General features: G+C 71.4%; 43 protein-coding genes and 1 riboswitch. Of the genes, 18 read left to right on the forward strand and 25 right to left on the reverse strand.

What is annotated here, in order from left to right; translation table 11 throughout:
• Positions 1-160 precede the first annotated feature (160 nt).
• The 9 genes from C1A38_RS21425 to C1A38_RS21465 all read right to left on the reverse strand — a co-directional run bounded on the left by C1A38_RS21425 (position 161) and on the right by C1A38_RS21465 (position 7,074).
• Positions 161-1,183, reverse strand: coding sequence for a serine hydrolase (locus C1A38_RS21425; protein WP_102659548.1), 1,023 nt, complete (start codon positions 1,181-1,183; stop codon positions 161-163).
• An 87-nt stretch (positions 1,184-1,270) separates the two neighbouring features.
• The gene (locus C1A38_RS21430; protein ID WP_102659549.1) at positions 1,271-2,017 is read right to left on the reverse strand and encodes an SAM-dependent methyltransferase; all 747 of its coding nucleotides are present in this window, start codon (positions 2,015-2,017) and stop codon (positions 1,271-1,273) included.
• 79 nt (positions 2,018-2,096) lie between these two features.
• The gene (locus C1A38_RS21435) at positions 2,097-2,444 is read right to left on the reverse strand and encodes a DUF6968 family protein (RefSeq protein WP_102659550.1); all 348 of its coding nucleotides are present in this window, start codon (positions 2,442-2,444) and stop codon (positions 2,097-2,099) included.
• A gap of 88 nt (positions 2,445-2,532) precedes the next feature.
• Positions 2,533-3,300 (reverse strand): urease accessory protein UreD, encoded by a 768-nt coding sequence (locus C1A38_RS21440; RefSeq protein WP_102659551.1) that lies wholly within the window; start codon positions 3,298-3,300, stop codon positions 2,533-2,535.
• Positions 3,300-4,055, reverse strand: coding sequence for an urease accessory protein UreG (ureG, locus tag C1A38_RS21445; protein ID WP_102659552.1), 756 nt, complete (start codon positions 4,053-4,055; stop codon positions 3,300-3,302). Before ureG ends, C1A38_RS21440 begins: the two co-directional genes overlap by 1 nt.
• Positions 4,045-4,746 (reverse strand): urease accessory protein UreF, encoded by a 702-nt coding sequence (locus C1A38_RS21450; protein ID WP_102659553.1) that lies wholly within the window; start codon positions 4,744-4,746, stop codon positions 4,045-4,047. The genes ureG and C1A38_RS21450 overlap by 11 nt, the downstream gene beginning before the upstream one ends.
• Positions 4,746-6,449 (reverse strand): urease subunit alpha, encoded by a 1,704-nt coding sequence (locus tag C1A38_RS21455; RefSeq protein ID WP_102659554.1) that lies wholly within the window; start codon positions 6,447-6,449, stop codon positions 4,746-4,748. The genes C1A38_RS21450 and C1A38_RS21455 overlap by 1 nt, the downstream gene beginning before the upstream one ends.
• On the reverse strand, positions 6,446-6,775 hold the full coding sequence (locus C1A38_RS21460) for an urease subunit beta (RefSeq protein ID WP_102659555.1): 330 nt from the start codon (positions 6,773-6,775) through the stop codon (positions 6,446-6,448). Before C1A38_RS21460 ends, C1A38_RS21455 begins: the two co-directional genes overlap by 4 nt.
• Positions 6,772-7,074, reverse strand: coding sequence for an urease subunit gamma (locus C1A38_RS21465; RefSeq protein WP_013734263.1), 303 nt, complete (start codon positions 7,072-7,074; stop codon positions 6,772-6,774). Before C1A38_RS21465 ends, C1A38_RS21460 begins: the two co-directional genes overlap by 4 nt.
• Before the next feature lie 280 nt (positions 7,075-7,354).
• On the opposite strand from C1A38_RS21465, the gene C1A38_RS21470 reads away from it, so the two are divergent.
• Together C1A38_RS21470 and C1A38_RS21475 are read left to right on the forward strand one after the other, a co-directional pair.
• On the forward strand, positions 7,355-7,732 hold the full coding sequence (locus tag C1A38_RS21470) for a PadR family transcriptional regulator (RefSeq protein ID WP_102659556.1): 378 nt from the start codon (positions 7,355-7,357) through the stop codon (positions 7,730-7,732).
• 2 nt (positions 7,733-7,734) lie between these two features.
• Positions 7,735-8,424: a hypothetical protein gene (locus C1A38_RS21475; RefSeq protein ID WP_102659557.1), complete on the forward strand. Its 690-nt coding sequence runs from the start codon at positions 7,735-7,737 to the stop codon at positions 8,422-8,424.
• 11 nt (positions 8,425-8,435) lie between these two features.
• On the opposite strand, the gene C1A38_RS21480 is transcribed toward C1A38_RS21475, so the two are convergent.
• A complete protein-coding gene (locus tag C1A38_RS21480) occupies positions 8,436-9,701 on the reverse strand; it encodes a serine hydrolase domain-containing protein (protein WP_102659558.1) in 1,266 nt (421 codons plus the stop codon).
• Positions 9,702-9,846: 145 nt separating this feature from the next.
• Between C1A38_RS21480 and C1A38_RS21485 the strand changes: the two genes are divergently transcribed.
• The 5 genes from C1A38_RS21485 to C1A38_RS21505 all read left to right on the forward strand — a co-directional run bounded on the left by C1A38_RS21485 (position 9,847) and on the right by C1A38_RS21505 (position 14,460).
• Positions 9,847-10,515 carry a response regulator transcription factor gene (locus C1A38_RS21485; protein ID WP_102659559.1) on the forward strand — a complete coding sequence of 223 codons (669 nt, stop codon included), beginning with the start codon at positions 9,847-9,849 and terminating at the stop codon, positions 10,513-10,515.
• A 113-nt stretch (positions 10,516-10,628) separates the two neighbouring features.
• On the forward strand, positions 10,629-11,627 hold the full coding sequence (locus C1A38_RS21490) for a sensor histidine kinase (RefSeq protein WP_286047541.1): 999 nt from the start codon (positions 10,629-10,631) through the stop codon (positions 11,625-11,627).
• A 55-nt stretch (positions 11,628-11,682) separates the two neighbouring features.
• A riboswitch (SAM riboswitch) is annotated at positions 11,683-11,795 on the forward strand.
• 273 nt (positions 11,796-12,068) lie between these two features.
• On the forward strand, positions 12,069-12,914 hold the full coding sequence (locus C1A38_RS21495; RefSeq protein ID WP_102659561.1) for an ABC transporter substrate-binding protein: 846 nt from the start codon (positions 12,069-12,071) through the stop codon (positions 12,912-12,914).
• 35 nt (positions 12,915-12,949) lie between these two features.
• Positions 12,950-13,732, forward strand: a complete 783-nt coding sequence (locus tag C1A38_RS21500) for an amino acid ABC transporter permease (RefSeq protein ID WP_102659562.1) — start codon at positions 12,950-12,952, stop codon at positions 13,730-13,732.
• Positions 13,729-14,460 (forward strand): amino acid ABC transporter ATP-binding protein, encoded by a 732-nt coding sequence (locus tag C1A38_RS21505; protein WP_013734266.1) that lies wholly within the window; start codon positions 13,729-13,731, stop codon positions 14,458-14,460. Before C1A38_RS21500 ends, C1A38_RS21505 begins: the two co-directional genes overlap by 4 nt.
• A gap of 49 nt (positions 14,461-14,509) precedes the next feature.
• Here the strand turns inward: C1A38_RS21505 and C1A38_RS21510 are convergent, their stop codons facing one another.
• From C1A38_RS21510 to C1A38_RS21525, 4 genes are all read right to left on the reverse strand, one after another.
• Positions 14,510-15,028: a hypothetical protein gene (locus C1A38_RS21510; RefSeq protein WP_146017592.1), complete on the reverse strand. Its 519-nt coding sequence runs from the start codon at positions 15,026-15,028 to the stop codon at positions 14,510-14,512.
• A gap of 140 nt (positions 15,029-15,168) precedes the next feature.
• A complete protein-coding gene (locus C1A38_RS21515; RefSeq protein ID WP_146017593.1) occupies positions 15,169-17,334 on the reverse strand; it encodes an ATP-binding protein in 2,166 nt (721 codons plus the stop codon).
• Positions 17,335-17,415: 81 nt separating this feature from the next.
• Positions 17,416-19,041 carry an ABC transporter permease gene (locus C1A38_RS21520; protein WP_102659565.1) on the reverse strand — a complete coding sequence of 542 codons (1,626 nt, stop codon included), beginning with the start codon at positions 19,039-19,041 and terminating at the stop codon, positions 17,416-17,418.
• Positions 19,038-19,946 carry an ABC transporter ATP-binding protein gene (locus tag C1A38_RS21525; protein WP_102659566.1) on the reverse strand — a complete coding sequence of 303 codons (909 nt, stop codon included), beginning with the start codon at positions 19,944-19,946 and terminating at the stop codon, positions 19,038-19,040. Before C1A38_RS21525 ends, C1A38_RS21520 begins: the two co-directional genes overlap by 4 nt.
• A 104-nt stretch (positions 19,947-20,050) precedes the next feature.
• Between C1A38_RS21525 and C1A38_RS21530 the strand changes: the two genes are divergently transcribed.
• Positions 20,051-20,884 (forward strand): TetR family transcriptional regulator, encoded by an 834-nt coding sequence (locus tag C1A38_RS21530; RefSeq protein ID WP_102659567.1) that lies wholly within the window; start codon positions 20,051-20,053, stop codon positions 20,882-20,884.
• Positions 20,885-20,906: 22 nt separating this feature from the next.
• On the opposite strand, the gene C1A38_RS21535 is transcribed toward C1A38_RS21530, so the two are convergent.
• Together C1A38_RS21535 and glpK are read right to left on the reverse strand one after the other, a co-directional pair.
• Positions 20,907-22,238: a carbohydrate-binding domain-containing protein gene (locus C1A38_RS21535; RefSeq protein ID WP_102659568.1), complete on the reverse strand. Its 1,332-nt coding sequence runs from the start codon at positions 22,236-22,238 to the stop codon at positions 20,907-20,909.
• Between the two features lie 128 nt (positions 22,239-22,366).
• Positions 22,367-23,884 carry a glycerol kinase GlpK gene (glpK, locus tag C1A38_RS21540; protein ID WP_102659569.1) on the reverse strand — a complete coding sequence of 506 codons (1,518 nt, stop codon included), beginning with the start codon at positions 23,882-23,884 and terminating at the stop codon, positions 22,367-22,369.
• Positions 23,885-24,141: 257 nt separating this feature from the next.
• On the opposite strand from glpK, the gene C1A38_RS21545 reads away from it, so the two are divergent.
• Complete coding sequence (locus tag C1A38_RS21545; RefSeq protein WP_102659570.1) at positions 24,142-24,690, forward strand: ATP-binding protein; 549 nt, start codon at positions 24,142-24,144, stop codon at positions 24,688-24,690.
• A 24-nt stretch (positions 24,691-24,714) separates the two neighbouring features.
• Here the strand turns inward: C1A38_RS21545 and C1A38_RS21550 are convergent, their stop codons facing one another.
• Positions 24,715-25,029: a TraR/DksA family transcriptional regulator gene (locus C1A38_RS21550; protein WP_102659571.1), complete on the reverse strand. Its 315-nt coding sequence runs from the start codon at positions 25,027-25,029 to the stop codon at positions 24,715-24,717.
• 431 nt (positions 25,030-25,460) lie between these two features.
• On the opposite strand from C1A38_RS21550, the gene C1A38_RS21555 reads away from it, so the two are divergent.
• The 3 genes from C1A38_RS21555 to C1A38_RS21565 all read left to right on the forward strand — a co-directional run bounded on the left by C1A38_RS21555 (position 25,461) and on the right by C1A38_RS21565 (position 28,461).
• The gene (locus C1A38_RS21555) at positions 25,461-25,841 is read left to right on the forward strand and encodes an SCP2 sterol-binding domain-containing protein (RefSeq protein WP_102659572.1); all 381 of its coding nucleotides are present in this window, start codon (positions 25,461-25,463) and stop codon (positions 25,839-25,841) included.
• The gene (locus C1A38_RS21560; protein WP_102659573.1) at positions 25,838-27,880 is read left to right on the forward strand and encodes an amylo-alpha-1,6-glucosidase; all 2,043 of its coding nucleotides are present in this window, start codon (positions 25,838-25,840) and stop codon (positions 27,878-27,880) included. The genes C1A38_RS21555 and C1A38_RS21560 overlap by 4 nt, the downstream gene beginning before the upstream one ends.
• Positions 27,881-27,948: 68 nt before the next feature.
• Complete coding sequence (locus C1A38_RS21565; RefSeq protein WP_102659574.1) at positions 27,949-28,461, forward strand: NUDIX domain-containing protein; 513 nt, start codon at positions 27,949-27,951, stop codon at positions 28,459-28,461.
• A 23-nt stretch (positions 28,462-28,484) separates the two neighbouring features.
• On the opposite strand, the gene C1A38_RS21570 is transcribed toward C1A38_RS21565, so the two are convergent.
• Positions 28,485-29,654 (reverse strand): LLM class flavin-dependent oxidoreductase, encoded by a 1,170-nt coding sequence (locus C1A38_RS21570; protein WP_102659575.1) that lies wholly within the window; start codon positions 29,652-29,654, stop codon positions 28,485-28,487.
• A gap of 168 nt (positions 29,655-29,822) precedes the next feature.
• On the opposite strand from C1A38_RS21570, the gene C1A38_RS21575 reads away from it, so the two are divergent.
• Genes C1A38_RS21575 through C1A38_RS21585 form a run of 3 tightly spaced genes read left to right on the forward strand, consistent with a single transcriptional unit; the run spans position 29,823 to position 32,322 of the window.
• Positions 29,823-30,791: an aliphatic sulfonate ABC transporter substrate-binding protein gene (locus C1A38_RS21575; RefSeq protein ID WP_102659586.1), complete on the forward strand. Its 969-nt coding sequence runs from the start codon at positions 29,823-29,825 to the stop codon at positions 30,789-30,791.
• On the forward strand, positions 30,788-31,624 hold the full coding sequence (locus C1A38_RS21580) for an ABC transporter permease subunit (RefSeq protein ID WP_102659576.1): 837 nt from the start codon (positions 30,788-30,790) through the stop codon (positions 31,622-31,624). Before C1A38_RS21575 ends, C1A38_RS21580 begins: the two co-directional genes overlap by 4 nt.
• A complete protein-coding gene (locus tag C1A38_RS21585; RefSeq protein ID WP_102659577.1) occupies positions 31,597-32,322 on the forward strand; it encodes an ABC transporter ATP-binding protein in 726 nt (241 codons plus the stop codon). Before C1A38_RS21580 ends, C1A38_RS21585 begins: the two co-directional genes overlap by 28 nt.
• A 63-nt stretch (positions 32,323-32,385) precedes the next feature.
• Here the strand turns inward: C1A38_RS21585 and C1A38_RS21590 are convergent, their stop codons facing one another.
• Together C1A38_RS21590 and C1A38_RS31445 are read right to left on the reverse strand one after the other, a co-directional pair.
• Entirely contained in the window at positions 32,386-33,537 is a 1,152-nt protein-coding gene (locus C1A38_RS21590) for a YeiH family protein (RefSeq protein WP_102659578.1), read from the reverse strand.
• Positions 33,537-33,680 (reverse strand): hypothetical protein, encoded by a 144-nt coding sequence (locus C1A38_RS31445; protein ID WP_199180278.1) that lies wholly within the window; start codon positions 33,678-33,680, stop codon positions 33,537-33,539. The genes C1A38_RS21590 and C1A38_RS31445 overlap by 1 nt, the downstream gene beginning before the upstream one ends.
• A gap of 278 nt (positions 33,681-33,958) precedes the next feature.
• Between C1A38_RS31445 and C1A38_RS21595 the strand changes: the two genes are divergently transcribed.
• Together C1A38_RS21595 and smpB are read left to right on the forward strand one after the other, a co-directional pair.
• Positions 33,959-36,277: a hypothetical protein gene (locus tag C1A38_RS21595; protein ID WP_102659579.1), complete on the forward strand. Its 2,319-nt coding sequence runs from the start codon at positions 33,959-33,961 to the stop codon at positions 36,275-36,277.
• A gap of 49 nt (positions 36,278-36,326) precedes the next feature.
• Positions 36,327-36,818 (forward strand): SsrA-binding protein SmpB, encoded by a 492-nt coding sequence (gene smpB / locus C1A38_RS21600; protein ID WP_102659580.1) that lies wholly within the window; start codon positions 36,327-36,329, stop codon positions 36,816-36,818.
• On the opposite strand, the gene C1A38_RS21605 is transcribed toward smpB, so the two are convergent.
• The 5 genes from C1A38_RS21605 to C1A38_RS21625 form a co-directional block, all read right to left on the reverse strand.
• On the reverse strand, positions 36,804-37,874 hold the full coding sequence (locus tag C1A38_RS21605) for a hypothetical protein (protein ID WP_102659581.1): 1,071 nt from the start codon (positions 37,872-37,874) through the stop codon (positions 36,804-36,806). The genes smpB and C1A38_RS21605 overlap by 15 nt on opposite strands.
• A complete protein-coding gene (locus tag C1A38_RS21610) occupies positions 37,778-38,833 on the reverse strand; it encodes a transporter substrate-binding domain-containing protein (protein ID WP_102659582.1) in 1,056 nt (351 codons plus the stop codon). Before C1A38_RS21610 ends, C1A38_RS21605 begins: the two co-directional genes overlap by 97 nt.
• Positions 38,834-39,011: 178 nt before the next feature.
• On the reverse strand, positions 39,012-39,422 hold the full coding sequence (locus tag C1A38_RS21615) for a type II toxin-antitoxin system Phd/YefM family antitoxin (RefSeq protein WP_102659583.1): 411 nt from the start codon (positions 39,420-39,422) through the stop codon (positions 39,012-39,014).
• 73 nt (positions 39,423-39,495) lie between these two features.
• The gene (locus C1A38_RS21620) at positions 39,496-40,377 is read right to left on the reverse strand and encodes an MHYT domain-containing protein (protein WP_102659584.1); all 882 of its coding nucleotides are present in this window, start codon (positions 40,375-40,377) and stop codon (positions 39,496-39,498) included.
• A 166-nt stretch (positions 40,378-40,543) separates the two neighbouring features.
• The gene (locus tag C1A38_RS21625) at positions 40,544-43,321 is read right to left on the reverse strand and encodes a DEAD/DEAH box helicase (protein WP_102659585.1); all 2,778 of its coding nucleotides are present in this window, start codon (positions 43,319-43,321) and stop codon (positions 40,544-40,546) included.
• Between the two features lie 86 nt (positions 43,322-43,407).
• On the opposite strand from C1A38_RS21625, the gene C1A38_RS21630 reads away from it, so the two are divergent.
• The gene (locus C1A38_RS21630) at positions 43,408-44,157 is read left to right on the forward strand and encodes an HAD family hydrolase (RefSeq protein WP_502696948.1); all 750 of its coding nucleotides are present in this window, start codon (positions 43,408-43,410) and stop codon (positions 44,155-44,157) included.
• Positions 44,158-44,160 lie beyond the last annotated feature (3 nt).

Below are 44,160 nucleotides of genomic sequence, written 5' to 3' on the forward strand. Positions count from 1 at the left end.
GCCTCGCCTCGCCTCGCCGATCTTGCACTTTTGGTCGGTGATTCGCGGCTTTTCAGAGGTTACGCCCCGACAGAAAGTGCAAGATCGACGGGGTCAGCGGGGGTTAGGTCGAGGCCAGGGGGAGGGAGCGAGAGGGTGGGAGGGTGTGAGGGTGGGGTGGTCAGCCGCCGTTGTTGGGGTGGAAGCGGGGGACGCGGTGGCGGGCGGGTGCGGTGCGGTTGGTGATCGGGGAGATGGCGTCGAACATGGTGCGGCCGAGGACCGCATGGGCGCGTACGGCCGGGTGGGTGCCGCCGTAGTTGTCCAGGTCGCCGAGGGAGTCGGCGAAGAAGGCGTAGGTAAGGGTGGGTGCGCCGGTGGGGTCGAACATGACGCCCACCTCGTGTCGGGCGGCTCCCTGCGAGTCGTAGTCCGCGCCGTACTTGGTGGCCACCCGGCTGCGCTCGGCCGAGGACATGTCACGACGGATTCCGTCGTGGTAGCCGTTGATCCAGCGCAGGATCCCGAGCAGGAAGTCGCTGGACCGGGGGGACAGCAGGGTCTTGTTGACCAGCCGCCACAGCAGGTCGTGGGTCTCGCGTGGGGTGGTCACGCCGAGGAAGAACCGGTTCGGGTTGGCCACCGGCTCGACCCGGGTGTGGGTGAAGCCCTTGGCCGCGAGGATCTGATTGATCTCCAGGGCCGGCACCACCCGGCCACACATTCGTACGGCGGTGTTGTCGGAGACGAGCAGCAGCGCGGTGAGGAAGTTCGCCACGGTGATCTCGTCGCCCCAGACGGTGTGCAGAAAGTAGATCCCGCTGCCGCCGAGGATGATGTCTCCGGTCAGGTCCAGACGCTGACCGAGGGACAGATCGCCACGGTCGATCTTGTCCATGACGGCCACCGCGACGGCGAGCTTCTGCACGCTGTAGCCGTGCGTCACCCGGTCGGCGTCGTCGTCCACGACGACACTCAGCCCACCGGCGGCACCGACCATCGCGACATGCGTGTGCCACGAACCCCCCGCCAGCGCCTTCTGCCTCCGGTACGCACGCCGGATCACCTCCGCCGCCGGCCGGGTGCCGACCGACGAGCCTGCGTCGGGGCCCGGTGCCGCCACGGCTCTGCCTGGCGTTGCGACAAACGCCGCCGTCGCCGCCCCGATCCCGATGGCGGCCCGACGACTCATCTGCTCGGCCATTCGCCACTCCTCCGCTCAGCGCTCCAACCCGGCAGGTGCCGGCACCGGACACACGGTGCCATATCACCTGATCCGGTGCAGTACCGGTCAGCGGCGGATCAGAGCGAAAACTCCCCAGCCCAGGTGGTCGCGGCGGTAGCGCACGTGGCGCAACGGATCCTCGGTCAACTCCTGACGTAGCTCGGGGGCGAGCGGGTCGTCCGGGTTGTCGTCCAGCCAGCGGCGCAGGTTGAGCCAGTGGGCCGCCGCGTAGCGGTCCCAGCTGTCCTGGTCGGCCAGCACCATCTCGACCACGTCCCAGCCCTGCTCACCGAAGAGCCCGACCAGGCCGGGCAGGTCCCGGAAGTCGTCCCGGTTGGTGACGTCGCAGCCCTCGACGGTCGCCTGGTCCGGCGGGTCGATCCGCCAGTACGGCTCACCGACCAGCGCCATCCCACCCGGCCGTAAGCCTCGGGCCAGGATCTCCAGAGTGCCGGGAACACCGTCGCCGATCCAGGTGGCCCCGACACACGCCGCCACGTCGACCGGTTCGTCGGCCACGTACGAGGCGGCGTCGCCATGGACGAACTGGACCTGATCGGACACGCCCAGCTCGGTCGCCCGCTGCCGGGCGGCGGCGGTGAAGGCGGTGCTGATGTCCACACCGGTGCCGGTCACCCCGTGATCGCGGGCCCAGGTGCAGAGCAGCTCGCCCTTGCCGCTGCACAGGTCAAGGATCGACGTGCCCGGGGCGAGCTTCAGTGCGCGGCCCAGGGTGGCCAGCTTGTCCCCGTCGAAGGGGTTGAGGATGCGCAGGTCACCCTCGCGGATGACGAATTGTCGCGGCAGGTCCATGCACCGGGACGCTAGCCACCGGCGACATCGGGGCCAACCGGATTACCAGGGACCGGCCGGATTACCAGGGACCGGCCGCTCAACCCAGGCTGGCAGGTGGCACGGTCGGTCCCGGGTCGACACGCAGGCCGAAGTCCGGCTGTCCCAGCCAGTCCAGCCGGGCCGAGGTCTGCTCGGCGTGCTCGGCCAGCAGCAGCCGGACCCGGTACGCGGCCAGCAGCAGCGCTTGTAGGGAGTCCACTCCGTACGCAGTCTGCACCGAATCCTCGCCCAGCCCTTCGACCTGGAACGGGCAACCCCAGTCGCCGTTGTGCGACAACGGATCCGGATGCGGCTTCCCGAGGCGGACCACCAGCTCGGACCTGACCCCTTCGGGGTCGATGACCACGATGCGCCGCTCGGCGACGACCTCACCCAGTCCGGACAACCTCGTGCTCCTCTCCCCCGACCGAATCTCCTCCGGTCCGATCTCCCCTGACCGACTCTCACCCGGCCGAATCTCACCCAGCCGAATCTCACCCGGCCGATCTTCCCCCGGTCGCAGCAGCGAGGCTGTCCGCAGGATCGTCCGGCTCAAGATACGACCGCAGGGTGTGTGCGTCGGGAGCGGTGGCGGTCCAGAGGGTCGCCGGCCCACCGGCCAACGGCAGGCGGGCGAGCGTGCCCCGTACCACCGGTGTGGCGCTGGGTAGGGCCGGGTCGACGACGAGCAGCGAGCCGGTGGCCGGTGCGCCTCCGAGGACCGCCGGGCCGGCCCAGCCTGGTGCCTCGGGTCCGACCGTCAACGAGTGGCGCAACAGCGGCCGACCTGCCAGGTCCACCCAGGTGTTGATCTCGGCGTGACCGGGCTGCTCGCCGTGCCGGCCGCAGATCAACTCGTCCCGCCAGTGCAGGGTGCCGCCTTCGGCGACTTCCACCTGGGCGTCGGCGACGTGCGCGCAGCCGGCCGCGGCGACCAGTTGCTCCGGCAGCCAGTGCAGGACGGCCTCCGCCTCGACGGTGGCCCATACCAGCATCCGGGAGACTGCGCCGGGGCGGCCCGGCAGCGCGATGGAGGCGGCGACTGTGTGCACGCGTACCACCGCACCCGGGCCGACCTCGACGTCCAGCCGCAGGTCGTCGCCGGCGAGCGGACCGGCCGCCCCGCCGACGACGTACACCGTGACGCCACCGTCCGGGCCGGGGACCTGGCGCAGCAGCAGTGGGCTCTCGCCGCGCAGCTCGGCCAGGGTGGTGCGGCCGTGCCGGTCGGCACGGGCCACCAGCCGGGCGGTGGCCCGCATCAGGCCTGCCCGGCGGGAACCGCCGCCCGGGTACCGGCGCTGGGCGCGGAATCGAGGCCGGTGGCGCGGTGGTGGGCCAGTTCGTGCCGGATCCACGCGGCGACCTGGGTGGCGAGGGGATCCTCGGTGATGGACTGGAACACCGTGGGCAGGTTGCCGCGCCGGGCCCGGGCGTCGCGGTCCATCACGGACAGGTCCGCGCCGACCATCGGCGCCAGATCCGTTTTGTTGATCACCAGGAGGTCGGCGGCGGTCACTCCCGGACCGCCCTTGCGTGGCACCTTGTCCCCGCCGGCCACGTCGACCACGAAGATCTGCCGGTCGACCAGCCCGCGGCTGAAGGTGGCGGTCAGGTTGTCGCCGCCGCTCTCGACAAGCACCAGGTCCAGCGGGCCCAGTGCTTCGGCCAGTTCGTCGACCGCGTCGAGGTTCGCGCCGATGTCGTCGCGGATGGCGGTGTGCGGGCAGCAGCCGGTCTCCACCGCGCGGATCCGGGACGGGTCGAGCACCCCGGCCCGCTTGAGGAAGTCGGCGTCCTCGGTGGTGTAGATGTCGTTGGTCACCACACCGAGGCGCAGTTCGTCGGCGAAGGCCCGGCACAGCGCGGCGACCAGGGCGGTCTTGCCGGAGCCGACCGGGCCGCCGATGCCGACCCGCAGCGCCCGGACGGCGGTGGGCAGCGGGGCGTGCGGGTCGACCCCCGGTTCGGGGTGGGTGTGGGGAACAGACTCGTCGTGCGCGATGTCAGGACGCAAAGAGACGCACCTCCCAGGTGGCATGAGCTTCGGCGTGGATGTCGGCAAGTGGCGCTGCGGCGGCGGGCAGCCGCCGCGGTGGTAGTTCGGCGGCCCGCGCCGCGCGGGTCGCGGTCGCGTCGCAGGCGTCGGCGAGCCGCACCAGCAGGGCCTGCACCTGGTACGGATCGAGACCGAGCAGGCGTACGGCGGCGCTTGCCGACCCGGTCACCGTGGCGTGTACGGCGACCGTGGCGACCTGTGCCGCGTCGAGGCCGGCGGCGGCCCCGACCAGACCGAGCGCGAGCGGTTGGTGCGGGCCGCCCGGTGTGGCGGGCAGATCGTCGAAGGTCGCGGCCGACCAGATCTCCCGACCGGCCCGCAGCAGCGCACGGCCCTGCCGACGGGACACCGCCCGCTGCGCCGGCGAGGCGGTACGGGCATCCAGTTCCGCATCGAGCAGGGCGAGCGCTGACCGTCGGCCGGGGGCCTCGTCCGACCCCGGCGGCGCGGCCACGGACCGGGCCGCCGCCGCGAAGGCCGCCGCGACCAACCCGGCGGTGGCCAGTCGACCGCGCAGGTACTCGTCGAGCGTGGACAGGTCGGTCACCCGCCCGGCCGCGACGGCCGCCTCCAGACCGGACGAGTGGGCGTGCGCCCCGGCCGGGAACCGCCCGTCGGCGACAAGCAGCTGAATCGTCGTCGCGGTCATCAGAACAGGAAGTACCGCTGGGCCATGGGCAGTTCGGTCACCGGATCCGGTTCGACCACCTCGCCGTCGATGCGGACGGTGAAGGTGTCCGGGTCGACCTCGATGCGCGGCAGGGCGTTGTTCTCCGGCAGGTCCGCCTTGCCACGTGAACGCACGTCGGCCACCGGCACCACCCGGCGGCGTACGTCGAGGCGCAGCCCGGCCTCCAGCGCCGCCGGGGCGACGAACGCCAGGCTGGTCGCCGCCGCCGCACCGCCGTAGGCACCGAACATCGGCCGCGGCAACATCGGCTGCGGGGTCGGGATCGAGGCGTTCGCGTCCCCCATCTGCGCGTACGCGATCATGCCGCCCTTGATGACCAGGTGCGGTCGTACGCCGAAGAAGGCCGGTTCCCAGAGCACCAGGTCGGCCAGCTTGCCCGGCTCCACCGACCCGATCTCGTGGTCGAGGCCGTTGGCCATGGCCGCGCAGATGGTGTACTTCGCCACGTACCGCCGGGCCCGGTGGTTGTCGGCGGCGCCGTCACCCGGCAGCGCCCCCACCCGGGCCTTCATCACGTGCGCGCTCTGCCAGGTACGCAGCACGACCTCGCCGACCCGGCCCATCGCCTGCGAGTCGGAGCCGATGATGGAGATCGCGCCGAGGTCGTGCAGCAGGTCCTCGGCGGCCATGGTGGACGGCCGGATCCGGCTTTCGGCGAAGGCCAGGTCCTCCGGTACGGCCGGGTTCAGATGGTGACAGACCATCAGCATGTCGAGGTGCTCGGCGAGGGTGTTGCGGGTGTACGGGCGGGTCGGGTTGGTCGACGAGGGCAGCACATTGGGTTCCCCGGCGACGGTGATGATGTCCGGCGCGTGCCCGCCCCCGGCCCCCTCGGTGTGGTACGAGTGGATGGCCCGCCCGCCGATCGCCCGCAGGGTGTCCGCGACGAATCCGGCCTCGTTGAGGGTGTCGGTGTGGATGGACACCTGCACCCCGGAGGCGTCCGCCACCCGCAGGCAGGCGTCGATGGCCGCCGGGGTGGTGCCCCAGTCCTCGTGCAGCTTGAAGCCGCCGGCTCCGGCCCGCAGCTGCTCCCACAGCGCCTCGGTGGAGACCGTGTTGCCCTTGCCGAGCAGCAGCACGTTCACCGGGAAGGCGTCGAGGGCCTCGTGCATCCGGGCCAGGTGCCAGGCGTTCGGGGTGACGGTGGTGGCCCGGGTGCCCTCGGCCGGCCCGGTGCCACCGCCGACCAGGGTGGTGACCCCACCGGCGAGGGCCTCGGTGACGATCTGCGGGCAGATGAAGTGCACGTGGGTGTCGACCGCACCGGCGGTGAGGATGCGACCGTTGCCGGCGATGACCTCGGTGGCCGGGCCGATCACCAGGTCGGGGTGCACCCCGTCCATGGTGTCCGGGTTGCCGGCCCGGCCCAGCGCCACGATCCGCCCGTCGCGCAGCCCCACGTCGGCCTTGACCACACCCCAGTGGTCGAGCACCACGGCACCGGTGATGACGGTATCCAGGGCGCCCTCGGCCCGGGTGGCCCGGGACTGGCCCATCGACTCGCGGATCACCTTGCCGCCGCCGAAGACCGCCTCGTCGCCGCCGACGCAGTGGTCGTGTTCGACCTCGATGAGCAGGTTGGTGTCGGCCAACCGGATCCGGTCACCGGTAGTCGGCCCGTACAGGGCGACATAACGGTTTCGCTCGACGATGCTCATGCCGCTCCTCCCGGCTCGGCGTCCAGTGCCCCGCCGCACTCGCCCCGCAGGCCGGGCACGATCCGGGCACCGGCCAACGGCACCAGGTCGACACTGCGACTCACCCCCGGTTCGAAACGCACCGAGGTGCCCGCCGGTACGGCCAGCCGCTGCCCCCAGGCGATGTCCCGGTCGAAGTCCAGCGCGGGGTTGGCCTCGGCGAAGTGGTAGTGCGAGCCGACCTGCACCGGTCGGTCGCCGGTGTTGACCACCAGCAGGGTGGTCACCGGCCGACCAACGTTGATCTCCACCGGGTCGGCGGCCGGCAGGATCTCCCCCGGGATCACGGGATCGGGTGGTGCACCGTCACCAACTTGGTGCCGTCCGGGAACGTCGCCTCCACCTGCACCTCCCCCAGCAACTCGGGGATGCCGTCCTGGACGTCCTCGCGGGTCAGCACGGTACGACCGGCGGACATCAGGTCGACCACGGAGCGCCCGTCGCGGGCACCTTCGAGCAGGAAGGCGGTGATCACCGCGACGGCTTCGGGATAGTTCAGACGCAGGCCGCGTTCACGACGGCGCCGGGCGACATCGGCCGCCACGTGGACGAGCAGACGATCCTGCTCATGGGGAGTGAGATACAAGGGTGGCTCCCGGTGGGTGTCCGCGCCCCGTCGACCGCCGGCAGCGACGCCTCGACGCGCCGTCCCACGGTTCGGGGCTCGCCCGTCGAGTCCCGCCACGTGTGCGGGCCTCGGGAGTTCCACCCTCCCGGCCCACCTGGCGAGGCACCGACGGTGTCTTCTCGGATGCGGACCGCACCGCCCACCGCTGAGCCGACCGTAAGGGATCACGCGGCCGTCGGCAACACCCGTACCAACTTCGGTATATCGCGACACCAAATAGCGCGGTATTATGCCTCGCATGGTAGTGGCAGAAGGCCAACCGACCGACGACAACGACCGTCAGACCCAGCTTCTGCGCGGCGTGCTGGACATGTGCCTGCTGGCGCTGCTGTCCCGCGAACCCGCCCACGGTTACGAGCTGGTGCGGCGGATGGAGTCGGCCGGCTTCAGCACGATCAGCTACGGCACCCTCTATCCGCTGCTGACCCGGATGCGCCGCCTCGGCCTCGTCGCCGACGAACAGCAGATCAGTCCGACCGGCCCACCCCGCAAGGTGTACGCGCTGACCAGGGCCGGACGCGCTCGCCTCGATGCCTGGCAGAACCAGTGGACCCGCTTCGCCGGCACCGTCGACGCCATCCTCGTCCCGACCGACCACAGCCCGCCCAGGAGTTGACCGTGGAGACCATCGACAGCGTCCTGTCCGAGGCCGACCGTGCGTGGCGGGCCTACGGCGTCAGTTCGGCCGATCGGCGGGTACTCGCCGCCGACCTGCGCCTCGATCTGGCCGCCGCGGCCGCCGACGGGGGCGACCCGGTGCAGTTGGTCGGCGGTGACGTGGCCGGCTTCGCCCGACGGCTCGCCGACGAGGCCGCTGTCCGGCGGGTACGCCCGGAATACCACCGTCTCCTGCTGACCGCGTTGGCCGGTGCCCTGCTCGGCAGCCTGCTCGGTGCCGGCATCTTCACAGCGCTGTATCCGCTGCTCGTCCGTTTGATCGACATCCCCCGTTCGATCGAGATCCCGGTCCAGGTCGCTGTAGTCGTCTACTACGGCGTGCCGGCCGCCGTGGTGGTGGCCGGGGCGGTCACCGCGGTTCGGCTCCGGCTACGCGACCTGCCCCAGATCCGGAGAACCGCCCTGCTGATGAGCCTGCTGCTGCCGGCGGCCGGCATCGTCGTCACCCCGATCACCATGGCGTACGCCTGGTCCACCGACTACAGCACCGCACCGGAGGTGCTGGTCGTCGAAGTCGTCATGGTGCTCGCCGCGCTGGCCGGCGCCACGGTACTGGCCCGTCGCCTGTCGCTGCGCGAGCGCCGGCGGGCCACCGGCGCTGCGCCCGACGCCGCAGTCGAACCCGCCTGACGTGCCCGCGTTCAGCCGCCGCCGGGCAGGTCGACCCGCTCACCGGTGACGGCCTCGACCTCCCGGGCGCAGATCTCCAGCAACGGCATGTCGTCGTAATTGCTCAGAACCACACCGACCCAACCGGTGTCCGGGTAGACGGTCCAGTTCGCACCGACGCCGCCGGCGCCGCCGCCACGCCCGATCACCCACTGGCCGCCGATGATCGAGACAGGCATCGTGTACGCCTCGAACCCGGCGGGGCCGGGACCGGGAAGCTTGGCCCCGGCGAACAGATCGGCGTAGGGCCGCTCCAGCAACGTGCCGTCGTGCAGCGCGTACGCGAACCGGGCCAGGTCCGGTGCGGTGGCGAAGCCGTCGCTCGAGGCGTACCCGATGAAGCTGCGCCCCGGATTCCTGCCCCGGATGGGCGGGCTGACGCTGCCCTTGTCCAGGTTACGTACGGCGTCCACCCGGCTGCCGTCGTCCTGGCGCATGTACGGGTGCGCGATGCGCGCGTCGGTGAGCCACTGCGTCCGGGTGAAGAACCCCGAGCCGGTCATGCCAGCGCGTTCGAAAATGTGCTCGTGGGTGTAGTCCCAGTACGTCATGCCGGACACGACCTCGACGATCTGCGCCGCCATGGCCAGACCCACACCGCCACCGGGGAGATGAGCGTTGGCTCCCGAGCCGGGGACCCCCACCAACCGCGCCTGCCGGACCCACTGCTCGCCGACCTCGTGCACCTCTTGCCGACTGTGGTAGACGCGTTGCCAGTCCGGCATCGGAGCATCGATGCCGGAGGTGCTGGTGAGCAGGTGGTGGATGGTCACCTGCTCGGCGATCTCCGTCGCCACTCCTTCCAGGTGGCTGCCCACCGGGTCCGACAGCGACACCTTCCCCCGCTGCACCAACTGCAGGATCGCCACCGACAGGAACGGTTGGCTCGCCGAGGAGAGGTGGAACGCGACATTCTCGTGGTTGCGGATCCCCCGCTCCTTGTCGGCCATGCCATAGCTGCGTGACAACACCGTCCGACCCCGGTACGACAGCAGCACCACGCCGGAGAACCTGTCCTGTGCCGCCAGCTTCGCCACGAACCGGTCATAGGCCCCGCCGGGCCGGGTCTCCGGCGGGACCCGGCCCGACCCGGGCGGTCCGGCGGTGACGCGGCTGTCTGCGGTCGGCGGGGCGGCGCGGGCGAATTCGGTGCCCACCAGTGGCGCCCCGGCCGCCGCCAACCCGCCCCACTCGAGCAGTCGCCGCCGGTCGATGCCACGTGCCGATTCCGGATTCATGTTCACGGTCCTTTCCTGTTCGACGAGCCGACCGGCATCGTCAGATCACGGTGGTCTGCGCTCTACCGAACAGGAACGGCTGTTGCGAGGGCGTACGCGTTTTTCGATACGCCGACGACATGTCGCACCTCGTAGCATCGAGGGTGTGCGGGTGTTGATCGTCGAGGACGAGCCCTATCTGGCCGATGCCATTCGCGATGGTCTACGCCTCGCGGCGATCGCCGCCGACATCGCCGCTGACGGCGGCATCGCCCTTGAGTTGCTGGACAGGAACGCCTACAGCGTCGCCGTCCTCGACCGCGACATTCCCGGCCCGTCCGGCGACGAGATAGCCGAGAGAATCGTCGCCTCCGGCAGCGGTACGCCCATCCTCATGCTCACCGCCGCCAGCCGACTCGACGACAAGGCGTCCGGATTCGCACTCGGTGCCGACGACTACCTCACCAAGCCCTTCGAACTGCGCGAACTCGTGCTCAGGCTCAGAGCACTCGATCGGCGCCGCGCCCCCACCAGGCCACCCGTGCGGGAGATCGCCGGGCTGCGTCTGGATCCGTTCCGCCGCGAGGTCCACCGCGACGGCCGCTATGTCGCGCTGACCCGCAAACAGTTCGCCGTGCTCGAGGTGCTCGTCGCCGCCGAAGGCGGTGTGGTCAGCGCCGAGGAACTGCTGCAACAGGCGTGGGACGAGAACGCCGACCCGTTCACCAACGCCGTACGCATCACGGTCTCGGCACTGCGCAAACGACTCGGCGAGCCCTGGATCATTTCCACCCTGCCCGGCGTCGGCTACCGCATCGACGAGGCACGACCGTAGCCCGGCCACCCGGTTTGAGCGTTCGCCTCAAACTCACCCTCAGCTACGCCGGGTTTCTCCTGCTCGCCGTCGCCCTGCTGCTCGCGGTCGTGTGGCTGTTCCTGCTCCGCTACGTGCCCGACGGTGTGCTGGTCACGGGACCGCCGGGGTCGCACCCCCGCCTCTTCATTCCCAATCGGTCCGACCTGCTGCGCGCCTTCGCGCCGAAGGCCGCGGCGCTGTGGGCGCTGCTACTTCTGTTCGGCCTCGTGGCAGGGTGGATCCTGGCCGGCCGGATGCTCGCCCCGCTGACTCGCCTCACCGATGCCACCCGCAGGGCCGCCGACGGATCGCTCTCCCACCGGATCCGGTTGCCGGGCCGCCAGGACGAGTTCCGCGAACTCGCCGACACATTCGACACCATGCTCGCCCGCCTTGAAACACACGTCGCGCAGCAGCGCAGATTCGCCGCCAATGCCTCACACGAACTACGCACCCCACTGTCGATCACGCAGACACTTCTCGACGTGGCACGTACCGATCGGCACCGCGACCTCGGCGAGATCATCGATCGCCTGCACGCCGTCAACTGCCGGGCCATCAAACTCACCGAGGCATTGCTTCTGTTCAGTCGTGCCAACGAAAAGTCATTCACCCGCGAACGCCTCGACCTTTCCCTGCTCGCGGAAGAGGCTGCCGAAACGCTCCTGCCGCTTGCCGAGAAACGCGGCCTGACCATTCAGTCGCGGGCCGATCTTGCCCCGGTCCTGGGCTCCCACCCGCTGCTGTTGCAGATGACGACGAACCTCCTGCACAACGCGATCATTCACAACACCGCCGATCAGGGCACCGTGTGGATCACGACAAGTGTCGCGCCCGGGGCTGTGCTGCTCACCGTCGAGAACACCGGCGAACGACTCACCCCACACCTGGTTTCCACGCTGGTGGAGCCGTTCCAGCGCGGCACCGAACGGGTCCGTGCGGAGCACGCCGGTGTCGGCCTCGGCCTGGCCATCGTCACGAGCATCGTCCAGGCACACGACGGTGCCCTCACCCTCGCCCCCCGCCCCACCGGCGGGCTCCACGTCACGGTGCGCCTACCTGCCGCACCACCGGAGATGACCAGAGCGTGAGGGCCGTCATACCGGGTGGACGCCGACCCATCCCCTGCTGCTAGCCTCGGCCGCAGGTCATGAGTGCCAGCGTGAAGCCCCGGCTTGCTGGCCGGCAACCCTCGTCCGCGCAGGGGTGCCCCGGGTGAGGACCAGGCACCGGTGCAACCACCGGTGCAAGCGTGGCCTGGTTTCCAGGTCATCACGACCTCGAGGGAGACCCATGTCGTACCGCAGTCGATCCGCTCCCGTGGCGGCCTGCCTCGATCTGACCCAACGTCGGCACGTCGACATGATGCGGGTCTGTAGCGCCGCGTGTAGCTGACCGCGTCGCTGCCGGTCGCCGAGCCTGCGGGCCTCGGCATCTCCCCCTCTGCCATCGGTTCATCCCAGCGGTCCGTCCCACGGCGGACCGTCGGTGCGGCACGTCCGTGCCCGCCGTCGTTCATCCAGGAGACACCTGTGCGATTCGTTCCTGCCCTGACCCGGGCCGCCGCCGTCGGCGTCGCCGCAGTCCTCGCCGCCGTCACGCTTACCGCCTGCGGCTCGGACTCGGCCGGCGAGGCCGACAACCCGTACAACCTGCTCCAGCCGGGCGTGCTGCGGGCCGGCACCCTCACCGACGCGCCGCCGAACGTGTACCTCAAGGACGGCAAGTTCACCGGGTTCGACAACGACCTGCTTGTCGCCGCCGCCGACAAGCTCGGACTGAAGGTCGAGTTCGTCGGCACCGACTTCTCCGGCCTGCTGGCCCAGGTCAACAACCGCAAGTTCGACATCGGCAGCTCCTCGATCACCATCACCGAGGCGCGGAAGAAGACAGTCGACTTCGGCAACGGCTACGACTTCGGCTACCTCGGCCTCAACGTGCCCGCCGGTTCGACGCTGAGCAGCTTCGACGAGCTGCCCGGCAAGCGGGTGGTGGTCGTGCAGGGCACCGTCCAGGACGACTACGCCACCACCAAGGGCCTCGACCCGGTGCGGGTGCCCGACTACAACGGCGCGCTCAACCAGCTCAAGGCGGGCACCGCGGACGCCTGGATCTCCCCGGCCGAGATCGGTGAGAAGACCGCCGCGGACAGCGGCGGCAAGATCGAGGTGGCGGCGAAGGAACTCAGCCCGGCCCCGACGGCGTACGCCTTCGCCAAGGGCAACGACGCGCTGCGCGAGGCGCTGAACAAGGCCCTCGACGAGGTCATCGCCGACGGCACCTGGACCCGGCTCAGCGAGCAGTACTACCCGGGTCGGGCGATCCCGGCCGACTTCACCCCGGGCAGCGGCACCGTGACCGTCCCGTCGGCTTCCTGACGGCGAGTAGGAACGAGCAGGGCGGAGGTTGACCCGTGGATCCGTTGCGCACCCTGTGGGAGACGTTCTTCGACTGGGAGTCGATGCGCGAGGCGCTACCCGAGATGATCACTGTCGGGTTGCCGAACACGCTGATCCTGGCGGTCACCGCCGCCCTGCTCGGCTCGGCGCTGGGCATCGTGCTGGCCGTCGCGGGCATCTCGCGGACCCGCTGGCTGCGGTGGCCGGCGCGGGTCTACACCGACGTGTTCCGTGGCCTGCCAGCCGCGGCGACGATCCTGTTGATCGGGGTCGGCCTGGCCCCGCTCGGCATGCAGGTGTGGGGGCCCAACCCGTACCCGCTGGGCATCCTGGCGCTGTCGCTGATCGCGTCGGCGTACATCGGGGAGATCTTCCGCTCCGGCATCCAGTCGGTGGAGGCCACCCAGCTGGAGGCGGCCCGGGCGCTCGGCTTCTCCTGGGGCGAGGCGATGCGCCGGGTGATCATTCCGCAGGGCATCCGGCGGATCCTGCCGGCCTGGGTGAACCAGCTGATCGCCCTGATCAAGGACTCCAGCCTGGTCTACTTCCTCGGCCTGCTGGCCAGCCAGCGGGAGCTGTTCCGGATCGGGCAGGACTACGCCGCCAACACCGGCAACCAGTCGGCGTTGCTGCTGGCCGGGCTCTTCTACCTGGCGCTGACGGTCCCGCTGACCCACGTCGTCAACTGGATCGACGGGCGACTGCGACACGGCCGACCGGCCACCGGCCCGGCCGACGACGACCCCGACGACCTCGACCTGGCGCTGCCCGGCGCCGCCGGAGGGAACCAACGATGAGCGACTCGGTCAGTCTGAGCCTGCGCGACGTGCACCTGGCCTTCGGGCGTCACCAGGTGCTGCGCGGGGTGGACCTGGACGTGGCCCGGGGCGCGACGGCCTGCGTGATCGGCCCCTCCGGGTCGGGCAAGTCGACCCTGCTGCGTACGGTCAACCGGTTGTTGGAACCGGACCGCGGCGACGTGCTGCTGGACGGACGCAGCGTGCTGCGCGACGACCCGGACGCCCTGCGGCAGCGGGTCGGCATGGTGTTCCAGCAGTTCAATCTCTTCCCGCACATGAGCGTGCTGCGCAACATCACCCTCGCGCTGCGACGCATCCGCAAGCTCGGCGAGGACGAGGCGGCGGCGGTGGCCCGCGAACACCTGGACCGGGTGGGGCTGGCCGCGAAGGCCGATGCCCGCCCGGCGCACCTGTCCGGTGGGCAGCAGCAACGGGTCGCCATCGCCCGCGCGCTGGCCATGCAGCCGCAGGTGATGCTCTTCGACGAGGCCACCTCGGCGCTGGACCCGGAGCTGGTCAAGGGCGTCCTGGCGTTGATGGCGGACCTGTCGGCGCAGGGCATGACCATGGTCGTGGTGACCCACGAGATGGGTTTCGCCCGGGAGGTCGCCGACACGGTCGCGTTCATGGACGCCGGGGTGGTGCTGGAGGCCGGCCCGCCGGCCGCGATCTTCGAAGCGGCGCAGCACCCGCGCCTGCGCCGCTTCCTCTCCCAGGTGCTCTGACCCCAGGTGCGCTGATCCCGGGTGCTTCTGAGCAGCCCGGGGGCCGTCGTCACTGTCCGGTCGGCAGTTGCCCGTCGAACTCAGGGCAGCGCTTCATGGTGTAGTCCGACACCGGCGGCATCGCCGTCTTGAGCCCCTCCATGGTCTGGCCGAGGCGGGCGTACGCCGCAGGATCCTGAGGCATGCTCTTGCCCGAGGCCTCGATGACGGCGGCGTAGAACTCGCTCACCGTCGCCACGTCGGACTTGATCTCGGCGGGTGCCGCCGCCTTCAGCTCCTTCAGCTGAGTACGGGCCTGCGCCACCTCGGCCTTGCCCGCGCTCTCGGTGAACAGCGGGTCCATCGCCCCGGTGAACGCCTGCACCGCGTCGCACCAGCGGTCCCCGTCACCGGACCCGGTGTTCTTCCCGCCGCTGCCCTGGTCCGGCGCCTGCCCGCCGTCGGCGTCGGTGGTCGCCGCCGGCGGCTCGGCCCCACCCGAGGCGGTGTCGTCGTCCGTTCCGCCGGCACAGCCGGTCAGCATGAGCCCGGCCGCGAGCACGACAAGCAGCCCTCGAACCCGTCCCATCGTCTTCTCCTTCGACCTGAACACGCTGACCGCCCCCGTCCGCCTCCGGCGTCGCCACGGTCGCGGCACCCGCCACGTCGGCGTCCACCACGGCCGTGTCCGGACACCGAGCAGTCTGATCGGCGGTCTTCGGGGGCGGTTCAGGAATTGTTCAGGCGAGCCCGATCCGGTAGCGCGGCCGCGGCCGGCTCGACACCGATCTCGGTCATCCGCACGACGTACTCCTGATGGCGCCGGTTGGCCTCACCGTGCCGTCCGGCGGCCGACAGCGCGGCGATCAGCCCGAGGTGGGCCGGCTCGTCGTAACCGTCCTCACCGACCAGCCGCAGGTACCAACCGATCGCCGCGTCGGCCCGGCCCAGGTGCAGATACCGCCTCGCCAGCCGGTGGGTCACCTCGCGGTGCAGTGCGGACAGCAGCGCCCGGGGCCGCTGGACCGCCGCACCGACGACCTCGTCGTCGGCGCAGAGATCACCGGCGTACATGGCCCCCACCGTCTCCAGTTGGCCCAGCAACCGATCGTCGGTGGCGGTGCCGGCCGGCGGCGGGCTCGCGGTGTCGGCGACGACGGCCGCCCGGGCCGCGTCGTGGAAGCGCAACGCGTCCACCACCACATGTGCCGTACTGAGCTGCACGGTGGCCGAGTCGGTGATCAGGTAACGGTCCGCCGGATGTCGCCGAACCGGGTCGAGCACACCCCGTACGGTCGAGATCAGCACCGACAGGCGGCGCAGCGCCACCTCGGCGCGGGCCTGCGGCCACAGCGCGGCGGCCAGGGCGTCGCGGGGCACCGGTCTGCCGAGCTGCGCGGCCACCATGTGCAGCAGATCGCGCGCCTTGCGGGACTGCCAGCTGCCGACCGGCACCGCCGCGCCGGCCAGCCGCACCGCGAACTGGCCCAGGATCTGCACCTCCACCTCGGGAACCGGTGCCGGCCCGATCGCCGCCAACGGTCCGGCGACGTGCCAGCCACCTTCCTGTACGCCGATGCGGCGCAGCCGCTCGTACGCGATCCGCTCCGCGACCAGGTCACCGGTGAGCCGGGCCTGGAGCAGGGCGTTGGTGGCGAGCGCGAACTCGTTGCCGAGCTCGGCCCAGATCGTCGCCGCCTCGACCAGGTCGGCGAGCAGTCGGCGTACCGTCCGGGGTGAACTCGCCTCGGGGTTGGCGCGGTGGGCGGCGAGGGTGACGAGTTCCATGGCCTCGGCCAGGCCCGCCGTGTCCCGGCGGCGACCGGCCTCGGCGCGGACCTGTTCGCCGTACCGCAGGGCGGTGTGCGGGTCTCCGGAGCAGAGGGCGACCCAGCCGGCGGCCAGTTCGGCGATGGTGGGGCCGGCGGAGCTGGGCAGCGACAGGGCCCGCTCGGCGTGGCGGGCCGCCGCCTGCGGGTCGTCGGCGTAGCTGAGCCGGGCGAGCCCGGCGCACGCCTCCACCAGCACCTGCGCGTTGCCGTCCGGCTCTCCCATGGCCAGCGCGGCCCGGTAGGCGGCCACCGCCTGGTGGGTGGCCCCCCGTACCCGGTGCACCCGGGCGGTCAACGTCAGCCCGAAGGCAGCCAGCGGGGAGCCGGCCCGCTGCCACCGGGCCAGCGCCTTGTCCGCGTCGCTGCGGGCGCGGTGCAGGTCGCCCAGGCCGAGCCATGCCTCCGCGCGGTTGTGCAGCGCCAGCGCGAGCAGCATCTGCTGACCGAGCAGCTCGCCGAGCCGGACCGCCTCGTCGAGTTCCTCGATGGCCGGTCGGTAGTGTCCCTCCTCGACGAGCCGCGACCCGACATTGCACCGGATCCGCAGTTGCTGCCCGAAGTCGCCGGCGCGTTCGGCCGCCGCCAGGGCCTGGGCGTACGCGTGCTCATTTCCCGCGCGGTCGCCGTCGCCGAACGCGGCCAGCGCCTGTGCCAGGTAGGCCGCCGCCACCGCCGCGTCGTCGCCGCTGCGTTCGGCGATCCGGACCGCATCGGTGGCCAGCTGCCGGGTCCGTGTCTGGTCGCCCTGGGCCCAGCGGGTCGCGGCCCAGCCGGCGAGGACCTGGGCGCGGTCGGCCAGCGCCGACGGGTGCTGGTCGTCGAGGTCGAGGTCGAGGTCGACGCGGCGATAGCAGGCGTCGGCCGCGTCGAACCGGCCCTGCTGGTGCAGCAGCACACCGAGCCGCCAGGCCAACCCCGCGGGCAGCGGCAGGTCCGCCGGTACGGCCGCCAACCGGCGCAGGGCCTCGTCCTGGTGTCCCTGGTGGACGGCCGTCTCGATCGGGGTGAGCAGGTCGCGCATGCCCGGACCACCCGTGCCGTGGCCTGAGCGTCCTCGTCCCACCTCATCGAGTCTAGTGAGCCTCGCCGCACCGGCCCGCCGACGCGCGGTGGGCGTGCCGGGAGCGCGCTCGAGAAGACCTGGTCACCGTGGGGTGTCGCGGTGGCGGAAGGCGGCCAGTCCGGCGGCCAGCAGCACCACCGCCACGGCGGTGAGGACCAGCAGCGGCGGTGCGGTCGCGTCGACGCCGGGCACGGACGGCACGTGCGTGTACGGGGACAGGTTGAGGGCGGCCTGCGGCAGGTCGAGCACCGAACCGAGCTGGCCGAGCAGCAGGAACACGATAAGCGACGCCCAGCTCAGCCCGACCGACCAGCGGGGCAGCGCACCGAACAGCGCGGTGACCACCCCGGCGACCACCAGCAGTGCCGGTAGCCGCAGCAGCGCCGCCCCGGCCAGGTCGACCGTCCAGCCGACCGGATCGCCGTCGGCCACGCCGTACCCGAGGCCGGTGGTGATCCCGGCCAGCAGCACCAGCACCGACGCGCCGAGGACCGCGCCGAGGACCTGCGTGCCGAGCCACCGGGTACGGCTGACCGCCGTGGCGAGCAGCGCCTCCAGGATGCCGTCGGACTCGTCGGTGCGGGTCCGCAACAGCGCCTGCACCACGTACGCGCCGATGGTCAGCGCGAAGATCCCGAGCATCGCGGCCAGGTACGCGTCGACAAGTTCGGCACCGCCGCCGAGCTGGGCTATCACCTCGGCCGCCTGCGGGTTCTCCGCGATCATGGCGTCGACCTCGTGCCCGGCCACGCCCATGGCGAGACCGAGGACCGCCACCGCGACCGCCCAACCGGCCAACGCCCCCCGGTGCAGCCGCCAGGTCAACCCGGCGGGGCTGAGCAGCCCGGACGCGGCCCGGGCCGGTCCGCGGCGGGCGGCGAGCAGGCCCGCGCCGACGTCCCGACGCTCGGCCAGCAGGTAGGCCACGGCGACGCAGGCGACGAGCAGGGCGATCGGCAGGGCCAGCACCCACAAGCGTTCCGGCCCGAAGGCCCGGACCTGGGTGCCCCAGCCCAGCGGGGACAGCCACACCGGCCAGGCGCTGTCCAGGCGGGTCGCGGTGGCGGCCCGCTCACCGAGCACGTCACCGGCGGCACGCAGCAGGAACGCCACACCGACCGTGGCGGCGGCGAGGGCGTTCGCGCCGCGCGAGGTGACGGTGAGCTGGGCGGTGACGGCGGCGACGCCGGTGAAGGCGACACCCACCCCGCCGATCGCCGCCGCGGCGGCCAGCGACCCGGCGACCGGCAGGCCGATGCCGACCAGGGCCAGGGCCAGCAGCCCGGCGGCCAGCACGTTGGCACCCACCACCACGACCAGGGCGGCGGTGAGCAGGGCGTACCGCCCGACCGGCGCGGCACCGAGCAGTTCCGCCCGGCCGGTCTCCTCGTTCTGCCGGGTGTGCCGGATCACCGCGAAGGTGCTGAGCAGCGCGGCGAGCAGAGCCAGGGTCAGGTACGACTCGGTGACCACCACGGCACCGACGTCCGCGCCGGCGATCGGGCCGTTGAAGGCCCGGGCGACCACGCTGGTGATCGCGGTTTCGGCGTAGCCGAGGCGGGTCTGCGCGTCGGGGTAGAGCCCGGCGACGCTCTCGGCGATGGCGTACCCGAGCAGGGGGGCGCCGAGCACCCAGAGGCCCAGCCGGATCCGGTCACGGCGCACGACGAGCCGGGCCAGCCGACCGGTGCCGGCGAAGGTGCTCATCGGGCACCGCCGTCGGAGGTGGTGACAGTGTCGCCGTAGTGCCGCAGGAACAGCTCCTCCAGCGTGGGCGGTGCGCTGGTCAGGGCCCGGACCTGGAAGCGGAGCAGGTGAGCGAGCAGCGTGTCGAGGTGCGCCGGCTCGACCTCCAACCGGACCCGCCCGTCGACAGCGCGGACCTCGTGCACCCCCGGCAGCTCCGCCACCCCGGTCAGCGGGCGTACGGTCTCGACGGTGACCGTGGTGCGGGCCAGGTGCCTCAGCTCGGTGAGGGTGCCGGACTCCACGATCCGCCCCTCCCGGATGATGCTGACCCGGTCGCAGAGCGCCTCGACCTCGGCCAACACGTGACTGGAGAGCAGCACGCTGGCACCGCCGGCGGTGAGTTCGCGGACCTCCTCCTGGAACACCGCCTCCATCAGCGGGTCGAGGCCGGAGGTCGGTTCGTCCAGGACGTACAGCTCGACGTCGGAGGCGAAGGCGGCGACGATGGCGACCTTCTGCCGGTTGCCCTTGGAGTAGGTGCGGCACTTCTTCGTGGGGTCCAGTTCGAAGCGACGCAGCAGCTCGTCGCGGCGGCGTTCGTCGAGGCCGCCGCGCAGGGCACCGAAGAGGTCGATCGCCTCGCCGCCGGAGAGGTTGGGCCAGAGGTTGACGTCGCCGGGCACGTACGCCAGCCGCCGGTGCAGCGCCACCGCGTCGCGCCACGGGTCGCCGTCGAGGACCCGCACCTGCCCGGAGTCGCGACGTAGCAGGCCGAGCAGGATCCGGATGGTGGTGGACTTGCCGGAGCCGTTGGGGCCGAGGAAGCCGTGCACCTCCCCCGGTTCCACCCGCAGATCCAGTCCGTCGAGGGCGCGTACGCTGCCGAAGGTCTTGACCAGGTTGTCGATGGCTATCACGGACATGGGGGCCTCCCGCCGCACCGAACACGACTCACTGCACTGACCGATGGTAAGGGTCGGAGGCGAGTCTGTCCGACCGCCGGTCAGGAGCGGTTACCCTCGACGGCATGACCTGGGCGGAGACCGACGGCACCCGCGAGAGGATCCTGCGCGCCGCGTTCGACCTGTTCACTGTGCACGGCTACCAGCGCACCTCGCTGCGCCGCATCGCCGAGCGGCTCGGGCTGACCAAGGCCGCGATCCTCTACCACTTCCCCAGCAAGGGGCACCTGCTCACCGCCCTGGCCGAACCGATGGTCGGCGACCTGGAGAGGCTTGTCGACGCCGCCGAGACGTTGCCGCCCGGGCCGGCGAGGTGGACGCTGCTGGAGGGCTGGGTGGACACGATGCTGGAGCACCGCGGCCGTCTCGGTCTGCTCCTGCACGACCTCGCGCTCGTCGATCAGGGCAGCACCTACCAGCGGCTGCTGCGCATCGCGATGCGGGCCAACCAGATCCTCGCCGGCCCCGACCCGAGCCGGCGGGACCGGGTCCGCGCGGTGCAGGCGATCGCGATGTGCAGCGACCCGGTGGTGTTCCTCATGGAGGTGCCCGCGCCGGTGCTGCGCGCGGACATGCTCGACGGCGTACGCCGCCTGCTGACCGACGATCCGCACGGCACCGATCCGCGAAGCACCGATCCCCTCGGCGCTGACCGCGATGGCAGCCATCGCAGCACCGATGCCCGGGATGTCGACGAGGAGCCGGCGGTCGGGGCGGTGGGCCGGCGGCGGCCCGGCCGACCCCGCTCGATGGGCCCGGAGCAGCTGCTGGTGGCCCGCCGGATGCATGCGGCAGGCACGCATTCCATCGACGAGATCGCCGCCGCCTGCGGCGTGTCCCGGGCGACCCTCTACCGGCATCTCAATTCGCCGGACAATAACGAGACAGTATCGGGATAGTTTTGCGACACCTGTCGCAGGATCAGCGCACCAGACCGAGGCCGGTGTACCGGCGCTCGTGCGCCGGGAAGTTCTCGGTGGTGTGCGGCGCGTAGATCCAGGTGCGCAGCGAGTCCGCCGCGGTGTCGATCTCGACCAGCCGGACGGGGTTGGTCCGCTTGGAGTGGAAGGTCTGCAGGAACGAGTAGATCCGGTTGCCGTTCACACCGGTGTCCACCCGCGACGCCGCCGTGCCGGTGTGCCCGGAGAAGACGAACCGGATGTTGGGGTAGCGCCGCACCAGGTTGTCGAAGACGTACTGCGGGCTGCTGGCACCGAATCCGGCACTCTGCCCGATGCTCGCGTCGCTCTCCAGGTAGTGATGGGTGACCAGGACGACGTTGTGGCGCGGGTGCGCGGCCACCACCTGCTGCGCCCAGGTGACCGCCGCCCGCCGGGGCCACAGCTCCAGGGTCAGCACCAGCCAGTGCACTCCCCCGGCCGTGTAGGTGGCGTACGCGTTGTCGACCTTGCCCGCCTCGAACTGGCCCTGCACCGACCCGAAACGTGCGGCGGTGAAGTACCTGTTGAACACGGCGGTGTCGCGCAGCAGCGGCCCGGCCGGGCTGCGTGGCTTGCCGTCCGGGCCGAAGACCTGCCCGTCGTGGTTGCCGATGGCCAACGTGTACGGCACCCCGGCCTGCTCCAGCGGGCGCAGGGCGTTGCTCGCCCGCACGTACTGGACGTGGTCCGGTGTGTCGTAGTTGATCACGTCGCCGGAGTGCGTGACGAAGCGCAGATCCAGCGCGTTGCGCTGCGCCACCAGCCAGTCGATCCGCTGCCGGAACCGGTTGTCCGCGGCGTCCAGCACCTCCTCCTGGGTGTCCGGGACGACTGCGAAGCTGAACTTGGTGTCGGTCGGCGGCTTCGCCTCGGTCCGGACGTACGCCAGGTGGGCGTTACGGTCGCACGCGCCGGTGTAGCGGTCGTTGACCAGGTCGATCCGGACGGTGTGCTGTCCCGCGGGCAGCGGCGCACCGACCTGGTAGGCGCCGTAGTCGGTGGCGCTGACCACCGTCACCTCGCCGACCGGGGTGCCGCCCACGCTCACCCGGATCGTGGGCCACCCCTCGCAGTGGTCCCCGATCGCACCCACCACAAGCGTCCCTGCGCCCTGCACGGTGGTCAGCGCGTAGCTGGTGTTGCGCCACAGGGTGGCATGGGTGCCCGACGCCGGCTTCGGCGTCCCGGTGGCCGGCTGGATGGATCCGTTGACCACGGTGAACGGTGACGACACGGCCGCGTTCGCCGATCCCGTCAACACCCCGGCCGACAGGACGACGACGATCGCCACGATCGCACGCGTGACCCGCATGGCTGCCCCTCTCCACGCCTGGCCCCCGTGCCCGACATCGGCGATGTTAAGCCACATCAGCCGGGTATGCCCGGCAACGGCCCGTCAGCGGGCGCGCCCCACCGCCGACCAGCCGCACAAAGGTGAGGTCACTCCACGTCCACCCAGTCCAGCGTGCGCCCGACCGCCTTCTGCCAGCCCGCGTACCCGGCCGCGCGTTGCTGCGCCGACCAGGACGGGTGCCACCGCCGGCTCTCGTTCCAGTTGTCCCGCAACTCGTCGGTGTCCTTCCAGAAGCCGACGGCCAGCCCGGCGGCGTACGCGGCACCCAGCGCCGTCGTCTCGGCGACCACCGGCCGGCTGACCGGCACACCGAGAATGTCCGCCTGCAACTGCATGCACAACTCGTTCACGGTGACCCCACCGTCGACTTTGAGACACTCCACGGCCACCCCGGAGTCCTGCGCCATGGCCTCGGCCACGTCCCGGCTCTGGTAGCAGATCGCCTCCAGCGCGGCCCGGGCGATGTGGGCGTCGGTGTTGTAGCGGGACAGCCCGACGATGGCCCCTCGGGCGTCGGCGCGCCAGTACGGGGCGAACAGGCCGGAGAAGGCCGGGACGAAGTAGACCCCGCCGTTGTCGTCGACCTGCCGGGCGAGGTCTTCGCTCTGCGCGGCGGTCCTGATGATCTTCAACTGGTCGCGCAGCCACTGCACGGCGGAACCGGTGACGGCGATGCTGCCCTCCAGCGCGTACACCGGCTGCTCGCCGGCGAACTGGTAGCAGACGGTGGTGAGCAGCCCCGACTCCGAGCGGACGATCTCCGTACCGGTGTTGAGCAGCATGAAGTTGCCCGTACCGTAGGTGTTCTTGGCCTCGCCCGGCGCGAAGCAGACCTGTCCGACGGTGGCCGCCTGCTGATCACCCAGGTCGCCGGTGATCCGAACCGTCCCGGCGAACGGGCCGCCCGACGCGGTGGTGCCGTACGCCTGCGGGTCCGACGACGCGACGATCCGGGGCAGCATCGCGCGGGGGATGTCGAAGAACGACAGCAGTTCGTCGTCCCAGTCGAGGGTCTCCAGGTCCATCAACATGGTGCGGCTGGCGTTTGTGGGGTCGGTGAGGTGCACACCGCCGTCGGTGCCGCCGGTGAGGTGCCACAGCAGCCAGGTGTCGGTGTTGCCGAAGATCGCCTCACCGCGTTCGGCGGCGGCCCGCACCCCCTCGACGTTCTCCAGGATCCACTGGATCTTCCCGCCGGAGAAGTAGGTCGCCGGTGGCAGCCCGGCCTTGCGCCGGATGATCTCGCCGCGACCGTCGCGTTCCAGGGCCGCGGCGATCCGGTCGGTACGGGTGTCCTGCCAGACGATGGCGTTGTAGTACGGCCGGCCGGTGCGCCGGTTCCACACCACCGTGGTCTCCCGCTGGTTCGTCACGCCGAGCGCGACCAGGTCGGAGGCGGCCAGGCTGTGCGTGTTCAGCGCGGTACGCACCACCGTCTGGGTCCGTTCCCAGATCTCCAACGGGTTGTGCTCCACCCAGCCGGCCCGCGGCAGGATCTGCTGGTGTTCCAGCTGGTGGCGACCCACCTCGTTGCCGCCATGGTCGAAGATCATGAAACGGGTGCTGGTGGTGCCCTGGTCGACGGCGCCGACGAAGTCAGCCATGTCCGGATCTCCTTGTCATGCTCGTCGCGCCCCTGGCAACCACGGGCGCGGTCCGGCCACGCCGCACCCGACTGCGGTAGCGGAGCGTGGCACGGATTGAAGCAGAGCAAAGCACGGCCAGGGCACGGCGGCCACCGCGACGCCCGCCTCACCCGAGACGGCACATCGGTCCGCGAGGCGTCGCCGGAGCGCCCGCTCCCAGGAGCTTGCCGTCGGGCAACGGGTGCGGATGTCGCCGGACGACGTAATCTGCCAGCATGAGCAACCTCGACCGACCGGACGCCAGCGGTCCGGACGGCGCCTCATCCGACGGCGACGAGGTCGACTCGTTGCTCTCGTTGTCCTTCACCGGGCAGACGGTGACCGCGCTGCGGCACCTGCTCGCCGCGCGGATCGCCGCCGCCGGCCTGCGCGGCGACGCGGCCGAGGACCTCGTCCTGGCCGTCCACGAACTGGTCACCAACGCCGTGCTGCACGGCGGCGGCCGGGGCCGTCTCGAACTGCTCCGGTACCCCGACCGTTTGGTCTGCGAGGTGAGCGACCACGGGCCCGGTGGGGTCGACCTGACCGTGCAGCGGCCGGCCACCGACACCCCGGGCGGTCGGGGGCTCTGGTTGGCTCATCAGCTGACCGGGGCGTTGACCCTCACCCACCGGCCCGACGGCGTGACCGCCACGGTCACCGCCTCACTGATCATGGGCTCCACCAACCCCACCCTGGCGGAGGGCAGCGCCACCCTGGCGGAGGGCAGCGCCACCCTGGCGGAGGGCAGCGCCACCGGCGACGGTGGGCTGCCGCACCGGTGACCCGGTCCGGCAGCCCGTGCCGGGTCAGCCGTTCTGCTTCTGCTGGCAGGGCACGCAGAAGCGGGCCTGCGGCAGGATCTCCAAGCGCTCACGCGGGATGGCCGTGCCGCACTTCTCGCAGTCGCCGTAGCTCCCGCTGCTCATCCGTCGCAGCGCGTCGGTGATCTGGGCCAGGCTCTGGCGGGTGGCGGCGATCAACGCGGCGTTGGTGTGTGCCTCGGCCGGGTCGCCGGTGTCAGCGGTCAACTCGGTGAGCCGCGCGGTCTGCGCTTCGAACTCGTACGTCAGCGTCGTCTTGAGGTCGGTCAGCCACTTCTGGTCGAACGTGTCGGTGCTCATGTCGGATCCCTCTCCTGGAAAATAGAAAAGGGCCGAAGCCTTTGGCTTCGCCCTTGGTCGTCCGGTGGGTTGGACGATTCCCGGAGGGCTCCGGCCTGCGGGGCTCGGCTGGCCGTGACCAACCTGCCCGGGCACCCAGACCGTGCGGGTCGCCGCAGCCGACACCGGCGTCGCCGTGACGACGGCGACGCGGTTCAGCAGGGCGACGGGGTACATCGAACCACCATAGACGCATTCGCAGGGCAAACCAACGGCAATATCGAGGACCTGGCCGCCGGAGCCGACAGCCCGGCAGAGGAGGGCTCGTACCCGGATCAAAGCCGCTAAAGTGACAAACAGCGGCGGGGTCTGCGCTCCACCCGACCGACCGTTTGCGCGGATCCGATCCTTCGCTGCGATCACCGCCGGGCGCGACCCTTGGAGTTGGTGCGATGTCGGAGTCGGTTCGGGCGTTTTTCGACGACCTCACCCACGGCGGTGGTCGGATGCTCCGGCAGGTCTCCGGCAGCGTTCGCTTCGATCTCGTCCACGCCCGCGGGGTGGACCACTGGCTGGTCACCATCGACCAGGGCCGGATCACCGTCTCCCAGGGCGGCGCGGTGACGGCCGACACGGTGATCGGCGCCGACGAGACGCTGTTCCTGCGGATGGCACACGGCGAGATCAAGCCCCTGTCCGCCTGGCTGCGCAACGACTTCACCGCGGACGGCGAATTCCGTTTCGTGATCATGCTGGAGCGCCTCTTCGCCCCGCCGAAGGGTGCCCACCATCCGCGGGACGCGGCGACAATGCCGTCGGCGGAACCCGCATGAAACGGATGGTGCGCATCCTCGACGGCAACATCTTCGCGCTCAGCGAGGACAACGGGGACATGACCTTCGACCCGCCCAGCCCGAGCGGGTTCTTCGTCTTCGACACCCGCTTCCTGTCCACCTGGCGGCTGACCCTCGACGGCGAGCAGCTGCACCCGCTGGCGATCCACGAACCGAGCTACTACGAGCTCCGCTTGTTCCTGGTCCCCGGCAACCCGACGCACTACGTCGACGCGAAGGTCTCGATCATCCGGGACCGGTGGATCTCCGACAGCAGCTTCACCGAACGCCTCACCGTGCTCAACCACACCTGCGAGCCGGCCGACTACGTGTTGCGCATCGACATCGACAGCGACTTCGCGCCGATCTACAACGTGGTCTGGCCGCGGGCGACGCGGCTGCGCGGATACCGGGAGGTGTCCGAAGACCGGTTGCGGCTCGGCTACCGCCGGGAACGGTTCCACCGGGCCACCGAGGTCTCGACCACCGAACCGGCCGCTGTCGACAACCAGGGGATGACCTACCGGATCCAGGTCGACCGGCAGGGGCGGTGGAGCACGACCCTGACCGTCCGGAGCCTGGTGCTCCGCCCGGACGGTGCCGACGTACGCGAACAGCTGGGGCACACCCACGGCCAGGTCGGTGCCCAGTTGCGCCACGACCTGAGTCGGTGGCTGGCCGACGCGCCCCGACTGCACTGCGACTGGCAACCACTGACCACGACCTACCAACGCGGCCTGGCCGACCTGGCCGGCCTGCGGTTCGCCCCGCTCGCGATGCCGCACGAGACGATGCTCACCGCCGGTCTGCCCTGGTCGGCCACCATCGTGGGCCGCGACGCCATCCTCACCTGCTACCAGACGCTGCCCTTCGTGCCCCGTACGGCCGCCACCACGCTCCGGCTGCTCGCCCTGGTCCAGGGCACGGTGCTCGACGACTTCCGGGACGAGGAACCCGGGAAGATCCTCAACGAGTTCCGGTACGGGGAGTTGGCGGCCTTCGAGGAACGCCCCCAGTCCCCGTACTTCGGCGGCGCGGACGTCACGCCGCTGTTCGTCGTACTGCTCGACGAGTACGAGCGGTGGACCGGCGACGGTCAACTGGTCCGTGACCTGGAGGACGCCGCCCGCGCGGCGCTGCACTGGATCGACGAGTACGGCGACATCCGAGGTGACGGTTACCTCTGGTACCGGCGACGCAACGAGAACAGCGGTGCCATGAACCACTGCTGGAAGGACTCGCCGGAGGCGATCTGCTACCGCGACGGCCGGCTGCCGGGACTGCCCCGCGCCACCTGCGAACTCCAGGGTTACGCGTACGACGCCAAGCGTCGTGGTGCCCGGCTCGCCCGTGAGTTCTGGGGCGACCCGGCGTACGCCGACCGCCTGGAACGGCAGGCCGAGGAGCTCAAGCAGCGGTTCAACCGGGACTACTGGGTCGAGGAGGGCGAGTACTTCGCGCTGGCGCTCGGCCCGGACGGCGACCACGTCGACGCCCTCGCCTCGAACATGGGCCACCTGCTGTGGAGCGGCATCGTCGACGAGTCCCGGGCCCCGGCGGTGGCCCGACACCTGCTCGGACCCCAGATGTACTCCGGCTGGGGAGTGCGGACGCTGGGCACCGGACAGGCCAGGTACAACCCGCTCGGCTATCACCTGGGCACGGTGTGGCCGTTCGACAACGCGTTGATCGCCGCCGGGCTGCGCCGGTACGGCTTCGTCGCCGAGGCCGGGATCATCGCCGAGGGCATCATCGACGCCGCACAGCACTTCGGCGGGCGGATGCCGGAGTCGTTCGCCGGCTACGACCGGGAACTGACCCGCTATCCCGTGCCGTATCCGGCGGCGAACAGCCCGCAGGCGTCCGCGACCGGCTCGACCTTCCTGCTGCTGCGCACCCTGCTCGGCCTCGAACCGTACGGCGAGCACCTGGTGGTCCACCCCGCGATCCCGCAGCGCTTCGGCCGGATCGAGTTGCTCGACATCCCCGGCCGGTGGGGGCGGATGGACGCGATCGGCAACGCCCGCATCACCACCTGACCACACCGGACGGTGCGCGCCGACCCGGGCCGGCGATCGCGGGTGGGCGGGGCGTAACGTGCAGCGGCATGACCGGAGTGGCCTACTCGCACTGCTCGTACTGCGGCACGGCGTATCCCACAGAGGCCGGCTGGCCCCGGCTCTGCGCGAACTGCGGTCAGACGGTGTGGCGCAATCCCCTGCCCGTCGCGGTGGCGCTGCTGCCGGTGCGGACCCCGGACGGCCTCGGTGTGGTGGCCGTGCGGCGCGCCATCGAGCCCGCCCGCGGGCTGCTCGCCCTGCCCGGCGGCTTCATCGAGTACGGCGAGCAGTGGGCGCACGCGCTGGTGCGCGAACTGCGGGAGGAGACCGGGCTGGTCGCCGACCCGGACCAGGTCGACCTCGTCGCAGTGCAGAACGCGCCGGCGGGCGGCACCCTGCTCGTCTTCGGTGAACTGCCGGCCCGCCCGATCGAGGAGCTGCCCGCCTCGGCGCCCACGGCGGAGGCCACCGAATGGTTGGTGCTGACCCGGCCGACCGAGTTGGCCTTCTCCACCCACACCGAGGTGCTTGCCGACTTCTTCGCCCGCCACGCCGGCTGACCCGCCCGGCTCCGCGCGGCTCCCTAGCCGCGCCCGGCCGGCACCGGTGGGGTGGCGAACGGGATGCCTGTGGGTTCGGGCACGGTCACCGCCGGTCGGGCCGGGTGCTGCCACAGGCCACGCTCACCCAGCACCGGCAGCACTCCCTCGCCGAACCAGTACGCCTCCTCCAGATGCGGCTGTCCGGACAGGACGAACTCGTCGATGCCGAGGGCGTGGTACTCGGCGATCCGGTCGGCCACCTCGGTGTGGCTGCCCACCAGGGCGGTGCCCGCGCCGCCGCGGACCAGCCCGACGCCGGCCCAGAGGTTCGGCGAGATCTCCAGGTCGTCACGGGACCCGCCGTGCAGGTCGAGCATCCGGCGCTGCCCCTCCGACTCGCTGCGACGCAGCCCTTCCTGGGCGGCTCGGATGTCGGCGTCGGCGATGCCGTCGAGCAGCCGGCGGGCCTGCGCCCAGGCGTCCTCGCTCGTGTCACGGGCGATGACGTGCAGCCGAATGCCGAACCGGACGTCGCGGCCGGTCTCGGCGGCCAGCCCCCTGATCCAGTCGATCTTCGCGGCCACCTGCGCGGGCGGCTCGCCCCAGGTGAGGTAGACGTCGCTGTGCCGGGCGGCGACCGGACCGGCGGCGGCCGACGACCCTCCGAAGTAGACGGGTGGCACCGGGTCGGGCAGCCGGGCCAGTCGCGCCCGTTCGACCCGGACGTGCTGTCCGTCGTGGTCGACCGTCGCACCGCCCCACAGGGCCCGCACCACGTGCAGGAACTCGTCGGTACGGGCGTACCGGGCGTCCTTGTCCAGGAAGTCGCCGTAGGCGCGCTGTTCGTGGGCCTCGCCACCGGTGACCACGTTGACCAGCAGCCGCCCACCGGACAGACGCTGGAAGGTGGCTGCCATCTGCGCCGCCAGGGTCGGTGAGAGCAGGCCTGGGCGGAAGGCCACCAGGAACTTCAGCCGCTCGGTGACCTCGGTCAGCATCGCGGTGCTCAGCCAGGCGTCCTCGCACCAGGCCCCGGTGGGCGTGAGGGCGCCGACGAAGCCCAACTGCTCGGCCGTACGGGCGATCTGGCCCAGATAGGCGACGGTCGGCGGACGGGAGCCGCCGGCCCTGCCCACCGGCACGCCGTGACCGCCGCCCACGATGTCCCGGCTGTCGCCGTACGTGGGCAGGAACCAGTGGAAGGTCAACATGGCTCGATCCTCCGGGCGCGGGTTGGCTGGTCCGACCGGTCGTCCTCGACGCGCTCGGGAACGACCACGCGAACAGACTACCCATAAAACCTATCGAGTTAGTAGGCTGTCGTCGCCGCTGGACCTCATCGATGTCCACGGGACCCCTTCCGCCGTCGAGGAGTGCTCATGCGTACCTCTGCCCCGCGCCGTTCCCGCGTCGTCACCGCCGCCCTGACGGTGCTCACCCTGGTCGCCGTCGGGGCGCTGACCGGCTGCGCCGACGATCCGGCCGGCGGCGACGACACGCCCCGACTGCGCATCGGCTACCAGCGTTTCGGCGGGCTGAGCCTGGTCAAAGCCCGAGGTGAAGCGCCGGACGCCGAGTGGTCGCTGTTCGAGAGCGGGCCGGCGCTGACCGAGGCACTCAAGGCCGGCTCCATCGACATAGGCCAGACCGGAGAGGCGCCGCCGATCTTCGCCGCCGCCGGCCGGATCCCGTTCCAGATCATCGGGACCTCGGAGCCGATTCCGCAGGGCGAGGCCGTACTGGTCAAGGAGGACTCCGGCCTGCGCACCTTCGCCGACCTCAAGGGCCGTACGGTGGCGCTCAACAAGGGCTCCAACGTGCACTGGCTGCTGGTCCGCCTGCTGGAGGCCAACAACCTGACGTTGTCGGACATCAACGTCAAGTACCTCAAGCCCGCCGAGGCCCGGCCCGCCTTCGACAACGGGCAGGTCGACGCCTGGATCATCTGGGACCCCTACTTCGCTCTCGCCGAGCGACCCGGGGTGCGGATCCTCGCCGACGCCACCGGCCTGGCCAGCAACCGCGAGTACGTGCTGGCCCACCCGGACGCGTTGACGAACAAGTCCCCGCAGATCGAGGCGTTCCTGCGCACCTACCGCACGGTCACCGACTGGGGTATCGCCAACCCCGCCGAACGCACCGCGGTGCTCGCCCCGGAACTGAAGATTCCCGAGGACGTCACCAGCCGGGCGCTGGCCCGCAGCGCCCGCGCGCTGGCACCGGTCACCCCGGCCGTCGGCGACGAGTTGCAGGCCATCGCGGACGGGTTCACCACCCTCGACCTGATCCCCGGCACGGTGGACATCCGGGCCCGGATCGACGGCCGCTTCACCGAGGTGTTCGAGTGACCAGGGCGACCGCCGTACGGCCGGCACCGGTCACCGCCCCGGCCACCGCACCGGGCGGGCCCGGACGGCCCGGACGCGGCCTGGCCTGGCGTCGGTCGACCACCCCGCTGCTGCTGGTCCTCGGGTGGGAACTGGCGGCCCGGTCCGGGTTGCTGGCCGCGGAGAAGCTGCCCGCACCCAGCACGGTGCTGGCCACCGGTTGGCGACTGGCCCGCGACGGCACGCTGCTGACCCACCTGCTCGACTCGCTCACCCGGGCCGGCGTCGGTTTGCTCATCGGCGGCGGACTCGCCGTCCTGCTCGGCGCGCTCGCCGGGCTGCTGCGCATCGGCGACGACCTGGTCGACCCGCCGGTGCAGATGGCCCGGATGCTGCCCCACCTCGGGTTGGTGCCGCTGCTGATCATCTGGGTCGGCATCGGCGAGTCGTTGAAGATCAGTCTGGTCGCCCTCGGCGCGTTCTTCCCGCTCTACTTCAACACGTACGCCGGCATCCGGGACATCGATGAGCGACTGGTCGAGGCGGCCCGTACCTGCGGATTGGGCGCACTCGCCCGGCTGCGACACGTGGTGCTGCCGGGCGCGCTGCCCGCGCTCTTCCTCGGCCTGCGGCTGGCCATCGGCGCAGCCTGGCTCAGTCTCGTGGTCGGCGAGCAGGTCAACGCCCAGACCGGCATCGGCTTCCTGATGATGGAGGCCCGCGAATTCAGTCAGACCGACGTGGTGGTCCTCGGCCTGCTTGTGTACGCCCTGCTCGGCCTGCTGTCCGACGTCGCCATCCGGATCGTGGAGAGGAGGACGCTGACATGGCGTCGCGGACTTCGGGCCAGCTGAACGGGCCGCTGCTCACCGCGACCGGCGTACGCCGCCGGTTCGGTGCCACCACGGTGCTGACCGGCGTCGATCTGCGCATCGCACCGGGTGAAGTGGTCGCCCTGCTCGGCGGCAGCGGCTCCGGCAAGAGCACCCTGCTGCGGGTGCTCGCCGGCCTCGACGACGAGGCCACCGGCGAGATCACGTTACGCGGCCGGGCGGCGGTGGTGTTCCAGGAACACCGCCTGCTGCCGTGGAAACGGGTGGCGGACAACGTCGCCCTCGGGCTGAGCGGTCCGGACATGGCCAAGCAGGTCGCCCGGGCGCTGGCCGAGGTCGGCCTCGCCGAGCGGCACCGGGCCTGGCCCGCCGAACTCTCCGGCGGGCAGGCGCAGCGGGTGGCGGTCGCGCGGGCGCTGGTCCGCGAGCCGGACCTGCTGCTGCTCGACGAGCCGTTCGGCGCGCTCGACGCGCTCACCCGGCTGCGGATGCAGGGCCTGCTGCGCCGGTTGCGGGCCGAACACGGCTTCGCCGCCCTGTTGGTCACACACGATGTGGAGGAGGCGCTGCTGCTCGCCGACCGCCTGCTCGTCCTGGAAGCCGGTGTCATCGCCGAGAAACTGCCGGTTGACCTCGGGCCCACCCGCTCCCCCGACGATCCGGCCTTCGGCGCGCTACGCCGCCGCCTGCTCGACCGCCTCGGCGTACCCGCCCTGTGAGGACGGCGCGCGGCCGGGAACCGTCGTCAGGTCCCCGGCCGCGCGCCGGTGCCGCCCTGAGGGTCAGCTGAGGCTGAAGCCGGCGAACAACAGCGAGGCCAGGCCGAGCGCGAGAACCAGGTTGAACACGGTGGCAGCACCGAACACCGCGATGGGACGCCAGCCGGCCTGCCGCAGCGCCGCCACCCGGACCTCCAGGCCGATGCTGACGAACGCCAGGATGAAGAACCAGGTCCGCAGGTCGTTGACGATCGCGATGGTGGCCTTGCCGTCGGCGCCGACCGCCTTCAGGTACCAGGTGGCGATCACCGACGCCGCGACGAAGCCGAGGACGAACTTCGGAAAGCGCCGCCACAGTTCGCCCAGCCCTGGCCGGGCCGAGCCGGGCCGCCGTTCGACGTGCAGGGCAAAGTACGCGGTGAGCGCCACCGCCACCACGCCCATCAGCGCGTTCTGGGTGACCTTGACGATGCTGGCGATCTGGAGCGCGTCCTCGCCGGCCAGCGCCCCGGCCGCAGTGACCGCCGCGGTGGTGTCGATGTTGCCGCCGATCCAGGCGCCGGCCACCGCCGGTGACAGTCCGAGCACGTCGGCCAACCAGGGCAGCAGGAAGATCGAAGGAAGGGCGAAGACGATCACCAGGCTCGCCGTGTAGGCAAGTTGCTCGCGACGGGCGCGGACCGCCCCGGCGGCGGCGATGGCGGCGCTGACTCCGCAGATCGACACCGCGGAGGCGAGCAGGGCGCGCAGCTTGTCGTCCAGCCCGAGCCGCCCGGCCAGCCACCAGGTGAACAGGAACACGCCGGAGATCAACAGCAGCGCCTGGGCGATGGCGGGCCCGGCGGCACTGGCGATCACGGCGAGATTGATCGAGGCACCGAGCAGCACCAGACCGGTCTTGATGAAGAACTCGGTACGGAATGCGGCGGCGATGCGGTCGTGCAACCCGGTCAGCGTGACCACCAGATTGCCGAGCAGACCGAGCACGATGGCGTAGACGGGATACTCGATCGCCGCCGCGATGTCCTCCAGCGCCGTGCCGGCCGCCCACTCGGGCACCTGCTGTTCGAGATAGCGGGTGAGCGCGGCGAGGAGCAGGACCACCAGCAGGCCGGCGGCCGTCCAGGCCCAGAACCTGCGGTCTCGCGGCGGCGGAGCGAGGAGCCCGGCCTGCGGCCCGGTCTGCGCGGCACCCCGGGTTGCCTCGGTGGCCATCAGGGCACCAGCCCAGCGGGGATCGCACCGGCCAGGACCAGGCCGAGCAGAGCGAGACCCAGGAGGGTGGCGGCCCAGTCCTCGTTGATGGAGAACCGGCTCTCGGGTGCGGTGGGTGACGGTTGGGGTTCCAGCTTGGTCATGATCGTCTCTTTCGACAGATCGACGGGGCGGACCGCCCGCCGAGGGCGGAAGCACGGATGAAGTATACCTATATTCCTACCGGGAAACTAGGTTTTCAAGCCCCTTGTCCGCTCCCGTTCGTCCGGCCCGCCGCATCACCGGCAACCCCGTCCGGCACAACGTCCACCCATGCCGCAGGCGTGACCGGCGTCGGGGCGGGTAGACGGCGACGCCGCACCCGCAGCGGTTCGGTCGGGTTCCGCCACGCCCGGCCGGCAGAGACGACCCCGGGGGACGAATGACAAGCGGACCGCAGGCCCACGTCGATGTCGTGGAACTGCGGGTCCATGGTGTGTCCGGTGCCGGGGCCGAGCAGATTCTGAACCGTCCGCACGCCTACCAGGTCGCCGGGGACGGCAGCGGCGGCTTCTACCGGCCGCATCCGGACTATCCGGACGCCAAGGGCCCAGCCGGGGTGACCCTGGAGGCGTACCGCTGGAGTGATCTGCCCTCCGGGACGACCGTCCGGACCTTGTCGCTGATGTTCCTGTTGCCGTTCATGCTCTGCAACGTCGCCATCTGGATGCGACCGGCGACCCAGGGCAACTCCGGCGCGGGGATCAAGGCGACCTGCCGGCTGCTCGCCCTCACCCTCACCATGCTGTACGTGCTCGCCACGATGGGGGTGGCACTGGACCTGATCGCCGTCCGGTGCATGTCGAACCCGATCTGCACGGCGAACCGACCGTGGTTGTCCTGGCTCAGCGGACGACCCACCGGCCTACGCCTGTCGGTGCTCGCCCTGGCACCGGCCGCCGCCCTCGGGCTGGTCTGGCGGCTCGGCATACGACCGGGACACAACTTCGACGCCTTCCACCGGACGGCCGACGAGTCGAACCCCCACGCACTCAGTGCGGTGGGCCAGTGGGACGGCGCGCCGCTGGTGGGTCGCCTGCGTTCGCTGCACGTCGCCGCTGGGTTCGCCACCCTGAGCATCGGCCTGCTCATCGCCCGCTGCGTCGCCGGCCCGTCGGCGGTGAGTGTCGCTCCCACCGTCGTGGCGATCGCGATACTCGGTGCCTGCGTCACGATGCTCTGCGTCCGGCCGTGGATCGACGCCCCGGTCAGCAGACGGGTGGACCGGTTCTGCTCTTTTCTGCGCACCGCTGCCTGCGTGCTCACCGCACTGGTCCTGGTCGTGGTGGCGGTCGACCCGACACCCTGGCGATCGGCGGAGGGGTTGCCCGGATACAGCGTGATGGTCGGCCTGGTCATCCTCGCGCAGACGGCCCTGCTGTTCACGCTCGGAGTGGCGGCCCTCGCCACCCGGGGCCAACTACGCGACAAGATTGGCGTGGCAATCCCGTCTAGCGGCGCGGGGATCGACCCGGACATGGGAATCGACCCGGAGGAGATGCGGCGTGGGTTCGGCTGCAACGGGCTCGGATGGGGGCCGTTGCAGGGGCTCGGGGCACCGGTCATCGCCGCCACCGCGACCGGTCTGGCGCTCGCCCTCACCGCAGACCTCGTCTTCCGGGTCGCGGATCTGCTCAACCGCCGGGCCCGGGCCGACGACGAACACACCGTCTCCGCGCCGCTCGGCTTCAAGTGGGCCATCTTCGTGTTCCTGCTGGCGGCGGTGATCGTCCTGGTGGGCGCGGTGGTGGTGACCCTCGCGAGCTGGCCGGTGCGGATGAGCAGCGCCCGGGCCACCGTCGCCCGCGACTTCCCCCACGCCCCCGCCTCGGCCTGGTACCGGTTGCGGCAGGTCGTACACACCATCGCCCGGGCACGGTTCACCGAACGTCTGGAGACCCTCGCGGTGATCTACGCCGGTGTGGTCGGTGTGGGGTTACCCACCATTCTGCTCGGGATGTTGCAACTCGCTCCCGGCCAGGTCGTCGAGCAGCTGACCGGGATACCGGAGGCGGCGACCAACTTCGGCATCCAGGTGGGCAGCTTCCTCATCGCGGCCGTGGTGCTCGCCCTGTTCATCGGCGGCATCTTCGCCTACCGCACAGCCGAGTTCCGCCGGTACGTCGGGGTGCTGTGGGACCTGGGCACCTTCTGGCCCCGGGCGGCACACCCGTTCGCCCCACCCTGCTACGCCGAGCGGGCGGTGCCGGAGCTGAGCCGACGGATCACCTACCTCACCGAGCAGGGTCACGGCGTCCTGCTGACCGGGCACAGCCACGGCGCGGTGCTGCTCGCCGCCACGGTGCTGCAACTGCCCCGGGAGGTCTGCGGCCACCTGGCCCTGCTCACGTACGGGTCACCGCTGCGCCGGCTGTACGGGCGGCTGTTTCCCGCGTACGTCAACGAGCAGGCGCTGCTCGATGTGGGCAAGCGGGTGAACTGGCGGTGGCTGAACCTGTGGCGCGACACCGACCCGATCGGCGGTTGGGTCTTCTCACCGCACCGCCCGGGCCGGGATCCGGTGCTGCCCGGGCCACCGGGCACCGTCGATCGACGCCTCCGCGACCCGGTCGACGTGGTTCCCCCACCCGGCGACAGCGTGCCACCACAGATCATCGGGCACTGGCCCGGCGAGGCCGATCCCCGGTTCCGGGCCGCGGTGACGGATCTGGCCGACCGGCTGCGCAACCGGCTGCCCTGAGCAGGGCGCTGCGACGTCGGTTCCGCCCGCGGCGGATATCCTTCGCCGGGTGAGCACCTCCCGCAGTGGCGAGCGGACCCTTGTCGCATCGAACCGCAAGGCCCGGCACGACTACACCATCCTCAAGACGTACGAGGCCGGGATCGTGCTGGCCGGTACGGAGGTCAAGTCGCTGCGGGCCGGCCGCGTCTCGCTTGTCGACGCCTTCGCCCAGGAACGCGACGGGGAGATCATGCTGTACGGCCTGCACATCGCCGAGTACGGCTACGGCAGTTGGACCAACCACGCTCCCCGCCGAACCCGCAAGCTGCTGCTGCGCCGGGTGGAGATCGCCCGGATCCTGGCGCAGATCCGGGAGGGCGGGTTCACCCTGGTGCCACTGTCGATGTACTTCTCCGGCGGCTGGGCCAAGGTCGAACTCGCCGTGGCCAAGGGCCGCAAATCGTACGACAAGCGTCAGGCGCTCGCCGCCCGCGACGCGGACCGGGAGATCGCCCGCGAGTTGGGCCGCCGCCTCAAGGGGCGGTCACGGCCCGGCTGACGGGGAGGGCGCCGGCAACGGCACCAGGCCGCCGCAGCGCGGATCGGGCGGGCCCACCGGTCGACGCGGCATGAGCCATTCCAACGCGGTGTCCTCCACCGGCCATCGGGCCACGGTAACCCGGCTGCTCGGCACCCGGTCGGCGTCCGGGCAGAGCACCTGCGCCCGCACCTCGTCGTTGGGCAGGAAGCGCACCTCGCCGGCGCGGCTCAGCACGATTGTCATCCGGTCAGTCACCGTCACCGCCTCGCCCAGCACCACCTCCTGGGTCTGCGGCTCACCGACCTCGACGGCCACCGCGGGCAGCAACGGGACGCGCAGGAACACCGCACCCGTCAGCAGCGGCAGCAGCCCGCCGACCGCGTAGATGACCGCCCGGGTCACCGCCGGGGCCATCCGCGCCGGCACCGGGCCGGTCAACACCAGCGCACCGGCGGGCGGGAGCGCCAGCAGCAGGGCCGTGGCCAGCTCGCCGTGCCCGACGGCCGACCCGATGGCCGGTGCGAGCCAGGCGTAGCTGGCCGCCGCCACGACGACCGGCAGGATCAGGCCGGTGGCCAGCAGCAGCCGCGGTCGATCCGGGTAGCGGCTGCGGGTGTGCAGGGCGACCAGCCAGACCAGCATCATCACCAGCCCGGGCAGGAACCGCAGCTGCCAGGTGAGGGCGGCGAGCGCCGCCGCCACGACCAGCACCCAACCCGGCGTACGCGCGGCGGCGTACGCCAGCAGCGACCGCTCCGGGTCGAATCGCTGCGGGGCGCTGACCTGCAACAGTCGACCGAGCACGACCGGCACCAGCACCACAAGCGGTACCGCCCAGACCAGCGCGATGAGCAGTGCGCTGAGCAGCCCGAGCGGGCTGACGTACTGCACCAGCAGCAGCATTGTCGACATGTCCTGTCGACTGAGCCGCCACAACCGCAGGACCAGCAGCAGTACCGGGAAGGCCGGCAGTACGGTCAGCAGCCACTGCTGCGTCTGGCGCGCACCCGGACGGCGGCGGCCGACAGGCCCGGCCGTGGCTGGTTCGGGTGCCGCCAGGCGAACCTCTCCCATGGCCACTGCCGCACCTCCACCTTGTCCGCCGGGCCGGGCGGTGGCTGCTGGTCAACCGCAACCTGCTGCTGGTCGTTGTATTTCTGCGAGTAGCCGAAGTAGCGGTCGAAGGCCGTCCGCCACCGCTTGCCGTTGCGGCCGTTGCGCGCCTCCTCCAGGGAGAGATTGACCAGGTCACGCATGGCCGGGTTGGGGCCGGTGTTGACCCCCCACAGTTCATCACCGTCGGCACCGATGTCGAAGTGACGCAACGGGGTGGGGTTTTTCAGCTTCCGCACCGGCGGCGCCTGCTCGGCGAGGGGCGGAGCCACGAATCCGGCCAGGACCGCCGCGTCGGTGGTGACCGCGTCGATCGTGCCGTCGTACAGCTCCTGGATGCACTGGCTGATCCGGTTGCGGCCGTGAGCCTGCGCACCGGCCGCAGCCAGGTTCCGCTCGGCCGTCGAGGTCGCCAGCGTGCAGACCTTGCGGCCGGCCAGATCGGCGAACGTGGTCGGTGCCAGCTTGCTGTCGGCGCGGGTGACCACCGACTGCTCGGTCTGCAGATAGGGTGCGGAGAAGACCACGCCTTGACGTCGACGGTCGTCGGTGATGCTGTACGAGGCGATGACCAGATCGACGGTGACGAAGCGCCCGTCCGGAGTGGGGGCCTGCCGACGGGCCCGGTCCTCGCTCTCGATGGGCAGGAACCGCACCCGTGGCGCGTCGAAGCCGAGATCCTCGGCGATCATGTAGGCGATCTCGATGTCGAAGCCCACGAACGCGCCGTTCTCCAGCAACTGCGACACACCCGGCTGATCGTCCTTGACCCCGATCAGCAGCTCCTGCTTGCCGGTGAGCCCGGCTCGTTCCCGCAACTGGTCACGACTGGGCGGGCCGGTCACGCTGACCACCCGCACCACCGTGACCACAGCCACCACCAGCAGCAGGATCAGCGCGGCGAGGCGCAGCCACCGCATCCGCGGCGTGGGACCGGAACTCGCGGGTGACGGCGCGGGCGCGCCGCCTGGTGCTTCGGATCCGCTCATCGTCACCCCCGGCTACGCCCATCGTGAGGGTCTATTGTGGCCGACCAGCGCCATCGGGTGACCCACAGTTACCCAAGCGAGATGCGTGTCGAGGCGATGCAGCGGACGGTCAGCCGTCGAGCAGGTCGGCGTGTCCGGCGCGCAGCCGGGCCAGCTCGGCGTCGCCCGGCGCGGCCCGGCGCTCCAGCGCGGCCCACACCTCGGCCAGCGCCGCCCGCATCGCGCGCAGCTCGGCGGCGTGCCGGCGACCGGCCTGCTCACGCTGCGCTTCGAGGCGACGGGACCAACCCGCGGTGACCTCGGCGAGCCGGCCGGCGTCGGCGCGAGCCTGCGCGGCGCTGCGGGCGGCGTCGGCCGGCACGATCGCGGCGACCGGCCGGGAGTCGCCGTCGCGGGTGACCACGGTGACGGTGTCGGTCAGCTCCGCCATCGCGACGAGCTGACTCAGTCGGGTGCGCGCCTCGCGCAGCGGCAGCGAGCGCGGTGGGGTGTTGCGCGGGGTGAGGGCGGGGACAGCCATGAATACATGATGGGTACCGGGTACGACACTTTCCGCCACCGTCCACGAGGGACCGCGCAGATCGGTGCGCGGGTCAGCGCGGCGGGCGGTCCCGGCGGGACGGGAACTGGGCACCGGGGCGGGCCAGGGTCGAGCGGGCGCGCAACCCCACCGGGTCCGGCGAGTCGTCGCCGACCGGCTCGGCTGCCGGGGCTCGACGGGCGGCCAGGTAGGCCGCGGCGGCCCGGTCCTCGTCGGTGGGCGCCGCGAGCAGCGCGTAGACCAGGCCCACCACGCCGAAGATCACGAGCAGTACGATCGGGATCAGCAGGCTGCCCACCTCCGCGCCGGCAACCTCCCCCCGCCGCTCGTGCAGGTGCACCGACAGGGCGCTCATCCCGGTGAAGTGCATACCGTTGACCGCCACGCCCATCACCAGCGCCGACGCGAAGATCGCCACGCCGCGACGTACCGTCATCGCGAGCCACAGCGCGGCAGTGGCGGCGACCACGGCGATCAGCAGGGAGAGCGCGACCCGGGTGGGGTCGTAGCCCAGTTCGCCGTTGAGTCGCATCGCGGCCATGCCGGTGTAGTGCATCGCCGCCACCCCGGCGCCGGTGAACAGCCCACCGGCGAGCAGCCGTACCGCCGACAGCCGGCCGGTGCCGACGATGGCCAGCCCGATACCCACCGCCACCACCGCGAGCAGCGCGCTGACGACGGTGACCGGCACGTCGTACCTGATCCGGGAGCCGCTCACGGCGAAGCCGAGCATCGCCATGAAGTGCATCGTCCAGATGGCGGTGCCGCCGATGGCCCAGGCCGCGAGAATTCCCCACCAGGCCCGCTGGCCGGCACTCGACGCGGTGCGGATCCGGCCCGCACAGATCAGCCCGAGAACGGACCCCAGCACCGACAGCGCGTAGCTGAGCGCAGGTGTGATCCATCCGTACTCAAAGTGATTGATTTCCGCCACGACAGCTCCCCCCAGAGCTTCCACCGGCACGCGGCTTACGCACCGGTAGAATGATCAGGGAAGCGTTCAGCAGGCACAATAGGAACAGTTGTCGGATGCGAACCGTTGCCGTTCGGTGACCTCACCGCCAGCCCGACTCGACCTTACGTTGAGTGACGAAGCCGGATCAGGCCGGCGCGTGGTAGGCGAGCACACCCCGGTTGACGACACCGATCGCCTGCCGGGCGGTGGCCCGAAGGTCCGCCGAGGCACCACCGGAGTCGGCGACCTGACCGAGCAGGTCCACCACCTGACGAGCCCAGCGGACGAAGTCACCGGCCGGCATCTCGCCGTCGAGTTCGTGTCCACTGGCCAGCACCTTGGCCAACGCCTCGCCCCGGGCCCACCGGTAGATCGGCCAGGCGAAACCCAGATCCGGCTCGCGGGTGACGGTCAGACCACGGGCGGCCTCGTCGGCCTCGATCTCGCTCCACAGCTTCAACGTCGCGTCGACCGCCTCGGCGACCGGACCGCGCGGCAGGGACGCCCGTTCGTCGACGTCACGCCGTGCCTCGAAGACCACCACCGAGACCGCGGCGGCCAACTCGGCAGGCGACATCCCGTCCCAGACCCCCCGACGTAGGCACTCCGCCACCAGCAGGTCGGCCTCGGTCCAGATCCGTCCCAGCATCCGCCCGGCGTCGGTCACCTCGCCCTCGGCGGTGAGATAGCCCCGGGCGGTGAGCAGGGCGACGATCCGATCGAAGGTACGCGCCAGCGATCCTGTCCGCCCGGCCACCCGCTCACGCAACTCCTCGGTGTCGCGCTCCAGCCGGCGACGACGCTCCGCCCAACGGGCGTGCTCCTCCCGCTCCGGGCAGGCGTGACAGGGGTGTCGCCGCAACTCGGCCCGCAACTGGGTGAGCTGGTGGTCCTCGCCCGACTGCCGGCCCCGGGCGCCTCGACGGCTGTGCCGGTCCAGGCCGGTGCCGCTGACCTGCGCCGCCAGGTCACGACGGGCCGCCGGGTTACGGGGGTTGAAGTGCTTGGGCACCCGGATGCGGGCCAGCACCTCGGCCGGCGTGGTGAAGTCGCCGGGGCTGATCCGCCCGGCCCAGCGATCCTGGGTCAGCACCAGCGGACGCGGCTCGCTGAACCCACCGGCGGCCGGGTCGAGCACCACGGCCAGGCCGGCACGCCGACCCGACGGCACCCGGATCACGTCACCGACACGCAGCCGCTCCAACGCGGCCACCGCCGCCGCCCGACGCTGGCTCTGACCCTGCCGGGCGATCGCCCGCTCCCGGTCGGCGATGGACACTCGCAACGCGAAGTACTCGTCGAAGTCACCGTGGTGGCACTCCGCCTCCACGCCGTACGCCTCGATGGTTTCGGTGTTGCGCTGCACCTGCCGGGCCAGGCCGACCACCGACCGGTCCGCCTGGAACTGGGCGAACGAGGACTCCAGCAACGCGCGGGCCGGGTCGGCGCCGACGCTGCCGACCAGGTTGACCGCCATGTTGTACGAGGGCCGGAAGCTGGACCGCAGCGGGTACGTGCGGGTCGAGGCCAGACCCGCCACGTGCCGGGGGTCGGTCTCCGGGGACCACACCACGACGGCGTGCCCCTCCACGTCGATGCCCCGCCGCCCGGCCCGCCCGGTGAGCTGGGTGTACTCCCCCGGCGTCAGGTCGACGTGCGCCTCGCCGTTGTACTTGACCAGGCGCTCCAGCACCACGCAGCGGGCCGGCATGTTGATGCCCAGGGCCAGGGTCTCGGTGGCGAAGACTGCCTTGACCAGCCCTCGGACGAACAGCTCCTCGACGACCTCCTTGAACACCGGCAACATCCCGGCGTGGTGGCTGGCCAGCCCACGCTCCAGGCCGTCGAGCCATTCCCAGTAGCCCAGCACCGACAGGTCCTCGCCGGGGATGGCGGTCACCCGGGACTCCACCACCCGACGGATCTCGGCCCGTTCCTCGGGCGAGGTCAGTCGCAGCCCGGCGGCCAGGCACTGCTGCACGGCGGCGGCGCAACCGGCCCGGCTGAAGATGAACAGGATCGCCGGCAGCAGCCCCTCGCGGTCCAGCCGCTCGACGATGTCCGGCCGCGACGGCCCACGCCAGCGCGGTCCCCGCCGCCCACCCCAGCCGGCGGCGCGCCCCTCGCCCAGGTCGAGACGGCGGACCGTCTCCCGGGTGTAGCGCAGCAACTCCGGGTGCACGTCGTGTTTACGGGCGGCGGCCGCGTCGTGGAACAGGTCGAACATCCGCTTGCCGACCAGCATGTGCTGCCACAGCGGCACCGGCCGGTGCTCGCTGACCACCACCGTGGTCTCGCCCCGCACGGTGATCAGCCAGTCGGCGAACTCCTCCGCGTTGGACACGGTCGCCGACAGCGACACCAGGGTGACCGAGGCGGGCAGGTGGATGATGACCTCCTCCCACACCCCGCCCCGGAACCGGTCGGCGAGGTAGTGCACCTCGTCCATCACCACGTACGCCAGGCCTTCGAGCGTGGCCGAGCCGGCGTAGAGCATGTTGCGCAGCACCTCGGTGGTCATCACCACCACCGGAGCGTCGCCGTTGATGGCGTTGTCGCCGGTGAGCAGCCCGACCTGCTCGGCGCCGTAGCGGTCGACCAGATCGTGGTACTTCTGGTTGGACAGCGCCTTGATCGGCGTGGTGTAGAAACACTTGCGCCGCGCGCCGTCGGTCGGTGCCGGCTTGCCGGGCGTGCCGCGCAACGCCAGGTGTACGGCGAACTCGCCGACCACGGTCTTGCCGGCGCCGGTGGGCGCGCACACCAGCACGCCGCTGCCCCGTTCCAGCGCCTGACACGCCTCACGCTGGAAATCGTCCAGGTCGAACCCGATATCGGAGGTGAATTCTTCCAGCGCCGGGAACTGTGAGGCCTGGGCGGCCCGGCGGCGCGCCGCGGCGTACCGCTCGGCGGGGCTCGACATGTTCTCAAGATTAGTCCGTACGCCTGACAGGTACCCGGCAAGGCCGACCGCCAGCCGGGTCGGAGGGGGTCGGTAGGGTGCAGCACGTGCCGGATCATGCCGAACCGACCGACTCCGTACGTGATGTCCAGCCGACGCCGTCCCGCCGTCCGGTGGAGGCGGTACTGCTCGACTTCCACGGCACGCTCGCCCAGGTGGAGGAGCCCCGCGAGTGGGTCCTGGCCGCCGCCGCCACGTGTGGTGTGGACCTTGACCGGGTCCGGGCCACCTCGCTGGCCGACCGGCTGCTCACCGCAGGTCGGGCCGGCGGGCCGCTGCCCGCCCGGGTGCCACCGCAGCTGGCCGAGCTGTGGGCCGACCGGGATCTCTACGAGCACGCCCACCGGGGCGCGTACACCGGGCTGGCCGCCACGGTCGACGCGGGCATCGACGGCTTCGCCGACGCCCTCTACGAGCGGCTGCTGACGCCCGAGGGCTGGGTACCGTACCCGGACACCGCGCCCACCCTGGCGGCCCTACGGGCGGCCGGCGTACGGGTGGCGGTGGTCAGCAACATCGGCTTCGACATCCGCCCCCACTTCGCCGCCTGGGGCCTCGCCGACCTGGTCGACGCCTTCGTGCTCTCGTACGAGGTGGGTCGCTGCAAGCCGGACCCGGCGATCTTCTGGCGCGCCTGCGGAATGCTCGGCGTCGACCCGGAGCACGCCCTCATGGTCGGCGACACCCCGGCCGACGCGGGAGCCGTGGCAGCCGGCTGCGCCGCGCTGGTCCTCCCCGCCGCCGACGTAGGCCGCCCCAACGGCCTAGGCTCCATCCTCCCCCTCACCACCCGGTAACCC

It is taken from the genome of Verrucosispora sp. ts21, from assembly GCF_002879555.1.
Taxonomy (GTDB): domain Bacteria; phylum Actinomycetota; class Actinomycetes; order Mycobacteriales; family Micromonosporaceae; genus Micromonospora; species Micromonospora gifhornensis.

Coding starts and splice junctions, on each gene's coding strand:
- C1A38_RS21425 (WP_102659548.1), bottom strand. CDS start 1,183: ATGGCCGAGCAGATGAGTCGTCGGGCCGCCATCGGGATCGGGGCGGCG.
- C1A38_RS21430 (WP_102659549.1), bottom strand. CDS start 2,017: ATGGACCTGCCGCGACAATTCGTCATCCGCGAGGGTGACCTGCGCATC.
- C1A38_RS21440 (WP_102659551.1), bottom strand. CDS start 3,300: ATGCGGGCCACCGCCCGGCTGGTGGCCCGTGCCGACCGGCACGGCCGC.
- C1A38_RS21450 (WP_102659553.1), bottom strand. CDS start 4,746: ATGACCGCGACGACGATTCAGCTGCTTGTCGCCGACGGGCGGTTCCCG.
- C1A38_RS21455 (WP_102659554.1), bottom strand. CDS start 6,449: ATGAGCATCGTCGAGCGAAACCGTTATGTCGCCCTGTACGGGCCGACT.
- C1A38_RS21470 (WP_102659556.1), top strand. CDS start 7,355: ATGGTAGTGGCAGAAGGCCAACCGACCGACGACAACGACCGTCAGACC.
- C1A38_RS21480 (WP_102659558.1), bottom strand. CDS start 9,701: ATGAATCCGGAATCGGCACGTGGCATCGACCGGCGGCGACTGCTCGAG.
- C1A38_RS21505 (WP_013734266.1), top strand. CDS start 13,729: ATGAGCGACTCGGTCAGTCTGAGCCTGCGCGACGTGCACCTGGCCTTC.
- C1A38_RS21510 (WP_146017592.1), bottom strand. CDS start 15,028: ATGGGACGGGTTCGAGGGCTGCTTGTCGTGCTCGCGGCCGGGCTCATG.
- C1A38_RS21520 (WP_102659565.1), bottom strand. CDS start 19,041: ATGAGCACCTTCGCCGGCACCGGTCGGCTGGCCCGGCTCGTCGTGCGC.
- C1A38_RS21525 (WP_102659566.1), bottom strand. CDS start 19,946: ATGTCCGTGATAGCCATCGACAACCTGGTCAAGACCTTCGGCAGCGTA.
- C1A38_RS21530 (WP_102659567.1), top strand. CDS start 20,051: ATGACCTGGGCGGAGACCGACGGCACCCGCGAGAGGATCCTGCGCGCC.
- C1A38_RS21535 (WP_102659568.1), bottom strand. CDS start 22,238: ATGCGGGTCACGCGTGCGATCGTGGCGATCGTCGTCGTCCTGTCGGCC.
- glpK (WP_102659569.1), bottom strand. CDS start 23,884: ATGGCTGACTTCGTCGGCGCCGTCGACCAGGGCACCACCAGCACCCGT.
- C1A38_RS21545 (WP_102659570.1), top strand. CDS start 24,142: ATGAGCAACCTCGACCGACCGGACGCCAGCGGTCCGGACGGCGCCTCA.
- C1A38_RS21550 (WP_102659571.1), bottom strand. CDS start 25,029: ATGAGCACCGACACGTTCGACCAGAAGTGGCTGACCGACCTCAAGACG.
- C1A38_RS21555 (WP_102659572.1), top strand. CDS start 25,461: ATGTCGGAGTCGGTTCGGGCGTTTTTCGACGACCTCACCCACGGCGGT.
- C1A38_RS21560 (WP_102659573.1), top strand. CDS start 25,838: ATGAAACGGATGGTGCGCATCCTCGACGGCAACATCTTCGCGCTCAGC.
- C1A38_RS21565 (WP_102659574.1), top strand. CDS start 27,949: ATGACCGGAGTGGCCTACTCGCACTGCTCGTACTGCGGCACGGCGTAT.
- C1A38_RS21570 (WP_102659575.1), bottom strand. CDS start 29,654: ATGTTGACCTTCCACTGGTTCCTGCCCACGTACGGCGACAGCCGGGAC.
- C1A38_RS21575 (WP_102659586.1), top strand. CDS start 29,823: ATGCGTACCTCTGCCCCGCGCCGTTCCCGCGTCGTCACCGCCGCCCTG.
- C1A38_RS21585 (WP_102659577.1), top strand. CDS start 31,597: ATGGCGTCGCGGACTTCGGGCCAGCTGAACGGGCCGCTGCTCACCGCG.
- C1A38_RS21590 (WP_102659578.1), bottom strand. CDS start 33,537: ATGGCCACCGAGGCAACCCGGGGTGCCGCGCAGACCGGGCCGCAGGCC.
- C1A38_RS31445 (WP_199180278.1), bottom strand. CDS start 33,680: ATGACCAAGCTGGAACCCCAACCGTCACCCACCGCACCCGAGAGCCGG.
- C1A38_RS21595 (WP_102659579.1), top strand. CDS start 33,959: ATGACAAGCGGACCGCAGGCCCACGTCGATGTCGTGGAACTGCGGGTC.
- C1A38_RS21605 (WP_102659581.1), bottom strand. CDS start 37,874: ATGGGAGAGGTTCGCCTGGCGGCACCCGAACCAGCCACGGCCGGGCCT.
- C1A38_RS21610 (WP_102659582.1), bottom strand. CDS start 38,833: ATGCGGTGGCTGCGCCTCGCCGCGCTGATCCTGCTGCTGGTGGTGGCT.
- C1A38_RS21615 (WP_102659583.1), bottom strand. CDS start 39,422: ATGGCTGTCCCCGCCCTCACCCCGCGCAACACCCCACCGCGCTCGCTG.
- C1A38_RS21625 (WP_102659585.1), bottom strand. CDS start 43,321: ATGTCGAGCCCCGCCGAGCGGTACGCCGCGGCGCGCCGCCGGGCCGCC.